Below are 57671 nucleotides of genomic sequence, written 5' to 3'. Positions count from 1 at the left end.
AATGTGGACCAAGATATACCATAACAAAAAAATTTCCATTTGAAAGGGAAAACACAGCAATGCATGATTTTAGAATGTGTCCTGAGTGTGACAATGAATATAAAAATAACCTCTATACGCGATTTCATTCACAGACAAATTCGTGTCCAAATTGTGGTATTACGCTAGAAATGAGTACAAATACGGGAGAAATTCTATCGAAAGAAAATACCGAAATATTTAAAATCATTAGCAAAAAACTAGAACTAGGTAAAATTATTGCTCTAAAAAACACCGCTGGCTATTTGTTAATTTGTGATGCAACCAATGAAAAAGCGGTGCAGGAATTACGAATTAGAAAAAAAAGAGTTTCAAAACCGTTTGCCGTTTTGTTCAAAGACACTGAAACCATAAAAAAATACCTAAACACAAATAAAATAGAAGAAGACGAATTGAAATCAGTGGAAGCTCCAATTGTGATTTTAACATTAAAAAACGGGTTGGATTTGGCTCTAAATGAAATTGCTCCCAATCTAGAAACCATTGGTGCTTTGCTTCCAAATTCAGGTACTTTAAAGTTAGTAACCGAAAATTTCGAGAAACCAATTATAGCAACAAGCGGGAATTTTCATGGCTCGCCTATTTGTTCAACAAAAATAGAAGCAATAGAATCATTGCGAAATATAGCTGATTATTTTCTCCATAATTCACTTGAAATACAACATGCACAAGATGATTCGGTGGTGAAATTTTCTGAAAAATATTCGAAAAAAATAATTTTACGTCGTTCACGTGGTTTTGCGCCAAATGTCATGAATTTTAAAACACCAAATAGCAATCAAAAAATACTGTGTTTGGGAGGAGACTTAAAAAACACAATTACAGTTTTGCCCAATAATAATTGTTACGTCAGTGAATACATTGGTGATTTGGCTAACTATGATACCTTTTTGAAGTTTGAAAAAACAATCGAAAATTATTTCGAAATATTCAATTTTAGGCCAGAGGTAATATTGATAGATAAGCATCCAAAATATGAAAGTTCAAGACATTCTAAAACATTCATAAATTCAAAAAACAACATTCATTTTCAAGATGTTCAGCATCACAAAGCACATTTTTCGGCCCTACTTGGAGAGAAAAATTTATGGGATTCACCCGACAAAATAATGGGTATCATTTGGGATGGAACTGGCTATGGCACAGAAAATGAAATTTGGGGAGGAGAATTTTTCACTTACCAAAACAAAAAAATGGAAAGAATTGGACATTTAGATTACTTCCCTTGGATTTTAGGTGATAAAATGTCCAAAAATCCAAAGATTTCAGCGTTATCTATTTCGGAAGCGAATCCTGTTTTAAAGAAATATTTTGACAACAACGAATGGAATGTCTATTCTAGAAGTATCCAGAATTCTGAAATTAAAACGTCTTCCATGGGGCGATTATTCGATGCAGTGAGTTTTATTTTAGGTTTTAAAAAAGCTGTAAGTTATGAAGGGGAAGCTTCACTGTTTTTGGAGAAAATAGCACAAAAACAATTTTCTAAAAACAAAAATGCTGTAGTGGATTATCTTGAAAATATTGAATTCTTAAATAATTGCATCCCCACCAAACTCCTTTTCGATAGAATAATATCAGAAAATAATAAAAAAACAGAAGCTGCAGAGATTGCATTAAATTTTCATTACACCTTGATAAAGTCAATTGAGAAAATTGCCATTCAAAATAATTGTAATATATTAGCTTTCAGCGGAGGAGTATTTCAAAACGCACTACTTATTGATTTACTTTGGACCTATTTATCCAAAGATTTTTGCCTACACATACATGAAACTATTTCACCCAATGATGAAAATATTTCTTTTGGCCAATTAAATTATTATCTAAATATAAAAAACTAAGCTAACCTTTTTAGACTAAAAAAAATGAACATCAACGAATTATTAGGAGAAATACAAAAAACAGATGAATCGGATAAAATATCCTACTCTGCTGGAGTAATTATGGGTCAAAGCCTTAAGGATATTGGATTTGACGAAATACAATATGAGGATTATGTGGAAGGAATGAAATCGGTATTCAATGATTCTGAACCAAAAATATCTAAGAAACGAGCAATCGAGATTTTTCAAAATTATGTTGTTTTGTTACAGGAAGATTTAAAAGACAAAAATGCAGAACTTGGTCAGGCTTTCTTAGCAAAAAATGCCAAAAAATCAGGAATCATATCGCTTCCAAATGGCATGCAATATGAGATTATAAAAGATGGAGACGGAGAAATTCCAACCAAAAACAGCATTGTGAAGGTAATCTACGAAGGCTCTTTGATAGACAGAACCCTATTTGATTCTACTCAAGATACTGGAGCAGTAGAACTGGAAGTGTCCAAAACCATTCTAGGATGGCAAGATGCTTTGCAGATGATGCCCGTAGGTTCCCGCTGGAAACTTTTTATACCGCATCATTTGGCTTATGGCGAATTTGGAGCGCAACCAATGGTACAACCCAATTCGACAATAATTTACCTGATTGAATTGTTGGAAATTGTGAACTAATTGCATTTAGAAATACGCATTACATGAAATATTTAACCGAATATAGAAATCCGGAACTCGTCAAACATTATTTGTCAGAGATACAACGAATAATCACCAAACCATGGAATATCATGGAGATTTGCGGTGGTCAAACGCATTCGTTGGTAAAAAATGGGTTGATTGATTTGCTTCCAAAAGAAGTTAGAATGATTCATGGTCCCGGATGTCCGGTTTGTGTGACCCCAATTTCATTAATAGACAAAGCTATTGAATTGCTAAAACAAGGCGTTATAGTATGTTCTTTCGGCGACATGATTAGAGTTCCTGGTTCTACAAAAAGTCTGTTGCAAGCCAAAGCTGATGGAGGTGATTTGCGAATATTGTATTCTCCACTAGAAGCTGTAAATATTGCGATCGAAAACCCAGACAAAGAAGTCGTTTTCTTCGCCGTAGGATTTGAAACTACTGCCCCAAGTAATGCGTTATCGGTAATTCATGCTCAAAAACTAAACTTGAACAACTATTCCATTTTGGTTTCCCACGTATTGGTTCCCCCAGCAATGGAGGCCATTTTATCGGATAAATTTTGCAATATCGATGCTTTCTTGACTGCGGGTCATGTATGCACTATCATGGGATTGGAAGAATATTACCCGATTGCCGAGAAGTATAAAATTCCGCTTATAGTAACTGGTTTTGAACCGGTAGATTTGGTTCAAGGCATTTATCACGCCGTTCTTCAATTGGAAAACGGAACCCATTTTGTAGAAAATCAATACAAAAGAATGGTCAAAGAAGAAGGGAATTTGAGAGCAAAAGCAGTAATTGCAGACGTTTTTGAAATTGGAGATCAAGAATGGCGCGGAATTGGCAAAATAGCAAATAGTGGTTTTGTCATGACCGAAAAATACAAACAATATGATGCCAATAGGAAATTTTCTATTGAAGTAATTCACTGTGAAAAATCCAAAAACTGCATTGCAGGAGAGGTATTAAAGGGAATGAAAAAACCACACGAATGTCCTGAATTCAACAAAACCTGCAAGCCATCCAATCCGCTTGGAGCACCAATGGTTTCGTCTGAAGGTGCTTGTGCAGCTTATTATCATTATACAATTTAAAAATTATGTTAGGCATTTATATCACTGTTTACGCTGGATTGGAGCACGCTTTCGAGGCTGATCACTTGTTGGCGGTGAATAGTTTGGTTTCTAACAGAAATAAAATTAATGATGCCGTAAAAGATGGCGTTTATTGGGGGATTGGTCACACGCTCACCATTTTTGTGGTAGGTGTATTGATGATTGGTTTTAAATTTAGTGTCAACGAACAAATTTTTAGTTACTTGGAAGCTTGCGTAGGAATAATGCTAGTCTTTTTAGGAATATTCAGATTAACTAAATCTTTCAAAAAAGGATTACACAATCATACTTATACGCATAGTCATTCTAATTTAAAACCCCATTCCCATACTTATTCTCACTCCCATTTTTATGTAGTTACAAATCACAACCATTCTCATAATCTTAAAGATCACAAAGCGGCTTTTGGAGTTGGATTGGTTCACGGATTGGCCGGAAGTGGCGCTTTGGTAGTATTGGTACTTACACAAATGAAAACTGCAACGGAAGGATTAATGTATATATTAATTTTTGGAATTGGTTCTATATTAGGAATGTTTATCGCTTCAGGGTTATTCAGTATATCCTTCAGCAAATCGATTTTAAAATCTCAAAAACTTCAAATTCTCCTCGTTGTTATATCATCACTACTTTGTATATTTTATGGAAGCCATGTTGTTTATACCAATTTATTTCTTCTTCTATAAGTCAAAGAATGCCGCCCTTTTTCTAGAATAGCAATTTGTAACGAATAAAAAATACTGCTAAAACAAAAACAGCAATGGATACAGTATCACATATCGTTTTGGGTGCCGCCGTAGGTGAAACAATTTTAGGTCGAAAAATAGGTCGAAAAGCGATGCTATATGGAGCCATAATTGGAAACATTCCTGATATTGATGTACTTGGAATATTTTTTCTTAGTGATTCCAAACAATTATTATTCCATCGTGGCATTACCCATTCTTTGTTCTTTGCGGTATTAATTACTGCTTTGTTTGGTTGGTTCTGCAGGAAGCGGATAAAAAACAACTGGATGCTCTGGACTTGGATGTTCTTCGCAGCAATGCTATCCCATCTTTTAATAGATTCATTTACCTGTTACGGCATGGGATTTTTTGAACCCTTCAGCCAACATAGAATATCCTTCAATACTATTTTTGTAGTCGATCCTTTTTATACCTTACCGCTTTTAGTTTGTATGCTATTGGCTTTTAGAGCAAAGAACAAAACTCCTCTACGAAAAAAATGGACTATTACAGGATTATGGATTAGTTCGACCTATTTAGCTTTTACCATCCTAAGTCATGTGTACGTACAACACGTAATGAAACAATCCCTTGAAGAACAAAAATTGGCATTCGATCATTTTACGGTAACTCCAACCCCGCTCAATAGTTTTTTGTGGATGGGATATTCTCATGATAAAAATGGTGCATGGATGGGCTATTACTCCATTTTTGATCACTTTAAAAAAATTACTTACCACAGACAGCAACGCAATGATTCGCTACTTATTCCTTTTCAAAATAAAGAATTAGTTAAAAATCTAAAAGTACTTTCTAAAGGAAACTATTGCATTTCAAAAGAAGATTCCATTGTCTATTTCAACGATATCCGATTTGGTCAAGTGAGCGGATGGAATACCATAGCTGATGAAGCCTATGCTTTTAAATTCAACCTCAACAAAAACGCCGATAATAAAAGAGCTTTGAATAGACTAAAATATAAAGAATCAACAAGCGATTGGTTTGTCTCATTAGTCAACCGAATTAAAGGAAAATAACAATAAAACTAATGCAAGAACAAGAACCATATAGACCCATTTATCATGAAAACAGTAACTTTCAAGAAAAGATAACTCTTGTTCATAGCGGAGACGATTATTTTTTGCGCGCTAAAGACCTCATTTCAAAAGCCTTAATAGAAATTCATCTGCAAATGTATATTTTTGAAATTGATGATACGGGCATAGAAATCATCAATGCTCTAAAAGAAGCGGCATTACGAAATGTGAAAATTTTTATGCTTCTGGACGGATATGGGTCTTATTCTTTTCCAAATTCAATTATCAAAGAACTTTTGCGTTTGGGAATAAACATTCGTTTCTTTTCCCCTTTTTTATCTGGAAACAACATATATATCGGTCGGCGGCTGCATCATAAAATAATTGTTTTTGATGGCACTGTTGCGCTTGTTGGCGGAATCAACATTTCGAACCATTATAAAGGAAAAGCTATGAAAACTCCCTGGCTGGATTATGCCATTCAGATTGAAAGTTATGAAACTGCAAAGCAACTCGAACAATTGTGCCAAAACATTTATTTTAAACAAAAAAGGACTCAACGAATAAAATTTCTTTCGGTTCCCTACTTTGATAATGGAACAACAGTTAGAATACTTCAAAATGATTGGCTAAAAAGAAACAATGAAATTGCGAAGGCTTATGTAAAATCAATTCAAAAAGCGCAAAAAGAGATCCTAATTGTCGGATGTTATTTTCTCCCTGGCCGCCGTCTTACAAAAGTTTTAAAAAAAGCAGCGAGGCGAGGTGTCAAAATAAAACTCATACTGTCCGGAATATCAGATATTCCTATGATGAAACGAGCAACCTGTCATTTGTATTGCTCTTTTCTTCGTAACAATATTGAACTGTATGAATGGAATGTCTCCGTTTTGCATGGCAAAGTAGCATTGGTAGATACAAAATGGGCCACAATAGGTTCTTTCAATTTGAATCATTTGAGCTCCTATGGAAGTATAGAGACCAATGTGGAAATAGAATCGAAATTATTTGCCAAAACTCTGGAATCTGATTTGAAGAATGTAATTTCGAAATGTGAAAAAATCACTCCAGAAACTATTAGACAAAAAAGCAATACCTTTATTCGAATGGCCAACTGGTTTTCGTATCAATTTGTGAGAACAACTTTAAAAATCATGACCTATTTACCTTATAATAGGTTTATGAACAAATTCAGGGAAGAAAATTGAAAACTAAATAAAGCTTTCTATTATGAACTGGCATTTACTTCAACTTTCAGAAATCGAACAATTATTGAATTCTTCCCCAAAAGGAATGGATAGCATTACAGCTTCGGAACTTCTATTGGAAAACGGAAAAAATCAAATAGCGGACCATAAAAAGAAAACACCATTGCGAATGTTTTTACAACAATTCACAGACTTTATGATTCTTGTTCTAATTGCTGCTGCCTTAATTTCGGGTGTTTTAGGAGATTTGGTCGATACTCTTATTATTTTGGCTATCATTTTGATTAATGCTATAGTGGGTTTTATTCAAGAATATCGTGCAGAAAAAGCGATGGAGGCATTAAAAAATATGGTAGCAAGTACTGCTCGAGTTTTACGGGAAGGAAAAACAATAGACCTCGATGCATGCGATTTAGTTCTAGGAGATGTTGTCGTACTCGAAGCCGGAAATATTATCCCTGCAGACATTCGTTTTATAGAAACCCATCAAATTAAAGTAGATGAATCAACATTAACGGGAGAGTCACATAATACCGAAAAAATAGCCAAAACACTTCCTGAAGGCACTTATGGTTTGGGAGATCGCACCAATATGGGATTTAAAGGAACGAATATTACCAACGGACGCGGATTGGCTTATGTTGTGGCAACTGGCATGAATACCGAATTAGGGCATATTGCCAAAATGATTCAACAAGACGAAACAGCAACACCGCTCCAAAAAAGACTGATTGCTTTTGGAAAAAGATTATCAATTGTCATACTCCTTATTTGTGCACTTATTTTTACAATAGGTTGGTTGCGTGGAGAAGCTATTCTTGCCATGTTACTAACATCAATATCACTTTCAGTTGCTGCTATTCCTGAGGCTTTGCCCGCACTAGTGACAATTGCTCTGGCATTTGGAGCCAAACGATTGGTAAAAAACAATGCGCTGATTCGAAAACTCCCTGCTGTAGAAACACTAGGCTCAGTTACCTACATTTGTTCTGATAAAACGGGTACATTAACACGGAACAAAATGACTGTTCAAGAAACGGATGAAATTCAAAACACAAATGATTATTTATCTTTCTTTCAAGAGAATGCTTTACTGAAAGCAATGGCACTGAACAACGATATTTCGATAACTAAAGACAAAAAGTGGCTGGGTGATTCTACCGAAATTGCCTTAGTTCAATATGCATTTGACAATAATATAAATAAATATACAGTTGAAAAAATATTCCCAAGAGTAGCCGAATTACCTTTTGATTCAAACCGAAAATGCATGACCACATTACATCAAACAGAAAAAGGAATACTCGTTATTACCAAAGGGGCTGTTGATGAATTGTTTAAAAAACTGGATAAAAATCAAAAAATAGTAATCCCGGAAATTGAATTCAGAGTAAATAAAATGTCCGAAAAAGGATATCGAGTGTTGGGATATGCAATAAAACTTTTGCCTTCATTACCCGAAAAATTAAGCATTGAATCCGTTGAATCCTCACTAACCTTAATTGGTTTTGCCGGAATGATTGATCCTCCAAGAGAAGAGGCCAAACAAGCAGTTGCAGAATGCAAACAAGCAGGAATTATTCCGGTAATGATTACTGGAGACCATCAGCTCACTGCAAAAGCAATTGCAATACAATTAGGAATCATTGCTTCCGAAGAGGATTTGGTATTAAGCGGAACAGAACTTTCGGCACTAACACAACCTCAATTCGAAGTAATTGTAGAAAAAGTACGCGTATATGCACGTGTAAACCCAGAACAAAAATTAAAAATTGTTAAAGCATTACAGGATAAAAATCAATTTGTAGCCATGACGGGTGATGGCGTGAATGATGCGCCAGCCCTAAAAAATGCCGATATTGGAATAGCAATGGGCATAAACGGAACCGAAGTTTCCAAGGAAGCTGCCCATATGATATTGCTTGATGATAATTTTGCAACTATTGTAAAAGCAGTCAAACATGGACGAAGAATTTTTGACAACATTCTGAAATTTATAAAATACACCATGACCTCAAATTCTGGAGAAATATGGGCCATATTTCTAGCGCCTTTTTTTGGATTACCTATTCCATTGCTTGCCATTCACATTCTATGGATAAATTTAGTAACCGACGGATTACCGGGATTGGCACTTGTATCAGAACCATCAGAATCTAATATTATGTCACGGCCTCCAAGAAGTACAAAAGAAAACATTTTTGCAGGAGGAATGGCATTGCATATTTTATGGGTTGGATTCTTAATGGGAGTCGTTACATTAGCCATGCAAGCATGGTCAATGCACTATAGCCAAAATCATTGGCAAACAATGACATTCACAGTATTATGTCTCAGTCAAATGGGACATGTTTTGGCCATTCGATCTGAACAAGAGTCTATTTTTAAAATTGGTTTACTATCGAATAAGCCAATGTTGGGAGCCTTACTTTTGACTGTTATATTGCAAATGATGATTATTTACACTCCTCTTTTCAATAGCCTTTTCAAGACACAACCGCTAACTATTATGGAGTTAGTCATTACTTTTGCTGCTTCCAGTGTGGTTTTTTGCGCTGTAGAAATTGAAAAATCATTCAAAAGAATGCAAAAATAATAGCACGTTTCATCCGTATTTCGCTGTTTTTAATTCATTAACAAAATACATTTTCATCATCCCTTTATTTTTGACCGCTACTTCTCCCCTATATTCACAATCAAAGGCATTATTGATGTATTTATAGGTGTTTTCGGAAATATTGATTTTTCCGGGAATAGAATTGGTTTCCATTCGAGAGGCAATATTTACGGTATCGCCCCAAATATCATAGGCAAATTTCTTAGTGCCTACAACTCCAGCTACGACGGGACCTGTATTGATTCCGATCCGAATTTTAAAACGTGTTTGATGGTTTGGATTCTCGGTTAATGACTCATTTACAAATTTTAAAATTTCCTTTGCAGCAAGTACAATTTTATAGGCATGATCTTCAGTTTGAAAAGGCAATCCACCAGCACACATATACGAATCACCTGAAGTTTTTATTTTTTCCAAATCATATTTCTCAATAATAGCATCAAATTTGGAGAAATAATAATCAATACTTTCGACTAATTTTTCGGGAGCCAAATTTTCTGCATACAATGTAAATCCTTCAAAATCTGTAAACAATACAGTAACCGACTCGAATCGTTTTGCGGCTACTTTTCCATTAGTTTTCAACTCAAGAGCGGTTTCTTCTGGAAGTATATTCAATAACAAATCATCGGATCGTTTTTTCTCGGCTTCAATTATGATATTGGTTTTTTGTATAAATCGGTACCTTCGGAATAAACCCAAAGCAATAAAAAACACCAGAACTAGTGAAATAATAGAAGCTATAGTTATAATTCTTTGGTTTCTTTTTTGGATTTGCATCAAATCCACTTCGGCTTGTTTTTTTGAAACTTCAAAATTCGTTCTTAAATCGGCCGTTTTTTCAATCGTTTCCAGATTGTTTATGCTATCCCGATACACAATATATTTTTTATAATAAATATACGATTCTGGGATATTTCCCAATTTTTGATAGAGTTCCGAAAGCAACAAACTAGACTTCCGTACTTGATCTTTTAACCCTTGTTTTTGGGCAATTTCTAAACTTCTTTTGGCATACGTTAGAGCTGTATTCCAATCATTCCGACTGAAATAAATATCTGCCATTGAAGAAAGGTAATCCGAAATCCCATAATAATCCTCCAGTTTTTCGAGCATAGTAATGGCTTCGGTAATATTTTTTATAGCCAAATCATCTTTACCTTGTTTGGCATAAACCATACCAGTATTCCCTAAAGTATAAGCAATACCAATTTTATATTTTTCTTTCTTAAATATAGTTCCAGCTTCGTTAAAATAATTTAAAGCCAAATTAAATTTTAAATTCTTCGAATACTCATCACCAGCATTTAATAAGGCTAACGCTAAGGAATTACTATCTGTTGTTTTTCTTAATATTCGAATGGATTTTTCATAATATTGTTCTGCATTTTTAGAATTACCCAAATTTGAATAAACGTCTGCAATACAAGTATAAGACATCCCTTCTCCCGTTACAAAATTTGCTTTTATTGCGGCATCTATACTTTTAAAATAGGAATCCAAAGCTTTATTAAAATCACCTGAAATATTGTTTTTATTTCCTTTTTGACTGTATCCTCTATACAGGTACAAATAATTTTTTTCTTTTTTGGATAACGCAATGAGCTCCTCAGCATATTGCAATGATAATTGGAGATTATTGGTTTCGTTGAAAGCTAAATTCCGCAACAATTCCATTTTATCCAATTTAGAAAGCGTATTTTTTTTATAAATTTCTGCAAGACTATCCGCTACTTTTTGGTCTTGAGCAAAAACATAAAATTGCTGAAAAAAAAACAGCACAAATACTACTCTCTTTATATTAAAAATTTCAACAAGTTGTTTTTTAGTCATAAATTCCCAGTAATTTTTGGATCAATACGAAATTTTTGTCTAAACTCCCTTTTTTCATATACACTGCAAAACATTGTATAAGTATCTTCCTTGTTGATTAATTGCAAATTTTCTTCAATTCTTGCTTTAACATAACTTTTAGGCCCTCTAGTCCCTTTTATTATAGCATTCGGAAAAAATTTAGGCGCATTAGGATCTACAATTAGTGGTTCGCTCACAATTTTGTCAATAGCTATGGAGTAGTTTTCATCTGTAGACTTACCTATCCACTTTACATTTTTATGAAGATAAACCTTTGATATAAAATCATCTATACTTTTTTTCGCTGATTTTCCTTTATTATTGTCATATAAAATACAAAAATCATTTACATGTTGCTGATCGGGTTGTTGTGGTGGAATAATCGTTTTCAAATAGTTATGAAGTCCTTTTGCGTCAGCTACTTCCAATGTAATTTTAATTTTACCTCCATTAGACAATTTGATTTTCAAAAATCCTTTTTCTGTCAAATACATTTTTACTTTTCGTTCCATTTTATAATTATAAAAAGTTAAAATTCAAAATTTGATTATCGATAGGTTTTATAAAAAAATGGTAAAATTTTAGGGGTAAAATATTGTTTCTCAAGTATTCGAAATCAACTTAGGATCAATAAGATACTTTTTGGCACTATTGTTATAATGAATACTAAACTCAATTTTATAAATATTCAAAGTTTTGGCCATATCCAATTGATCTTTAATAGTGGCCACCACTTTGCTATGGCAACCTCCGCTGCCCAAAATAGTTGTATCATCTTCTAAGAAACATTTGTCGTTGGGATCATTCAGATCAAAGTCATACACAATTCTGTCAATAGCGATAGAATAATCAGCATCTGATGACGTGCCAATCCATTCTACATTTCGCCCTAAGTACACATTCGACAAAAAATCTTGTACTTTTCCATTTTCAGAAAAACCATCATTATCATCAGACAAAATAGTTTTGGTATCTATTTCCTCTTGTGATGGATTCGACATTTGATAGAGACTGCTGGCATCAACAGTCAAAACTATCTGCACATTTTTACTCATAAGTTATAGATTTTAAAATTAATTAATTCAAAAAAATATAGGTTAAAATAAAATGTGGGACAACGTAATAAAAAACTGATTTACAGTACTATATAATCATATTTTATCAAATTTACATTTTTTTAAATCAAAAATTAACATTTAGGATAAAAATATCTAGTTTACAAGGCTTTAAAAAAAAATAAACAAAAAAGAGCAATTTAAAAGAAGTAATTTCCTTAAATTTACAACAATAACTAACTGTATCATAACAACATAAGCACTGACAGTTAGCTTTTTCGTTCTTTATAAAATGATAAAATTGGTTTTGCACTTGCAATAAATCAACATCAGAACCATTATTCAGGCCTTAGTATAAGTCAAGATTGCTATTAAAGAAGATCACCTTTTATGATAATTACCAATTAATTTTTACGCCTATGAAATTCAACCAAGAACCAATCGATTGGAAAGAAATATTCGAATTAAAGAACATTATTCTCAATTTTGTAGGAGTAGCAATGATTACGTTGGCTTTGAAAGGATTTATGATACCCAACAAATTTTTGGATGGTGGTGTTATTGGCGCATCGATCCTTATTCATGAAATATCGCATATTCCATTTAGTCTTTTAGTTTTGGTATTTAATATTCCTTTTTTATTTATAGGAAAAATGGTTTTGGGAAAAACTTTTGCGTTACAAAGCTTATTGACATTCCTCTTGATTGCAGTAAGCATGACATTTATAGAAATCCAACCGGTAACGTCAGATAAACTTCTGATTGCATTATTTGGAGGATGTTTGATCGGAATGGGAATGGGATTTGTCATTCGGAGTGGTGCAGCCGCTGATGGTATTGAGATTTTGGCGCTATTGACTACCAAAAAAATTGGTCTTAGTGTCTCCGAAGTAATCTTTGGAATAAACACTACATTATTTCTATGTGCCGCATGGTTCTTTGGCATTAGTACCGCTTTATATTCAATAGTTACCTATTTTTCGGCCATAAAATCCTTGGATTACATAGCTCACGGAATAGAACAATACACCTCTCTACATATTATTTCGTCTAAAAGTGACGCTATAAAATCTCTGATTGTGCAGCATTTTGGAAAAGGAATTACGGTTATAAAAGGAGAAAGAGGATATTTACCACACGCATTTCATGAAAAAACCGATTGTGATATCATAATAACCGTAGTAACGCGATTAGAATTACTCCGAATAAAAGAAGAAGTAAGCCAACTCGATCCGCACGCCTTTATGTACATTCAATATATCAAAGAAGCGAGAGGCGGAATTTTGAGAAACAGAGCCAAACACTAGAATATGAAAAACTGGGAATCATTATGTCATACCGTTATGGATTCATTAAAGGAGAACTTGGCACCTCATTTGACCTATCACGATTGGAAACATACCGAACACGTCATACGCATGTCCGAATATATAGCGCGCAAAGAAAACGTATCCGAAAATGATATTTTACTTATTAAAACAGCCGCATTATTTCATGATGCTGGTTTTATCACTACAATATCTGAGGGACACGAGGAAGAAAGCATTCGATTGGCTCAAGAAAAACTCCCACAGTATGGATATACAAACCTTGAAATTGAATGCATTGCTGGAATGATAAGAGCAACATCCATTCCTCAAAAACCCAATACAAAACTAGAATGCATCATAGCCGACGCCGATTTAGAATATTTAGGCACCGATAGTTTTGAACGAATAGGGAATAATCTCTATCAGGAATTGAAATACAGCAATCCGAATCTTACCTTAGCAGAGTGGAATGAAATACAAATTAAGTTTCTACAATCCCATTTCTACCACACCCCTTTTTGTTTGGAACATCGAACTCCAATTAAAGAGAAAAATATTGAAAAACTTATCCAACAAAAAGAACGTTACTTATAACTCTTGTGAATCGATTATAGAACATCACAAAAAAAAAGTACACCAATAGTTCTCAAAATTCAAACAAAAAACACTTCATTATATGATTTCATTGACCAAATTACTCCACCTTTTAAAAGAAATAGAAAACAACATCCCCAATCAAAACAGCACCAATTTACTGGTTTCAAAATCAACGGTGGGTTGGCATATCGAACATACTTTATTGACCTTAAATTTAGTTGTAAGCGCCATAGAAAAATCGGATCCTGGTTTGTACAAACATAAATTTAGTATTATTCGAATGCTCATTATGACTACAAAAAAAATCCCCAGAGGAAAAGCCAAAGCCCCAAAAATGGTTCAACCAACATCCGATTTTGATATCGTTACTCTAAAAAATCACCTAGAAAAAGCAAAAATCAACATCCGCAAATTAGACACTTTCGACACCAATAAATATTTTGAACATCCCTATTTTGGACCTTTAAAATTAAAACCAACCATTCGTTTTTTAGAAATTCATACCCATCATCATCTCAAAATTATAAACGATATAGTCACAAAACCAAAAAAGTAGATTAAAAAATATTAGGCACAAAAACAGCATTTGGGCGAGCCACCATACAGTCAAAGGGCCAACTTAGCAAACCGCTCATTCGGCCCTTTGCCAGTCTGCTGTCAGGCTGTATGCGCTACTTCGGTAGCTTGCGCCCATCCTTCTCGCGCAAGCTCATCACCTTAAGAGGAAAACTACAAATAAAACAGTAAATTCAACAGATTTAACCTATTTTTCAATCACTTTTCTGCAAAAAATTTAAAAAATCTTCCTGAACATAAAAAATAGATTCTCAATGTAATAATATTGTCTCTTTCGTTAAATTACAAGAACTAATGTCACCATTTTTAAAAAACAGAAAAAACACAACCCTTAAAACGCATTACTATTCATAAAAAAAAACCAAAACTTAATAAAAATTTACCTACCTTTATAATTCAACTATACGCCATACTGAATTATACGCCTTATGAACTGGAAAGCACAACTCATCAAACATCGTGGTGTGAGCAGAATCGCCATATATTTCGAAAAAAATCAAGAATGGATTTATCGAATAAAACTGCTAGAAGATTCCCGATGGAGCCAAACACTGGGCGTCTGGCATTTGCCTGACACCTTCGAAAACCGAATGTTATTTCAAATTGTAACATCTCCCGTACAATTACCATCAAAAGAAGGAATAGAACAAATCGAAAAATTCAAACATTGGTTATTGTCCCGTCGCTATAGCGAAAGCACGATAAAAACCTACAGTGAATCCTTGAAATCCTTCCTAACATTTTACAACGACAAACCGGTTGCGGAAATATCAAACGATGATTTAATACGGTATAATAATGAATACATATTAAACAACAAATTATCCGAATCCTTTCAAAACCAAATTATTAATGCCTTAAAATTGTTTTTTTCGTCAATAAGAGAAACAAAAATGGAAATTGATAAAATGCATCGACCAAAACGAGCCAAATTATTACCCAATGTTTTGAGCAAGGAAGAAGTAAAAATGATATTAAATGCCCATAGTAACCTAAAACATAAAACGATGTTGAGTTTAATCTATGCATGCGGATTGCGCAGAAGCGAGCTTTTGCATTTAAAACCTTCGGATATCGATTCAAAAAGAGGCATTGTAATTATTCGCCAAAGCAAAGGAAAAAAAGATAGAATAGCCCCTTTATCCGACAAGATTTTAGTCATGCTTCGAAATTATTATTTGGCATTTAGACCAAAAACGTGGTTATTTGAAGGTCATATAGTTGGAGAAATATATTCGGAAAAAAGTCTACAAAGTGTTTTAAAAAAAGCGTTAAAAAAAGTAGGCATAACCAAGCCCGTCAGTTTGCATTGGTTGCGACACAGTTTTGCGACCCATTTACTCGAAAGCGGAACCGATTTGCGATATATCCAAGAGCTTTTGGGTCATAACAGCAGTAAAACAACAGAAATTTACACGCACGTAAGTACCAAAAATATTCAACAAATAAAGAGTCCATTTGATGATTTATAAGAAATATTTTCTATTTTAGCAAAATCAAAGGGATGCCATTTACCAGACCTATCCACCCATTTTTGGGTAGATTGGCCTGACGATGTAAGACCTATATACTAGTTAGCAGCCATAGCTCCTTGGAATAGAGGAATTTACGTTATAAAAAACAATAAAACAGAAACTAATCTTGCGTTTAAACTGCTGACAAACTAAACGCAATTGAAACGGATTTTTGAAATCGAGTTTCTGAATGGATTTTGAAAATCGAGTTTCTTGTGGCTTAACTTTGTAGATTTTTTTCGTCGATTTTATATCGTATTTCAACAACTTATGCTGTAGCCGAAGATTTAGCCCTTTTCTTGTGTTTAGAGAACGGATTTTGAAAATGTCAATTCATTCGCAATTGGAATGGATTATTATAATCGATAATTGGGAGTTCTCATATTGCGTGTCACTACGCCTGCTAACACACGCTACAAGCAATTTGGGTATTTGGCTCAATTTGAAGTTGGTTTTGTATCAGAAAGATTTGGCTAATCCGAAAATAGGGCTTAATTTAGTCCCAAACTGCTTTTAGCGCGGGAACGTTACCAGTAACCCTATGACAACATTATATTACAAAAGACATTTTAACGAAAGTCGGATTGAAAAATTCGAAACTTGGGGAACTTGTGACTATTATCTTGAATCAAATCAGAAAGGAGAAATACTTCGACAAATTGAAGTTTATGAAAATGGAAAAATATTAAAATATAGTGAAGAATTAATAGAAGATGAGTTTGGATTTCTTGCAGACCAAAAAATCGACCTTTTAGAATTTGAAAAATTCATTATAAACAAAAAAGACTTTGAATATCAATGGGAAAAGTGATCAATTATATTGTAGGTGATGCTACAAATCCGAAAATAATCGGTAATAAAATCATTGTCCATATTTGTAATGACATTGGAGGTTGGGGAAAAGGATTTGTAATGGCAATTTCTAAACGTTGGGCAGAACCTGAGAAAAAATATAGGGAGTGGTTTAAATCACAAGACAACTTCTTACTTGGACAAATACAGTTTGTAAGAGTTGAAGAGGATATTTGGATTGCAAATTTAATTGGACAGCATAGAATAAATATAGATGAAAATGGTAATGCTCCAATTCGTTACGATGCGATAAAAATTGGACTTGAAAAAGTTGCCCAATTTGCAAAAGAAAATAATACATCTGTCCACATGCCAAGAATTGGTTGCGGACTTGCAGGTGGAACTTGGGATAAAATAGAACCGCTAATACAGGAATCTTTACTGAACAATGAAATCGAAACTTATGTTTATGACATTAAGTGAGTAAAAGGGCTACTGGTAACAGCCACTACAACGGATTTGGGCATTGGGCTTAATGGAAATATGGTTTTGTATTTGGATGATTTGGCAAATCCGAAAAATGATCTTAATTTAATCCCAAACCCGCTGTAGTGCCAGAACGTTAGGCAACATTATAACAAAATCAGGAAACATAAGAAATGAAGAAAACAATAAAATTATTATTAATTACTTTACTTGTTATATTTTGCTCTTGTGAATCCTATACAGCTTCGTCCATAATTAATTCTTCTGAAAGGAATCTTTATCTAAAAATACAATACGATAAAGATACTATTGAAAAATATTTGGGAATAAAAATACAAAACGATGAAGACACAATTAAAAAATTCTTAGGAGGAACAGACCCTTTTAATGCATTATTCGTCGAAGAAAATTCACAGAAAGATATGTTCATAAAAGTAGACTCTTTGAATTGCTTAATAGATGTTAAAATTACACCGAAAGATACTTTTGAAATCTGTGTAAATCGTGGTTCAGAACCAATATTTGAATACATTAAAAATATTAAGATTTTTGGCAAAGACACCATTTTACTGCAAAACAGAGAAGAAATGCAAAAAGTTTTTCAAAAAGAAAGAACAGGAAAATTTGAACTTATAATTAAATAACGTTGCCTAACAGCTACTACAACGGATTTGGGTAATTGGCTTAATGGAGAGTTGGTTTTGTATTTGGGATGATTTGGCAAATCCGAAGAATGGGCTTAATTTAGTCCCAAACCCGCTGTAGTACCAGAACGTTAGCAGATATAATCCCAAAACACAACGAAAATGATACCTGAAACATATATTCTATTTTGTGAAAACCCATTTGAACTAAATAAAGTCGATGAAGATTATGCGGATGAATTTGAAAGTGCTAAAAAAAATGGATTTAATACTTTGCTTTTCAACTTTGACGAATTAACAAGCGAAACAAATTTTAAAAATGCGACAAAAAAAATAAAACCAAACGAAAATGAATGCAAAGTAATTTATCGTGGTTGGATGTTAACACCAAGACAGTATTCAAATTTGCATAAAGATTTGCTTTCCAAAAATTATAAGTTAATAAATACAGAAACTGAATATCAAAATTGTCATTATTTACCTGATAGTTTAGAATTTATTGAAAATAAAACACCGAAAACCGTTTTTGAGAAGTTAGAAAATTCAGAAAGTATTGAAAAACTTATCATTAAAACCAAAATATTTGGAACGAAAGCATTAATATTAAAAGATTATGTAAAATCTGAAAAACACGATTGGGAAACCGCTTGTTTCGTTCCTGACGCATCAAATATTGAAAAACTAAAAAAGTCAATTGAGAATTTAATACAACTTCGTGGAAAATATTTAAACGAAGGAATTGTTGCTAGAGAGTTTATTGAACTAAAAGATTTAATTATTCATTCGAAAAGCGGAATGCCACTAACAGAAGAATATAGATTGTTTTTTTGCAACAATCAACTTATTGGAATTTATGATTATTGGGAAGAAGGCGAATATGATTTATCGAAACCTGAAACTAAAGAATTTGAAGAAATAGCTAAAAACATAAAAAGTAACTTTTTTAGTATGGATATTGCAAGAGAAAGAAATGGAAACTTAGTAATTATAGAACTTGGAGATGGACAAGTTGCAGGATTACCCGATAAAACAGATAGAAATGAATTTTACAAACAACTAAAAATTACATCTGCTAACACACGCTACAAGCAATTTGGGGATTAGGCTTAATGGGAAGTTGGTTTTGTACTTGGGATGATTTGGCAAATCCGAAAATAGGGCTTAATTTAGTCCCAAACTGCTTGTAGCGCGGGAACGTTGTAGGGCATAACTTTGAAAATCAGAACTTAAGAAACAAACTTCCAATACTAAATACAAATATTCACAATTACAAAAATGGATTTAGAAAAATTTTTCTCATCTGAATTGATTCTTGAAAACGAATCAATTTTATTGCGCCCACTATCTTTTGATGATATCGACAAAATAGAATCTATAAGCTATAATAAAGAATTAGGCGAATTTGGAGCTAAAGTAAAAAACAGAGATGATTTAATGAATTATTTTAAATTCTGCCTAAATTCAAAAAAGGAAAAAGAACTTTACCCTCTAATAATTATTAGGAAAGAAGATAATACTCCAATAGGATTGACAATGTTTGGAAATTTTAGTTTTCAAAATAAGAGATTAGAAATTGGATGGACTTGGATTGGTGAAAAGTTTCAGGGAACAGGTATAAATGCAATTTGCAAAGCACTTCTCTTAGATTATTGCTTTAACACTCTAAATTTAAGAAGAGTAGAATTTAAGATTGATGTAAAAAACCTAAAATCACAAAAGGCAATAGAAAAAATTGGAGCCATTAAAGAGGGATTTTTAAGAAATTACAACATTCAATCTTACGGAGATAGTGAAGGAACGTATGTTTATAGTGTTTTAAAAGAAGAATGGAAAAATTGATTGTTGCAAAACGTAAATAAGAAAGAACTCGTGAAGCAGAAAATACTCAAGCCAATCATTGTCTAAAAAGAAGCAATAGAAACGGAAATGGTTTGCGCATATTGTTACGCCCTACAACACACGCTACAAGCAATTTGGGTATTTGGCTTAATTTAAATATGGTTTTGTATTTGGATGATTTGGCAAATCCGAAGAATAGGCTTAATTTAGTCCCAAACTGCTTTTAGCGCGGGAACGTTAGCAAACAGCTCAACCAAAAATCCGCAGAAAACTAAAAAACGGAAAACTAGCAGTTGAAAGTGTTACTAAAAGATAAAATAATAGAAATGGAATACATACCAACAGAAGAGCAACTCCAAAAATGGGGAAAGCCTATAATTGACAGTTTAAACGGATTTACTAGAGAGGACTTAGAACCGCTATTTGAAAAATATGTTTTACCTTTTTATTATGTTGCCTGCACTTTTCCAAAAGATATGAATGTGCACTCTAAATGGAAAATAGTAAATAGAGAAACAGGTGAAGAATATGATAGAAAAGAGGCTTTTAAGAGATTGAAAATGGAAGGACTTATGTAAAGTAGTTTATTTTATTCCCATCAAAATCTTCTCCATAAATTTCACTTTCTCTCACAATAAGTTGGTCTTCATCATAATCAGTAGTCCCATAATATTCAGCATACCAAGAAACTGTGTTAGTCCTATTATTATCGTACCTAGATAAAAGTTTAATTTGCTTATTATTTGATTTAAGCCACACTATAGATGCGTTTTCAAAAAGTGAAACCTTATTAGATTTTTTAGCCATATTAGAAATATTTTTGCCAAACATACGAAAAATATTCTTAAATTGTAACCGACAAAAAAGCCGATTTGCTAACAGCGGTTTTGAGATAGTGGGGAATTAGTAATAAATTTAATGTCGGTTTTGTGTTTGGAAGAATAGTCTTAAACTGAATGTTTTTGGCTTTCTTCTCCCCACCATCACAAAGCCGCAAAACGTTGGTGGCAAGTTGCGCCGAAATTACGCAGGCAAATCCAATTTGAAAATAAACAGTTGTTTCCGCCGAATGTTTTCAAAGCAGAAGCGTGAAAATTAAAACGTGTCAACACAAGCGTGAAAAATTGAAACTTGGAAAGCGGAAGCGTGAAAATCGGAATCTGACAGTGGAAGCGTAAAAACAGAAACTTAAAAGTAGTTCGCCTAAAATTGAAAACTGAAAAGTAGCATTATGAAAGTTGGAACTTGACGTGGAAATGTGAAAAGCAAAGCTTGAAAAACATTGCGCCTAAAATTGAAAGCTGAAAAGTAAAAGTGTGAAAATTGGAATCTGAAAAGCAAAAGCGTTATAACTTTGCGGTTATTCGTAATTTCGACAGAACAACCAGCCACCAACACACGCTACAAGCAAGCTGGGCAATTGGCTTAATTTGAAAATAGTTTGTGTTTGATGCATTTGTTTTTAACCGAAAGAATACGCATCTTTAATCCCAGCCTGCGTGTAGCGCGGGAACGTTGGCGGTTATATTACCGCAGAACTTTAAAAAACAACATTTTATGAAATATATTTCAATACTTTTTACATTTTTTTCAATTGGTTTAAATGCTCAAAATATTTTAAAGTTTGACAAAACAAACGTTCAATGTGAAGATAAGTGGATTGCATACCAAATGGAAAAAGATAGTACTTATACATTAGGATTTATTTATATCGATTCACAAGCAGGATTAACATTAAACTATGAGGGAAAATTTAAAATTAAAAAAGATGGTAAATTTATTAGAATCGATAATAAAACTAAAAATGAAGTAGGTTTTATAAAAGCAAGGCTTCAACCAAACAGAACTGCAATAGCTGAAATTCCTGAAGCAAAATTTAAAGAACTAAATATTGAAAAAACACCTAGTTGGTTAAAACCATATAAAACTGATGAAAATTCTGTCGAAAGATTATATCGTTGGGGTTATATGTATAATGGCTGGAACGAATGCGAGAAGGCTTTAACTTTTTTAGAAAAAGCAGATAAAATTAATCCGAAATTTAAAGGATTACAAACTGAATTAGCATTTTCTTATAATGCTTTACAGAAATTTGATATGGCAGAAATATCATTAAAAAAAGCAATTATAGAAAATCCAGAAGACTGTTATACTTATAAAGAATTGGCTTATACTTATACAAAACTTTTGAATTTTGAAAAAGTAGCAGAAACTTATTTAACAATGTCCAAAATTTGTAAGGAACAAAATTTCATTCAAGAAACTGCATATAATTTAGCATATGAATATTTTAAAACAAAAGATGTAATTAAGTTTAATAAGTGGAAAAGTGAGGCTGAAAAATGGTCCAAATCTGAAAATCAGTACACACAAAACTTAAATAAAATGGAATCTGAATTAAATAAATAAAAAATACAACCGCCAACACACGCTACAAGCAATTTGGGGATTTGGCTTAATTTGAAATTGGTTTTGTATTTGGAAGATTTGGCAAATCCGAATAATGGGCTTAATTTAGTCCCAAACTGCTTGTAGCGCGAGAACGTTAGCAGTCATTATAAAGAAAACCGAATGAAATCAACACTAACCATAATATTAATACTTGTATTTATTGGATGTAAACAGAAAGAAAGTAAACACAAAACTTTAGATAAAACTTCTCAAAATAATGTCGTAACAACTGAAATTAAAGAGTGCAAATGTTTTAATGGTTTTGATGAAAAGCCGAACAAAATTTATACTTTTTCAGACAATAATTCAATCTCAATTTGCGGTTTTGAAGAGAACGAAGAGAACAATGAATATTCTGAATTTGGAGTATTTGATTGCAAATCCAAAAAATTAATTACGGGTTATGATGCAATTCAAACTTGCAAATTAAAATTTGAAAATGACAAATTGTATATAATCGAACTAAATAAATTGCCAACAAATGACAAATGGGAATGGAATGATATAAAAGTTGCGGAAGAAATTATAGCAGTTAAAAATAAATCTGTAATTTCTCTTGGAACAAAACCTTTAAAAGTTAAAACAACTATTTCTGAAAAAACTCAAAAAGAATTTTTAGATTTATTAGAAACCGATGGTTATAAAAAAGTTGAAGTTGAAGAAATTTTAGCTAGACTTGAAATTCTATCTATATGCGGAAACGAAAGAGCAAAAAAGAAATTATATTCAATAAAAAACGACAAAAACTACGAATTGGATGGCGCATATGAGGAACAATATAAAAATGCAATCGCAACAATTGAATGGCGGAATAAAAAACAATAACGACTGCTAACACACGCTACAAGCAAGCTGGGCAATTGGCTTAATTTGAAGATAGTTTGTGTTTGATACATTTGTTTTTAACCGAAAGATTACGCATCTTTAATCCCAGCCTGCGTGTAGCGCGGGAACGTTACAGGAGACTTGTGCCGAAATTACGCAGACAATTTCTATTTGAAATTAAGCATTTGTTTCCGCAAGAAATTGACAAAGCAGAAGCGTGAAAATTGGAATTTGCCAACGGAAACGTGAAAAATTGAAACTTGGACAGCTGAAGCGTGAAAATTGGAAGTGTGAAAGTTGGAAGTGTGAAAATTGGAAGCCTGAAAATTGGAACTCTCCTACTCTAACGAGAAAAAGTGTGAAAGTTGGAATACGCCAACAGAAAACCAAAAAAGTAGCCAAAATTGGAACGATAAATTAAAAAATAACAAGTTGAAAACTGCGAACCGAAAAGCAGAATCGTGAAAATTGGATTTTGTCAGCAGAAGCGTGAAAAATTTGCGGTTTAATGGTAATTTCGACAAAACAAGCCTCCTGTAACACACGCTACAAGCAAGCTGGGCAATAGGCTTAATTTAAAAATGGTTTGTGTTAGATACATTTGTTTTTAACCGAAAGATTACGCATCTTTAATCCCAGCCTGCGTGTAGCGCGGGAACGTTAGCGGTTATGCACACGCAGAACGAGAAAATTCAGAATCAAAAACATAATATATTTAATGACTAAGAAAACGCTTTTATTATTGATCTCATTTGCATTTTTGTCGTGCAGTAAGACAAGTAAAGTTGAAAAACAAATTGCTGACAAACAAACTGATTCTTTATCTGTAAATAAAGAAGTTCTAAAATCAGAAACGAACGTTAAAACTGAATCAAAAACTCAAAATTGGTACGATGATTTAATTGCTGATTATATTAGAAAATCAGATAATGAACTTATTAAATCGTCTTTAAAAAACAAGGAACGAATAGAATGGCTTTTAGACAGAACTGAAAAAACTGATTCTACAAACTATTATATTTTTAATATTGGTCAAAATGTATCAGAAGAAGACGGTTCTGAATCAAGATTTACCTCTAATGGATGGATATATATTGATAGTATATCTAAAAAAATATACGAATACGACCTACCAAATGATAGTTTAATCGTGTGGAAGAATAAGCACAACCGCTAACACACGCTACAAGCAAGCTGGGCAATTGGCTTAATTTGAAGATAGTTTGTATTTGATACATTTGTTTTTAACCGAAAGAATACGCATCTTTAGTCCCAGCCTGCGTATAGCGCGGGAACGTTATGCCTCAGTTTAAATAACCGAAACAACGAAAATATGACAGAAACAGAATTTGAAAAATCATTCCAAAAATCTAAACAAATTTTGTTTTTTAAATCGGAAGATTATAGCATTGAACCACCAGTAATCTCTATTGTATTTGATAAATATACCGACGGAATAGAAGCTTACGAATATTTACTTAAAAACTTAACTAAAGACGAAATAAGCCTTGTGTTTAGAGCCATTAGTAATACCAAAATAAACCTAACTTTAATCGACAAAAAAGAATCAAAAGTCTATAATATAGACAATTTGAACTTTAACAAAACCGAATATGATGATTTTAGAAATAATGGTGATTTTGGAAAATATTGTGTATTCTGTATTTCTGAAATAGTTAAAAATCAAGTTGTGTTTATGTTGACCGAAGGAACTTCGCCATTAATGGTTTCTGAACTTAATTTTTCGCAATAAGATTGATATTCTTCTTCCGAAACTATTTTAACCTCTGTCTTTTCTTTGTTCGCCCAAATAATTCTATGTCTTAAATCTGAAATATTCATAATGATTTTTTTTTAAAATGTTTCCGACTTAAACGGTGCGGAAGCTAAACCGAAAAATAAAACCGAAGGCATAACACACGCTACAAGCAAGCTGGGCAATTGGCTTAATTTGAAAATAGTTTGTATTTGATACATTTGTTTTTAACCGAAAGATTACGCATCTTTAATCCCAGCCTGCGTGTAGCGCGGGAACGTTATAGGGCAGTTGAGCCGAAATTACGCAGACAAATCCAATTTAAAAATTAACAGTTGTTTCCGCCGAATGTTTTCAAAGCAGAAGCGTGAAAATTGGAAGCGATAACAAACGTTGGAAAATCGGAATCTAACGACAAGCAAACGAAAAACTGATGTGTGAAAATCGAACTTTGCCAATAGAAGCGTAAAAGCAGAAGCGTGAAAAGTGGAACTTGCCAAGAGAAACTTGAAAAGCAGACTTTAAAGAAAGTGAACAGGAGAAGCAAACCTAAAATTGGGGCTCTCCTACTCTAACGGAAAAAAGTGTGAAAGCTGGAATTGGCCAACAGAAGCGTGAAAAATTACGGTTTAATAGTAATTTCGACTAAACAACCGCCCTATAACACACGCTACAAGCAAGCTGGGCAATGGGTTTAATTTGAAAATAGTTTGTGTTTGATACATTTGTTTTTAACCGAAAGAATTCGCATCTTTAATCCCAGCCTGCGTGTAGCGCGGGAACGTCAGGCTGTGAAAAAACCTCTTTTTCACACAAAAATCTTCAAAATTCACGATGCTACCAGTCAAATAAAGCCTTTTTAGAAGGCTCTTTTTTTTAGGCAACTAAGTTGAAATCTCTAAAAATGAAAGCGGATTTAAGCGCTATATATTCCTTTTTTAGCCAAAACAAGACTTTTGCCTTGTAGGGTGAGTTCCATTTTTGGAGTTTGGTAATGAGTTCTGGAACGCCAAGAATATTGATGCTGCGCTTGATGTTGTACACAAGCATAATTAGGCTGTGTTCGCCATTTACTTTTTCGAGTCCCGTTAAATTGGTGTGATTGTAACCCCATTGCCGCTTAATGGTGCCAAAAATGTGTTCGTTGATCTCTTGGCGTTTGCGGTACAACTGAGCATTTGCATGATAGCGTTGGTTATTTTCTTCTACCGCTTCGGCGTATTGGCTGCGGTCTATATTACGTCCCTCCTTTCGGCTTGTGCATAAGTGCTGTACTGGACAAGTTCTGCATTTAGAAGTTCTGTATCTTTTAAAGGTATAACTCTCTTTGTCGGTTTTCTTATGCCAGTGTCCTGTGGTGGTAAGGGTTTGGCCTTGTGGACAAGTGTAGGTATCGTTGATTGCGTTGTATTGAAACTTAGAAATCAAATAGTCTTCTGCTATTTTTTCTTGGTTTTTACCTTGTTCGGGTTGGGCTACGATGGTAGTAATATTGGCTTGTTTGCAGATGTCTATTTGCTTACCGTTATGATAGCCTTTATCTACAAGGGCGGTATAAGTTTCTAGTTCTAGATTCTCCTTGGCTTCGATAGCAATGGCGGATAAGGCACTGCGGTCATTCTTGTTGATAGTGTGCGTGGCAACCACTAGATTGTGTTTGGCATCTACAGCCGCCTGTATATTGAATGAAATTTCAACCACTTGTCCTTGAACCAATAAGGCTCTGGCATCACTATCGGTAGTGCTTATTTGAGGCTCGCCGCTTACTTTTAGCTTTTCTTCCAGCAATTCATAACGGACTGTATTCTGTTGCAAACGCTCTATCTTTTGTTGAATGTTTTTGATTTCTGTAGAATTCTCTTTGGTATCATTTTCCTCCAAAGCATTTAAATATTCTTGAGTTTTGGTGTCAATATATTCCAGATGTTTGTCTATTTTCTTTTGATTAAAATTGGCTTTCTTGCTATTATGTGCCCGGCTTTTGGTACCGTCAATAGCAATGGTTTCTCCCCCTATCAAATCAGCGTCTTTCAAAAAGACAACATAGAGTTTGAATAAGTTCTTTAATGCTACTGGATTGTTCTTTCTAAAATCGGATATACTGTGATAATTAGGAACAATAGATTCTAAGAGCCACTGCATTTCAATGTTTCTAAAGCATTCTTTTTCAAGTTTACGACTACTTCTTAATCCATTAAGGTAGCCGTATAAATAGATTTTTAGAAACATTTTACTGTCATAACTCGGACGGCCTTCACCTTTTATGGTTTGTATGGCAAAACCAAGTTTGGCAAGGTCTACAAAGGTCACAAATGCATCTATAAAACGTACTTGATTATCGGGTGCGATAGCGTCTTCTAAACTTGAAATACGCATCTGATGACGGGAAATTCCTGAGATATGTTGCATTCTTAAAAATACGAAAATTCCTGTTTTGACACAACTTTTTTGCTATATTTGTTCGTAAGCAAACGGAGGTTTTTTCACAGACTGACGTTGGTGGCAAGTTGCGCCGAAATTACGCAGGCAAATTCAATTTGAAAATAAACAGTTGTTTCCGCCGAATGTTTTCAAAGCAGAAGCGTAAAAATTGAAACCTGCCAACAGAAACGTGAAAAGTTGAAACGTGAAAAGTTGAAACTTGGAAAACGGAAGCGTGAAAATCGGAATCTGACAGTGGAAGCGTAAAAACAGAAACTGAAAAGTAGTTCGCCTAAAATTGAAAACTGAAAAGCAGCATTATGAAAGTTGGAACTTGACGTGGAAACGTGAAAAGCAAAACTTGAAAAACATTGCGCCTAAAATTGAAAGCTGAAAAGTAAAAGTGTGAAAATTGGAATCTGAAAAGCAGAAGCGTTATAACTTTGCGGTTATTCGTAATTTCGACAGAACAACCAGCCACCAACACACGCTACAAGCAAGCTGGGCAATTGGCTTAATTTGAAAATAGTTTGTGTTTAATACATTTGTTTTTAACCGAAAGAATACGCATCTTTAATCCCAGCCTGCGTGTAGCGCGGGAACGTTATGGGTAAGTTGTGAAGAAAATCAGATTTTTCAAGACCTTTAGTTGAAAAAAACTTGAATTTTATGCTTTGAAAATGAAAAGCAAAAACTTGAAATACAGAACTTTAATATTGGGGTTTCTGACTGAATCTGAAATGTAGAACTTGAAATTGAAAACTTGAGTCTCAGATTTTCTAAACTGAATTTAAAATTCAGAACTTGAAAAGCGAAATCGAATTTCGCAGTTTCTAAACTGAATCTGAAAAGCAGAACTTGAATATTGGAGTTTTAATGGAAATAAACAATCGTTTTGATTCTCAAATTGAAATGAAAAAGCAAAAATAAATTTGGCTGAAATTTAGATTCTGATTTGGCTTTAAATTTGCCAATAATTGGATGAAAATCGATTGAAAAAGGGAATAAAATTAGCTGGAATTTGGGCAAGAATTGGGTTTTGTGTCAGCCAAAAATAGGTTTAAAATCGATTAATAATTAGGAATATCGGCTAGAAACAACCTACCCATAACAGCCACTACAACGGATTTGGGCATTGGGCTTAATGGAAAGATGGTTTTGTATTTGGGATGATTTGGCAAATCCGAAGAATAGGCTTAATTTAGTCCCAAACCCGCTGTAGTGCCGGAACGTTATGGGTAAGTTGCGAAGAAAATCAGACTTTTAAAGGCATTTAATTGAGAAAAACTCGAAATTCATAAACTGTGAAACTTGAATTTTATGCTTTGAAAATGAAAAGCAAAAACTTGAAATACAGAACTTGAAAATTGGAGTTTTTAACTGAATCTGAAATATAGAACTTGAAATTGAAAACTTGAGTTTCGGAGTTTCTAAACTGAATTTGAAATGCAGAATTTGAAAAGCAAACTTGAATATTGGAGTTTGATGGAAATAAACAATCGTTTTGATTCTCAAATTGAGAATAAAAAATAAGAATAAAAATTGGCTGAAATTTAGATTCGAACTTGGCTATTAATTTGCCAATAATTGGATAAAAATCGATTATAAAAGGGAATGAAATTAGCTAGAATTTGGGCAAGAATTGGGTTTTGAGTCTGCCAAAAATTGGATTAAAATCGATTAATTATTAGGAATATCAGCCAGAAACAACCTACCCATAACACACGCTACAAGCAATTTGGGTATTTGGCTTAATTTAAATATGGTTTTGTATTTGGAAGATTTGGCAAATCCGAATAATGGGCTTAATTTAGTCCCAAACTGCTTTTAGCGCGGGGACGTTACAGGTAATGCACCCGAAAAATCAATAAAACAACAAAATATTTCACCAAAAAAAATATGGATGATAATCTCAACGATTGGGAAAAAAAACGAAAAGATTATTTAGTAGTTGGTATAATTTGTTTCTTTATTGGAACATATTTCTTTATGAAAGTTAAAAGTGATAGTTATATAATAAAACCATCTGACCTAATAGTTTATGAAAATCTAGTAACTACCGACAAGCCTATATTCAAAGAAACTAAAGGAAAACACAGCAGAAAATGGATTGAATTCAAATGTGCAGATAATAAAACTACTTTTGAGATTGCAAGTTTTGATTATAGGTGTGTTAATGACGATGAAGTAATAAATGGAATAAATAAAGGAGATACGATTTCAGTTAAAATTTTAAAAAATGACATAGAAAATTTTGACACAGAAACTTCTTGTGAAATTCATTCTTTAGTAAAAAACAATAAAGAATATCTAGATATTCAATGCAGAAACGAAGTGGATACTAAAGATGGTGAAAAGGGATATTTGATATTATATGCAATAACAATTATGACAAGCGTTGTATATTCTTTCACTAAAAAACCGAAAATTTTTGATAACGTTAATCCACAAGTTCCAATTTTGATTGTGATATTAATGCTTTTTTATTTTCTACGTTAAATTAAACGAAATAAGCACTACCTGTAACAGCTACTACAACGGATTTGGGCAATTGGCTTAATGGAAAGATGGTTTTGTACTTTGGATGATTTGGCAAATCCGAAGAATGGGCTTAATTTAGTCCCAAACCCGCTGTAGTACCAGAACGTCAGTCTGTGAAAAAACCTCCGTTTGCTTACGAACAAATATAGCAAAAAAGTTGTGTCAAAACAGGAATTTTCGTATTTTTAAGAATGCAACATATCTCAGGAATTTCCCGTCATCAGATGCGTATTTCAAGTTTAGAAGACGCTATCGCACCCGATAATCAAGTACGTTTTATAGATGCATTTGTGACCTTTGTAGACCTTGCCAAACTTGGTTTTGCCATACAAACCATAAAAGGTGAAGGCCGTCCGAGTTATGACAGTAAAATGTTTCTAAAAATCTATTTATACGGCTACCTTAATGGATTAAGAAGTAGTCGTAAACTTGAAAAAGAATGCTTTAGAAACATTGAAATGCAGTGGCTCTTAGAATCTATTGTTCCTAATTATCACAGTATATCCGATTTTAGAAAGAACAATCCAGTAGCATTAAAGAACTTATTCAAACTCTATGTTGTCTTTTTGAAAGACGCTGATTTGATAGGGGGAGAAACCATTGCTATTGACGGTACCAAAAGCCGGGCACATAATAGCAAGAAAGCCAATTTTAATCAAAAGAAAATAGACAAACATCTGGAATATATTGACACCAAAACTCAAGAATATTTAAATGCTTTGGAGGAAAATGATACCAAAGAGAATTCTACAGAAATCAAAAACATTCAACAAAAGATAGAGCGTTTGCAACAGAATACAGTCCGTTATGAATTGCTGGAAGAAAAGCTAAAAGTAAGCGGCGAGCCTCAAATAAGCACTACCGATAGTGATGCCAGAGCCTTATTGGTTCAAGGACAAGTGGTTGAAATTTCATTCAATATACAGGCGGCTGTAGATGCCAAACACAATCTAGTGGTTGCCACGCACACTATCAACAAGAATGACCGCAGTGCCTTATCCGCCATTGCTATCGAAGCCAAGGAGAATCTAGAACTAGAAACTTATACCGCCCTTGTAGATAAAGGCTATCATAACGGTAAGCAAATAGACATCTGCAAACAAGCCAATATTACTACCATCGTAGCCCAACCCGAACAAGGTAAAAACCAAGAAAAAATAGCAGAAGACTATTTGATTTCTAAGTTTCAATACAACGCAATCAACGATACCTACACTTGTCCACAAGGCCAAACCCTTACCACCACAGGACACTGGCATAAGAAAACCGACAAAGAGAGTTATACCTTTAAAAGATACAGAACTTCTAAATGCAGAACTTGTCCAGTACAGCACTTATGCACAAGCCGAAAGGAGGGACGTAATATAGACCGCAGCCAATACGCCGAAGCGGTAGAAGAAAATAACCAACGCTATCATGCAAATGCTCAGTTGTACCGCAAACGCCAAGAGATCAACGAACACATTTTTGGCACCATTAAGCGGCAATGGGGTTACAATCACACCAATTTAACGGGACTCGAAAAAGTAAATGGCGAACACAGCCTAATTATGCTTGTGTACAACATCAAGCGCAGCATCAATATTCTTGGCGTTCCAGAACTCATTACCAAACTCCAAAAATGGAACTCACCCTACAAGGCAAAAGTCTTGTTTTGGCTAAAAAAGGAATATATAGCGCTTAAATCCGCTTTCATTTTTAGAGATTTCAACTTAGTTGCCTAAAAAAAAGAGCCTTCTAAAAAGGCTTTATTTGACTGGTAGCATCGTGAATTTTGAAGATTTTTGTGTGAAAAAGAGGTTTTTTCACAGCCTGACGTTAGCGATTATTGCTCCGGTAACGAAAAACCGCTGAATTTAATCAGGTATTTTAATTTGGAAAAAGTTCAACAAAAGCTGAAACCGAGCTGACCGAAATCAGATCCGAAAATTGAAACTTAATTGTTGCGGACGTAAAAAATGTGAACCGCTTTTCGGACAATCGAAGGCGGAATTTTTTTGCCGATTTTTTTGAGGTTTAATTAAAGTTTGCCGAAGCTGAACTTGCCGAAGCTGAACTTGCCGAAACTGAACTTGCGAAACGGAACTTGCTAAAGCGGAACTTTGGAAGTGGAAAATAAAAAATGGAAATTCATACGCAATTGGAATGGATTATTGTAATCGATAATCAGAGGTGCTTAACGAGCGTGTCACAACAATCGCTAACACACGCTACAAGCAATTTGGGGATTTGGCTTAATGGGAAAATTGGTTTGTTTCAGAAATATTTGGCAAATCCGAAAAATGGGCTTAATTTAGTCCCAAACTGCTTTTAGCGCGGGGACGTTAGTAGCCATTTTACAACAAACGAATGAAAAAGATAATTACTTTTTTAACTATATTAATTTTTAACTTTTGTTTCTGCCAAAATGAGCAAGAAATCAAAAGTTCTTTAGAAAAAATATCTGAAGAATATTTAAGCGAAATGTATATCAATAAAAAGTATGATTCAGCCTCTAAAATTTGGGATAATGGAATGCTAGTAGAAATGCAAAGCTATTATATTAAAAGCGGTCAAGGCAATTTTTCGAATGTCGCTTTAGCCGAAAAAATAAAAACTGATATCGAAAAGTATTTTAATAAACTGAGTGATTTTAAAGTCGATAAAATATTAGACACTCAAATAGAAAATGCAAATGATAAAGTTATCGGATATGTTTTTTTTGAATATTCAGAAACTCTAACAAATAAATCAGAAAAAACAAAAACAATGTTGACTTGTATTTCCTCAGACAATGGAAAGACTTGGAGAATTCAGGATTGGAAAATTAAAGATATTGCGGACAAAGTTAACCGAAGATTGTACTGAAAAAAAACGGCTACTAACACACGCTACAAGCAATTTGGGTATTTGGCTTAATTTGAAATTGGTCTTGTATTTGGAAGATTTGGCAAATCCGAAAAATGGGCTTAATTTAGTCCCAAACTGCGTGTAGCGCGGGAACGTCAGGCTGTGAAAAAACCTCTTTTTCACACAAAAATCTTCAAAATTCACGATGCTACCAGTCAAATAAAGCCTTTTTAGAAGGCTCTTTTTTTTAGGCAACTAAGTTGAAATCTCTAAAAATGAAAGCGGATTTAAGCGCTATATATTCCTTTTTTAGCCAAAACAAGACTTTTGCCTTGTAGGGTGAGTTCCATTTTTGGAGTTTGGTAATGAGTTCTGGAACGCCAAGAATATTGATGCTGCGCTTGATGTTGTACACAAGCATAATTAGGCTGTGTTCGCCATTTACTTTTTCGAGTCCCGTTAAATTGGTGTGATTGTAACCCCATTGCCGCTTAATGGTGCCAAAAATGTGTTCGTTGATCTCTTGGCGTTTGCGGTACAACTGAGCATTTGCATGATAGCGTTGGTTATTTTCTTCTACCGCTTCGGCATATTGGCTGCGGTCTATATTACGTCCCTCCTTTCGGCTTGTGCATAAGTGCTGTACTGGACAAGTTCTGCATTTAGAAGTTCTGTATCTTTTAAAGGTATAACTCTCTTTGTCGGTTTTCTTATGCCAGTGTCCTGTGGTGGTAAGGGTTTGGCCTTGTGGACAAGTGTAGGTATCGTTGATTGCGTTGTATTGAAACTTAGAAATTAAATAGTCTTCTGCTATTTTTTCTTGGTTTTTACCTTGTTCGGGTTGGGCTACGATGGTAGTAATATTGGCTTGTTTGCAGATGTCTATTTGCTTACCGTTATGATAGCCTTTATCTACAAGGGCGGTATAAGTTTCTAGTTCTAGATTCTCCTTGGCTTCGATAGCAATGGCGGATAAGGCACTGCGGTCATTCTTGTTGATAGTGTGCGTGGCAACCACTAGATTGTGTTTGGCATCTACAGCCGCCTGTATATTGAATGAAATTTCAACCACTTGTCCTTGAACCAATAAGGCTCTGGCATCACTATCGGTAGTGCTTATTTGAGGCTCGCCGCTTACTTTTAGCTTTTCTTCCAGCAATTCATAACGGACTGTATTCTGTTGCAAACGCTCTATCTTTTGTTGAATGTTTTTGATTTCTGTAGAATTCTCTTTGGTATCATTTTCCTCCAAAGCATTTAAATATTCTTGAGTTTTGGTGTCAATATATTCCAGATGTTTGTCTATTTTCTTTTGATTAAAATTGGCTTTCTTGCTATTATGTGCCCGGCTTTTGGTACCGTCAATAGCAATGGTTTCTCCCCCTATCAAATCAGCGTCTTTCAAAAAGACAACATAGAGTTTGAATAAGTTCTTTAATGCTACTGGATTGTTCTTTCTAAAATCGGATATACTGTGATAATTAGGAACAATAGATTCTAAGAGCCACTGCATTTCAATGTTTCTAAAGCATTCTTTTTCAAGTTTACGACTACTTCTTAATCCATTAAGGTAGCCGTATAAATAGATTTTTAGAAACATTTTACTGTCATAACTCGGACGGCCTTCACCTTTTATGGTTTGTATGGCAAAACCAAGTTTGGCAAGGTCTACAAAGGTCACAAATGCATCTATAAAACGTACTTGATTATCGGGTGCGATAGCGTCTTCTAAACTTGAAATACGCATCTGATGACGGGAAATTCCTGAGATATGTTGCATTCTTAAAAATACGAAAATTCCTGTTTTGACACAACTTTTTTGCTATATTTGTTCGTAAGCAAACGGAGGTTTTTTCACAGACTGACGTTAGGGTGTATAGCTCCGTTGAAAAGACACAGTCGACATCAACCAGACGTTTTGCAACTGAAAAGCTAATAATAAACTAGCTAGCGTGCCGACGCAAATCAGACGCAAAATTTATGATTGAAATGCGATAGAAAAGCAAATGTGAATCACTTTGCGGAAAAAAGAAGGCGGAAATTTTTTCGTTTTTTTTGAGTTTTAATGGAAAAACATAATTCTGACGACAAACAGAAAACAGAAAAGCTACCGAAATTGAAACGTGAAAAAGTTGCCGACATTGGGCTGGAAAATTGGAACGGATGAACTTTGGTGCATAGCAAACGTGTCGCTACACACCCTAACACACGTTACACGCGATTTGGGCATTTGGTTTAATTTGAAGTTGGTTTTGTATTTGGAAGTTTTGGCTAAACAGAAAAATAACGCTAATTTAGTCCCAAACCGCGTGTAGCGCGGGAACGTCAGGCTGTGAAAAAACCTCTTTTTCACACAAAAATCTTCAAAATTCACGATGCTACCAGTCAAATAAAGCCTTTTTAGAAGGCTCTTTTTTTTAGGCAACTAAGTTGAAATCTCTAAAAATGAAAGCGGATTTAAGCGCTATATATTCCTTTTTTAGCCAAAACAAGACTTTTGCCTTGTAGGGTGAGTTCCATTTTTGGAGTTTGGTAATGAGTTCTGGAACGCCAAGAATATTGATGCTGCGCTTGATGTTGTACACAAGCATAATTAGGCTGTGTTCGCCATTTACTTTTTCGAGTCCCGTTAAATTGGTGTGATTGTAACCCCATTGCCGCTTAATGGTGCCAAAAATGTGTTCGTTGATCTCTTGGCGTTTGCGGTACAACTGAGCATTTGCATGATAGCGTTGGTTATTTTCTTCTACCGCTTCGGCGTATTGGCTGCGGTCTATATTACGTCCCTCCTTTCGGCTTGTGCATAAGTGCTGTACTGGACAAGTTCTGCATTTAGAAGTTCTGTATCTTTTAAAGGTATAACTCTCTTTGTCGGTTTTCTTATGCCAGTGTCCTGTGGTGGTAAGGGTTTGGCCTTGTGGACAAGTGTAGGTATCGTTGATTGCGTTGTATTGAAACTTAGAAATCAAATAGTCTTCTGCTATTTTTTCTTGGTTTTTACCTTGTTCGGGTTGGGCTACGATGGTAGTAATATTGGCTTGTTTGCAGATGTCTATTTGCTTACCGTTATGATAGCCTTTATCTACAAGGGCGGTATAAGTTTCTAGTTCTAGATTCTCCTTGGCTTCGATAGCAATGGCGGATAAGGCACTGCGGTCATTCTTGTTGATAGTGTGCGTGGCAACCACTAGATTGTGTTTGGCATCTACAGCCGCCTGTATATTGAATGAAATTTCAACCACTTGTCCTTGAACCAATAAGGCTCTGGCATCACTATCGGTAGTGCTTATTTGAGGCTCGCCGCTTACTTTTAGCTTTTCTTCCAGCAATTCATAACGGACTGTATTCTGTTGCAAACGCTCTATCTTTTGTTGAATGTTTTTGATTTCTGTAGAATTCTCTTTGGTATCATTTTCCTCCAAAGCATTTAAATATTCTTGAGTTTTGGTGTCAATATATTCCAGATGTTTGTCTATTTTCTTTTGATTAAAATTGGCTTTCTTGCTATTATGTGCCCGGCTTTTGGTACCGTCAATAGCAATGGTTTCTCCCCCTATCAAATCAGCGTCTTTCAAAAAGACAACATAGAGTTTGAATAAGTTCTTTAATGCTACTGGATTGTTCTTTCTAAAATCGGATATACTGTGATAATTAGGAACAATAGATTCTAAGAGCCACTGCATTTCAATGTTTCTAAAGCATTCTTTTTCAAGTTTACGACTACTTCTTAATCCATTAAGGTAGCCGTATAAATAGATTTTTAGAAACATTTTACTGTCATAACTCGGACGGCCTTCACCTTTTATGGTTTGTATGGCAAAACCAAGTTTGGCAAGGTCTACAAAGGTCACAAATGCATCTATAAAACGTACTTGATTATCGGGTGCGATAGCGTCTTCTAAACTTGAAATACGCATCTGATGACGGGAAATTCCTGAGATATGTTGCATTCTTAAAAATACGAAAATTCCTGTTTTGACACAACTTTTTTGCTATATTTGTTCGTAAGCAAACGGAGGTTTTTTCACAGACTGACGTTATGCGGGAGTTATGCCGAAATTACGCAGATGAAAACAATTAGAAAATAAATTGGTTTCCGCAAGAAGTTTACAAAGCAGAAGCGTGAAAATTGGAATCGCCAACAGAAGTTGGAAAGTTGGAATCTGACAAAATTATTGATTACAAATTAAGTAACTAAAGTAAATATGATTGCACCAAATATTTTACCACTTTTGATTTTAACAATTTTTGTGTTATTGACCTGCCCTATTCTAACAACTATGTTCATCTATTATCGATTTGAATTAAGAACTAAATCGAAAAACCAAAAAATACTTGTTTCTTTTCTTTGTCCAATTTTGACACTTATATTTATGTTTATTCTTCAAAAACAATTTCCTTTTACGATTGGAATTTATTTTATCTCATATTTTATAATAATCAGCATACTAACAATAATTGAATATAGAAAACAAAAGAAAAAAACTCAATTGTTAGAAATAAACATTTAAAAATCAAAAGCGTGAAAGTTGGATTTTGCCAACAGAAGCGTGAAAAATTTGCGGTTAAATCGTAATTTCGACAAAATAACCCCCGCATAACAGCCACTACAACGGATTTGGGCATTTGTCTTAATGGAAAGATGGTTTTGTACTTGGGATGATTTGGCAAATCCGAAAATAGGGCTTAATTTAGTCCCAAACCCGCTGTAGTGCCAGAACGTTATGCGTCAGCTTCGTTGGAATCTGCTAAAGAAAAGCATTTGATATATTGAGGATTCACGCTTCTGTTTTTGGATGTGTGAAACTGCTCATTAAATCTGTAGCAAACTATTTCTTCTGCTTTTCCATTATGAAAGCAAGAAACTAAATATTGATTTTTAGGGTTGAACCTTGCAAAAAAATGTCTGCATTGTTCGTTTTCTAAAGTAAAATTTGGTTGTTTTTGTACATACTCAAAGAATTGTTTTCTTTGTGATTTAGTCATTTTGTGATAATGAACCTCTGAAAAGTCATCAAAACATTGTGACCTTGCAATTGGTCTTTCAGGAATTACAGATTCCGACAAAAACATAAGCTCAAAAAAATCTATTGTGAAATTTGACATAATTAAAATATTAAAATTGTGAATAAAAAGCCGAACGCATAACAGCCACTACAACGGATTTGGGCATTGGGCTTAACGGGGAAATGGTTTTGTATTTGGATGTTTAGTGATAACCGAAAAATAAATCTTAATTTAGAACCCAAACCCGCTGTAGTGCCAGAACGTTATAAGGCAGTTTGGAAGAACCGAAGTGCGAAAAAAGATGTAATGTTTTCATAAATAATAAAACTTTTAAAGATGAGTAACGAAGAAATAATACACGAATTATTGTTGAAGTTTAAAGGACTAAACAAAGGTGCTAAAACACATTTAACCAATACAATAAGACGTGATATTGTAAAAGATTTACGTTTTAATACAGACGAAGTAACTATTTCTATTATTAAAAGTGGATATTTCAACTTACACGCCCACGATGCAATTAGCCTTACGGACGATGGTTTTGAATATGCTAATCGGAATTAGAATTATAAATCTGTTCGCCTTTAATGACAAAGAAAGAAGCAACGTCTTCTCTTTTTTTTAAAACCTCTAATGAGTGGATGTAAACATCATAATCAGGAGCGATTAAAAAGGTTGTTGTGAAATCAAAAAGATTAATTATAAAATGATATTCTTGGTTTTCTATTTCTTGTGACATAATAAATAAATTTAAAAATGTGTTTCACTTAATATCGGTGGAAACACGAAACCGATAATAAAACCGCCTTATAACAGCCACTACAACGGATTTGGGCATTTGGCTTAATGGAAAAATGGTCTTGTACTTGTGATGATTTGGCTAATCCGAAAATAGGGCTTAATTTAGTCCCAAACCCGCTGTAGTGCCAAGACGTTATGCCGTATTGCTCCGTTGAAAAGAAACAGCTGACATCAACCAGAAGATTTAGCAGAAAAGATAATAATGAACTAGCGAGCGAGCCGACGCAAATGAAGCTCGAAATTTGACACTGAAATGCGAAAGAAAAGCAAATGTGAATCACTTTGCGGAAAACAGAAGGCGGAAAACAGAAGGCGGAAAACTTTTCGTTTTTATTTTGAGTTTTTAATGGAAAAACATAATTCTGACGACAAACAGAAAACGGAAAAGCTACCGAAATTGAAACTTGGAAAAGTTGCCGACATTGGGCTGGAAAATTGGAGCGGATGAACTTTGGTGCATAGCAGTCGTGTCGCAACCCAGCATAACAGCTACTACAACGGATTTGGGTAATAGGCTTAATGGGAAAATGGTTTTGTACTTGGATGTTTAGTGATAACCGAAAAATAAATCTTAATTTAGTCCCAAACCCGCTGTAGTACCAGAACGTCAGGCTGTGAAAAAACCTCTTTTTCACACAAAAATCTTCAAAATTCACGATGCTACCAGTCAAATAAAGCCTTTTTAGAAGGCTCTTTTTTTTAGGCAACTAAGTTGAAATCTCTAAAAATGAAAGCGGATTTAAGCGCTATATATTCCTTTTTTAGCCAAAACAAGACTTTTGCCTTGTAGGGTGAGTTCCATTTTTGGAGTTTGGTAATGAGTTCTGGAACGCCAAGAATATTGATGCTGCGCTTGATGTTGTACACAAGCATAATTAGGCTGTGTTCGCCATTTACTTTTTCGAGTCCCGTTAAATTGGTGTGATTGTAACCCCATTGCCGCTTAATGGTGCCAAAAATGTGTTCGTTGATCTCTTGGCGTTTGCGGTACAACTGAGCATTTGCATGATAGCGTTGGTTATTTTCTTCTACCGCTTCGGCGTATTGGCTGCGGTCTATATTACGTCCCTCCTTTCGGCTTGTGCATAAGTGCTGTACTGGACAAGTTCTGCATTTAGAAGTTCTGTATCTTTTAAAGGTATAACTCTCTTTGTCGGTTTTCTTATGCCAGTGTCCTGTGGTGGTAAGGGTTTGGCCTTGTGGACAAGTGTAGGTATCGTTGATTGCGTTGTATTGAAACTTAGAAATCAAATAGTCTTCTGCTATTTTTTCTTGGTTTTTACCTTGTTCGGGTTGGGCTACGATGGTAGTAATATTGGCTTGTTTGCAGATGTCTATTTGCTTACCGTTATGATAGCCTTTATCTACAAGGGCGGTATAAGTTTCTAGTTCTAGATTCTCCTTGGCTTCGATAGCAATGGCGGATAAGGCACTGCGGTCATTCTTGTTGATAGTGTGCGTGGCAACCACTAGATTGTGTTTGGCATCTACAGCCGCCTGTATATTGAATGAAATTTCAACCACTTGTCCTTGAACCAATAAGGCTCTGGCATCACTATCGGTAGTGCTTATTTGAGGCTCGCCGCTTACTTTTAGCTTTTCTTCCAGCAATTCATAACGGACTGTATTCTGTTGCAAACGCTCTATCTTTTGTTGAATGTTTTTGATTTCTGTAGAATTCTCTTTGGTATCATTTTCCTCCAAAGCATTTAAATATTCTTGAGTTTTGGTGTCAATATATTCCAGATGTTTGTCTATTTTCTTTTGATTAAAATTGGCTTTCTTGCTATTATGTGCCCGGCTTTTGGTACCGTCAATAGCAATGGTTTCTCCCCCTATCAAATCAGCGTCTTTCAAAAAGACAACATAGAGTTTGAATAAGTTCTTTAATGCTACTGGATTGTTCTTTCTAAAATCGGATATACTGTGATAATTAGGAACAATAGATTCTAAGAGCCACTGCATTTCAATGTTTCTAAAGCATTCTTTTTCAAGTTTACGACTACTTCTTAATCCATTAAGGTAGCCGTATAAATAGATTTTTAGAAACATTTTACTGTCATAACTCGGACGGCCTTCACCTTTTATGGTTTGTATGGCAAAACCAAGTTTGGCAAGGTCTACAAAGGTCACAAATGCATCTATAAAACGTACTTGATTATCGGGTGCGATAGCGTCTTCTAAACTTGAAATACGCATCTGATGACGGGAAATTCCTGAGATATGTTGCATTCTTAAAAATACGAAAATTCCTGTTTTGACACAACTTTTTTGCTATATTTGTTCGTAAGCAAACGGAGGTTTTTTCACAGACTGACGTTACAGGAGACTTGTGCCGAAATTACGCAGACAATTCCAATTTGAAAATAAGCATTTGTTTCCGCAAGAAATTGACAAAGCAGAAGCGTGAAAATTGGAATGTGCCAACGGAAACGTAAAAAATTGAAACTTGGAAAGCTGAAGTGTGAAAATTGGAAGCGTGAAAATTGGAAGTGTGAAAATTGGAACTCACCTACTCTAACGAGAAAAAGTGTGAAAGTTGGAATCCGCCAACAGAAAACCAAAAAAGTAGCCAAAATTGGAACGATAAATTAAAAAATAACAAGTTGAAAACTGCGAACCGAAAAGCAGAATCGTGAAAATTGGATTTTGTCAGCAGAAACGTGAAAAATTTGCGGTTTAATGGTAATTTCGACAAAACAAGCCTCCTGTAACACACGCTACAAGCAATTTGGGGATTTGGCTTAATTTGAAGTTGGTTTTGTATTTGGAAGTTTTGGCTTATCCGAAAAATAACGCTAATTTAGTCCCAAACTGCTTGTAGCGCGGGAACGTCAGGCTGTGAAAAAACCTCTTTTTCACACAAAAATCTTCAAAATTCACGATGCTACCAGTCAAATAAAGCCTTTTTAGAAGGCTCTTTTTTTTAGGCAACTAAGTTGAAATCTCTAAAAATGAAAGCGGATTTAAGCGCTATATATTCCTTTTTTAGCCAAAACAAGACTTTTGCCTTGTAGGGTGAGTTCCATTTTTGGAGTTTGGTAATGAGTTCTGGAACGCCAAGAATATTGATGCTGCGCTTGATGTTGTACACAAGCATAATTAGGCTGTGTTCGCCATTTACTTTTTCGAGTCCCGTTAAATTGGTGTGATTGTAACCCCATTGCCGCTTAATGGTGCCAAAAATGTGTTCGTTGATCTCTTGGCGTTTGCGGTACAACTGAGCATTTGCATGATAGCGTTGGTTATTTTCTTCTACCGCTTCGGCATATTGGCTGCGGTCTATATTACGTCCCTCCTTTCGGCTTGTGCATAAGTGCTGTACTGGACAAGTTCTGCATTTAGAAGTTCTGTATCTTTTAAAGGTATAACTCTCTTTGTCGGTTTTCTTATGCCAGTGTCCTGTGGTGGTAAGGGTTTGGCCTTGTGGACAAGTGTAGGTATCGTTGATTGCGTTGTATTGAAACTTAGAAATTAAATAGTCTTCTGCTATTTTTTCTTGGTTTTTACCTTGTTCGGGTTGGGCTACGATGGTAGTAATATTGGCTTGTTTGCAGATGTCTATTTGCTTACCGTTATGATAGCCTTTATCTACAAGGGCGGTATAAGTTTCTAGTTCTAGATTCTCCTTGGCTTCGATAGCAATGGCGGATAAGGCACTGCGGTCATTCTTGTTGATAGTGTGCGTGGCAACCACTAGATTGTGTTTGGCATCTACAGCCGCCTGTATATTGAATGAAATTTCAACCACTTGTCCTTGAACCAATAAGGCTCTGGCATCACTATCGGTAGTGCTTATTTGAGGCTCGCCGCTTACTTTTAGCTTTTCTTCCAGCAATTCATAACGGACTGTATTCTGTTGCAAACGCTCTATCTTTTGTTGAATGTTTTTGATTTCTGTAGAATTCTCTTTGGTATCATTTTCCTCCAAAGCATTTAAATATTCTTGAGTTTTGGTGTCAATATATTCCAGATGTTTGTCTATTTTCTTTTGATTAAAATTGGCTTTCTTGCTATTATGTGCCCGGCTTTTGGTACCGTCAATAGCAATGGTTTCTCCCCCTATCAAATCAGCGTCTTTCAAAAAGACAACATAGAGTTTGAATAAGTTCTTTAATGCTACTGGATTGTTCTTTCTAAAATCGGATATACTGTGATAATTAGGAACAATAGATTCTAAGAGCCACTGCATTTCAATGTTTCTAAAGCATTCTTTTTCAAGTTTACGACTACTTCTTAATCCATTAAGGTAGCCGTATAAATAGATTTTTAGAAACATTTTACTGTCATAACTCGGACGGCCTTCACCTTTTATGGTTTGTATGGCAAAACCAAGTTTGGCAAGGTCTACAAAGGTCACAAATGCATCTATAAAACGTACTTGATTATCGGGTGCGATAGCGTCTTCTAAACTTGAAATACGCATCTGATGACGGGAAATTCCTGAGATATGTTGCATTCTTAAAAATACGAAAATTCCTGTTTTGACACAACTTTTTTGCTATATTTGTTCGTAAGCAAACGGAGGTTTTTTCACAGACTGACGTTATAGCTCATTTTAAAAACCGAAAGCAACTATGAAAAAAATCATTGGAATAATTTTAGGCTTATTAATAATTTTAATTACTTACAATTTTGTTTCACATTTTATAAGTCAACCTAGAATTAAACATAGAACGTTCGGAGAAACATCTGAAAATATTAAAACTTCAAAACAATCAGGATTTTACATAGGTAACTACATAACTTCATTTGATACAATCCGATTAAAAAACTACAACGAGAAAATTATCATAACAAATGTTTGGGTTGAAAAATCTTGGTTCACAAACACTTACGATTACCCTTCTCCTAAACTCGAAAAAACTGATGGTTATAATATTGTTCTTGAATTCAACACTACTAACAAAGATTTTATTTTTGATTTAATGCCTGTAACAAATGATAGGTTTGGAAAAGATTCATATGGGATTTTTGAAAATAAAAAAGAAATGCGTTTTGAAAAATTACCCAGCAAACTCAAAATAATTGTGGAAGAACGAAATCCAGACAAAAGCATTGGGTGGGAAAAAAAAGTTACAACAGACACAATTGTTTTGAACCTAAAGAAAAACGAGCTATAACAGCCACTACAACGGATTTGGGCATTGGGCTTAATGGAAAAATGGTCTTATATTTGGAATATTTGGCAAATCCGAAGAATGAGCTTAATTTAATCCCAAACCCGCTGTAGTGCCAGAACGTCAGGCTGTGAAAAAACCTCTTTTTCACACAAAAATCTTCAAAATTCACGATGCTACCAGTCAAATAAAGCCTTTTTAGAAGGCTCTTTTTTTTAGGCAACTAAGTTGAAATCTCTAAAAATGAAAGCGGATTTAAGCGCTATATATTCCTTTTTTAGCCAAAACAAGACTTTTGCCTTGTAGGGTGAGTTCCATTTTTGGAGTTTGGTAATGAGTTCTGGAACGCCAAGAATATTGATGCTGCGCTTGATGTTGTACACAAGCATAATTAGGCTGTGTTCGCCATTTACTTTTTCGAGTCCCGTTAAATTGGTGTGATTGTAACCCCATTGCCGCTTAATGGTGCCAAAAATGTGTTCGTTGATCTCTTGGCGTTTGCGGTACAACTGAGCATTTGCATGATAGCGTTGGTTATTTTCTTCTACCGCTTCGGCGTATTGGCTGCGGTCTATATTACGTCCCTCCTTTCGGCTTGTGCATAAGTGCTGTACTGGACAAGTTCTGCATTTAGAAGTTCTGTATCTTTTAAAGGTATAACTCTCTTTGTCGGTTTTCTTATGCCAGTGTCCTGTGGTGGTAAGGGTTTGGCCTTGTGGACAAGTGTAGGTATCGTTGATTGCGTTGTATTGAAACTTAGAAATCAAATAGTCTTCTGCTATTTTTTCTTGGTTTTTACCTTGTTCGGGTTGGGCTACGATGGTAGTAATATTGGCTTGTTTGCAGATGTCTATTTGCTTACCGTTATGATAGCCTTTATCTACAAGGGCGGTATAAGTTTCTAGTTCTAGATTCTCCTTGGCTTCGATAGCAATGGCGGATAAGGCACTGCGGTCATTCTTGTTGATAGTGTGCGTGGCAACCACTAGATTGTGTTTGGCATCTACAGCCGCCTGTATATTGAATGAAATTTCAACCACTTGTCCTTGAACCAATAAGGCTCTGGCATCACTATCGGTAGTGCTTATTTGAGGCTCGCCGCTTACTTTTAGCTTTTCTTCCAGCAATTCATAACGGACTGTATTCTGTTGCAAACGCTCTATCTTTTGTTGAATGTTTTTGATTTCTGTAGAATTCTCTTTGGTATCATTTTCCTCCAAAGCATTTAAATATTCTTGAGTTTTGGTGTCAATATATTCCAGATGTTTGTCTATTTTCTTTTGATTAAAATTGGCTTTCTTGCTATTATGTGCCCGGCTTTTGGTACCGTCAATAGCAATGGTTTCTCCCCCTATCAAATCAGCGTCTTTCAAAAAGACAACATAGAGTTTGAATAAGTTCTTTAATGCTACTGGATTGTTCTTTCTAAAATCGGATATACTGTGATAATTAGGAACAATAGATTCTAAGAGCCACTGCATTTCAATGTTTCTAAAGCATTCTTTTTCAAGTTTACGACTACTTCTTAATCCATTAAGGTAGCCGTATAAATAGATTTTTAGAAACATTTTACTGTCATAACTCGGACGGCCTTCACCTTTTATGGTTTGTATGGCAAAACCAAGTTTGGCAAGGTCTACAAAGGTCACAAATGCATCTATAAAACGTACTTGATTATCGGGTGCGATAGCGTCTTCTAAACTTGAAATACGCATCTGATGACGGGAAATTCCTGAGATATGTTGCATTCTTAAAAATACGAAAATTCCTGTTTTGACACAACTTTTTTGCTATATTTGTTCGTAAGCAAACGGAGGTTTTTTCACAGACTGACGTTATGGGCTAGTTGCACCGAAATCACGCAAGTAATATTCCAATTCAAGATAACGATTTAAAAACAAAAACGTGAAGTTTAATTTTTTTAGCAGACCAAAGCGTTGGATAATAACTAACCTAAAACAAACATATTGAAATCAATAATATTTTTTTTGTTTTTTTGTATAACTATAAGTGCACAAAACAAGCCAATTGGTAAATTTGAGCATAGATGGTTTTCAGATTATTGTGATCCTGGTTTTGGTTGTATCGGACAAATTCACACTCTTCAATTAAATCAGGATAATACTTATGTTTTGGTCGAAGAGATTGAAAGCGATGTACTTGAAGAACCCAACATAATTGTTGGATTATATACTTATAATAAAAATATATTGACTTTACAAACACCAACTATTCGGGTATTTAAAGTAAATAGAAAAATGACAAAATTAAAAGCTATCGAAAAAACTAAAGCATACGGAAAAAAAATCAGGGAAATCTATAAAAAAAATTGATTGAAACTTGAAAACGGAAAGTTCAAAGTTTGCTTTTAAAATTATAATATCGACAAAAACAACCAGCCCATAACACACGCTACAAGCAATTTGGGTATTAGGCTTAATTTGAAATTGGTTTTGTATTTGGAAGATTTGGCAAATCCGAAAATAGGGCTTAATTTAGTCCCAAACTGCTTGTAGCGCGGGGACGTTAGCGGTCAGTTTACAGCAGAAAAACAACTAATTACATAAATGAAAAAATATCTTTGGTTAATAATCATACTCTTTACTTTCGACTTATATTCTCAAGAAATATTAACTAAAGAGGATATTTACATCGAAAATAATTTAGCTTATAAAGTAGAAAACAAACAACTTTTCACAGGGAAAATCCAAAGCTTTAAACACAAAAATCATTTAGTTTTAGAAATTGAATTTGTAGACGGAATTTTGCTAAAAGGGATTGTCTATTTTAACGGAAAAGAAAAAATAGTTTCAGATGAAACTTATTACTTCAAAATGAGCCGGCAAATCGAAAAGAAAATTAAATATTCAATTGACCATAAAACAATTTGGACCGTACATTTTGACGAAGATGGAAATAAAAAACTCGAAGAAGATTTTAAAGATGGAATAATAATTTATAGTTGCCCCTATAGCAAAAACAAAAAACACGGAAAATCATTTTCTATAAATGAAAAAGGAGAAAGGAATGAATGCGTTTTTGAAAATGGAAAATTAATAAAGTCCCAATAAGAAAAACCGAACCGCTAACAGCTACTACAACGGATTTGGGTAATAGGCTTAATGGAAAGATGGTTTTGTATTTGGAAAGATTTGGCAAATCCGAGGAATGGGCTTAATTTAGTCCCAAACCCGCTGTAGTACCAGAACGTTACTGGCTAGTTATGCCGAAATTACGCAGATAATTTCGATTTGGATTAAAGTTTGCAACTCGCAGAAACTTAAAAAGCAGAAGCGTGAAAGTTGGGATCGCCAACGGAAACTTGAAAAGTTGAAACCTGAAAAGCGAAAGCGTGAAAATAGAAACTTGCCAACAGAAACTTGAAAATTGGAATCTGAAAAACAGAAACGTGAAAGTTGAAACTTCCCAGCAGAAACTTGAAAAGCAGAAACTTAAAAAGTTTTGTTCATAAATAAAAAGTGACTAATTGAAAATAATACGCCGAAAATTACAAGCTAAAAAACAGAAACTTGAAAGTTGGATTTAGCCAACAGAAGCGTGAAAAATTTGCGCTTAAATTGTAATTTCGACAAAATAACCAGCCAGTAACACACGCTACAAGCAATTTGGGTATTTGGCTTAATTTAAATATGGTTTTGTATTTGGAAGATTTGGCAAATCCGAATAATGGGCTTAATTTAGTCCCAAACTGCTTTTAGCGCGGGGACGTTAGGCGTCATTTTGGCGGAACGAAAGAAAAACTACTAAAAAAACTTAAATTTCTTTGATGGAAAATTGGATTGAATATATTGATTTGAAATTTTCAGAGTTTGAACAATTTAATTCTCACGAAAATAAAAATGGCTTTTATCCAACCAGAACTTATAAAATAGATGGAACTTATATTGAATTTGAGTTTGATGGAATAACTAAACTAAAAAAAATAGAATGTGGAAAATATTGGATAATAAATAGTGCGGAATATATTAGTAATGTAAAAGCAGTTTTTGAAGATTCAGAAAATAATTTTGTTGAATACTTACAAACTTCTTTTGACGGAGAAAATGGAACTAAATACGAGCTAAATTTCACTTCCGAAAACATAAAAAAATTAGACCATTTTTTAAAATTACCAGTAGAAAGTGGATGGATTGAAAAACTATATAAATACAAAAATGGCGCATACAAAATAGAAATAGAAAACTTATCGCAAGATTTTAAAAGTAATAATTGCGAAATTATTTTATTAGATATTGCAGAACAAGATTTGCCTTTTTTTGGTGATAAATTATCTAGAAAAATTAATGCTTTTCTTATCGACAAGTTTGTAAAAAAAGAAAATATTGAATTAGAAATTACAGAAGTAAAACCAATACAGAGTAAAAAAACGAACGCCTAACACACGCTACAAGCAAGCTGGGCAATTGGCTTAATTTGAAAATAGTTTGTGTTTGATGCATTTGTTTTTAACCGAAAGATTACGCATCTTTAATCCCAGCCTGCGTGTAGCGCGGGAACGTCAGGCTGTGAAAAAACCTCTTTTTCACACAAAAATCTTCAAAATTCACGATGCTACCAGTCAAATAAAGCCTTTTTAGAAGGCTCTTTTTTTTAGGCAACTAAGTTGAAATCTCTAAAAATGAAAGCGGATTTAAGCGCTATATATTCCTTTTTTAGCCAAAACAAGACTTTTGCCTTGTAGGGTGAGTTCCATTTTTGGAGTTTGGTAATGAGTTCTGGAACGCCAAGAATATTGATGCTGCGCTTGATGTTGTACACAAGCATAATTAGGCTGTGTTCGCCATTTACTTTTTCGAGTCCCGTTAAATTGGTGTGATTGTAACCCCATTGCCGCTTAATGGTGCCAAAAATGTGTTCGTTGATCTCTTGGCGTTTGCGGTACAACTGAGCATTTGCATGATAGCGTTGGTTATTTTCTTCTACCGCTTCGGCGTATTGGCTGCGGTCTATATTACGTCCCTCCTTTCGGCTTGTGCATAAGTGCTGTACTGGACAAGTTCTGCATTTAGAAGTTCTGTATCTTTTAAAGGTATAACTCTCTTTGTCGGTTTTCTTATGCCAGTGTCCTGTGGTGGTAAGGGTTTGGCCTTGTGGACAAGTGTAGGTATCGTTGATTGCGTTGTATTGAAACTTAGAAATCAAATAGTCTTCTGCTATTTTTTCTTGGTTTTTACCTTGTTCGGGTTGGGCTACGATGGTAGTAATATTGGCTTGTTTGCAGATGTCTATTTGCTTACCGTTATGATAGCCTTTATCTACAAGGGCGGTATAAGTTTCTAGTTCTAGATTCTCCTTGGCTTCGATAGCAATGGCGGATAAGGCACTGCGGTCATTCTTGTTGATAGTGTGCGTGGCAACCACTAGATTGTGTTTGGCATCTACAGCCGCCTGTATATTGAATGAAATTTCAACCACTTGTCCTTGAACCAATAAGGCTCTGGCATCACTATCGGTAGTGCTTATTTGAGGCTCGCCGCTTACTTTTAGCTTTTCTTCCAGCAATTCATAACGGACTGTATTCTGTTGCAAACGCTCTATCTTTTGTTGAATGTTTTTGATTTCTGTAGAATTCTCTTTGGTATCATTTTCCTCCAAAGCATTTAAATATTCTTGAGTTTTGGTGTCAATATATTCCAGATGTTTGTCTATTTTCTTTTGATTAAAATTGGCTTTCTTGCTATTATGTGCCCGGCTTTTGGTACCGTCAATAGCAATGGTTTCTCCCCCTATCAAATCAGCGTCTTTCAAAAAGACAACATAGAGTTTGAATAAGTTCTTTAATGCTACTGGATTGTTCTTTCTAAAATCGGATATACTGTGATAATTAGGAACAATAGATTCTAAGAGCCACTGCATTTCAATGTTTCTAAAGCATTCTTTTTCAAGTTTACGACTACTTCTTAATCCATTAAGGTAGCCGTATAAATAGATTTTTAGAAACATTTTACTGTCATAACTCGGACGGCCTTCACCTTTTATGGTTTGTATGGCAAAACCAAGTTTGGCAAGGTCTACAAAGGTCACAAATGCATCTATAAAACGTACTTGATTATCGGGTGCGATAGCGTCTTCTAAACTTGAAATACGCATCTGATGACGGGAAATTCCTGAGATATGTTGCATTCTTAAAAATACGAAAATTCCTGTTTTGACACAACTTTTTTGCTATATTTGTTCGTAAGCAAACGGAGGTTTTTTCACAGACTGACGTTGGCAGTAATACTATGATGAAGAATTACAAATACATATTTATATTATTATTGACATTGATTTCTTGTGAAAAGAAACCAACATATAACTATGGAAATAAATTAATAGGCGAATGGATTTTTGAAAAAGAAAATCCTGCAAGAAAAAATTACTTCTATACTGACTTTAGCTATTCTTTTGACAAAAATGGAAATTGTGAAAGCAAACCCGGGTATTTCAAAACAAAAGAAAAAACCGAAAAGGAAGAACGAAAAACAATATTTTACGGAACAAAAACAAAATATAAAATTGAAGATGATAGTTTATATATCTTTAATTTGATAACTAATAAATGGGATGCGTCTAAAATAGTTGGAGTAAATACAAAAAAGTTAAAACTCAACTTTAAAAAAAATACCATTTTAGAATTTTCAAAAATAAAATACAAAGAGAATCAAAATGAAAACTTTGACAAAATAATAATTTCGAAATCTCCTTGTTTTGGTAGTTGTCCAATAAATGATATAGAAATAAATAAAAATGGAAATGTCAATTATTCTGGTTCATATTATAATTCAAAAAACGGTTTTTTTAAATCAAAAATAAGTTCTAATCAGTTCAATGAAATTGAACTGAGTTTTAAAAAAACTAATTACTTAAATCTAAAAGACAAATACTCCGCAAATTGGACTGATGACCAAGAAGTTTCTGTAACATTTGTAAAAGATAATAAAATCATAAAGTCAATAACTGATTACGGAAGACAATCACCAAAACTATTCCTAATAAATTTAGAACCATTAACTTTCTTATATCAAAAACTAAAATTATCTGAAAGTAAAACAATAAAAGACTTCCAAAATATACGTTATTATAGATTTCAAAAAGGAAATCAAATTATAAGTTTAACTACTTCCGAAGTTTTTTATTTATTTAATTTGTTAGATAATTCTAAAACAACAAACAAAAAGTTTAAAACACTATATATAACAAATTACGATGTTGACTTTGACGTTAATAAAATTGAAACTGACGGAAGATTTTATAAAATATTCTCAAAAGACAAAAGTTCAAGAACTTTAGATTTAGGTTTTAATTTTATTGAGAAAAATGAATTAACAAAAAGACTGAAATTAAAAACAAAATACGACTAAAAGTACTACTGCCAACACACGCTACAAGCAAGCTGGGCAATTGGCTTAATTTGAAAATAGTTTGTATTTGATACATTTGTTTTTAACCGAAAGATTATGCATCTTTAATCCCAGCCTGCGTGTAGCGCGGGAACGTCAGTCTGTGAAAAAACCTCCGTTTGCTTACGAACAAATATAGCAAAAAAGTTGTGTCAAAACAGGAATTTTCGTATTTTTAAGAATGCAACATATCTCAGGAATTTCCCGTCATCAGATGCGTATTTCAAGTTTAGAAGACGCTATCGCACCCGATAATCAAGTACGTTTTATAGATGCATTTGTGACCTTTGTAGACCTTGCCAAACTTGGTTTTGCCATACAAACCATAAAAGGTGAAGGCCGTCCGAGTTATGACAGTAAAATGTTTCTAAAAATCTATTTATACGGCTACCTTAATGGATTAAGAAGTAGTCGTAAACTTGAAAAAGAATGCTTTAGAAACATTGAAATGCAGTGGCTCTTAGAATCTATTGTTCCTAATTATCACAGTATATCCGATTTTAGAAAGAACAATCCAGTAGCATTAAAGAACTTATTCAAACTCTATGTTGTCTTTTTGAAAGACGCTGATTTGATAGGGGGAGAAACCATTGCTATTGACGGTACCAAAAGCCGGGCACATAATAGCAAGAAAGCCAATTTTAATCAAAAGAAAATAGACAAACATCTGGAATATATTGACACCAAAACTCAAGAATATTTAAATGCTTTGGAGGAAAATGATACCAAAGAGAATTCTACAGAAATCAAAAACATTCAACAAAAGATAGAGCGTTTGCAACAGAATACAGTCCGTTATGAATTGCTGGAAGAAAAGCTAAAAGTAAGCGGCGAGCCTCAAATAAGCACTACCGATAGTGATGCCAGAGCCTTATTGGTTCAAGGACAAGTGGTTGAAATTTCATTCAATATACAGGCGGCTGTAGATGCCAAACACAATCTAGTGGTTGCCACGCACACTATCAACAAGAATGACCGCAGTGCCTTATCCGCCATTGCTATCGAAGCCAAGGAGAATCTAGAACTAGAAACTTATACCGCCCTTGTAGATAAAGGCTATCATAACGGTAAGCAAATAGACATCTGCAAACAAGCCAATATTACTACCATCGTAGCCCAACCCGAACAAGGTAAAAACCAAGAAAAAATAGCAGAAGACTATTTAATTTCTAAGTTTCAATACAACGCAATCAACGATACCTACACTTGTCCACAAGGCCAAACCCTTACCACCACAGGACACTGGCATAAGAAAACCGACAAAGAGAGTTATACCTTTAAAAGATACAGAACTTCTAAATGCAGAACTTGTCCAGTACAGCACTTATGCACAAGCCGAAAGGAGGGACGTAATATAGACCGCAGCCAATATGCCGAAGCGGTAGAAGAAAATAACCAACGCTATCATGCAAATGCTCAGTTGTACCGCAAACGCCAAGAGATCAACGAACACATTTTTGGCACCATTAAGCGGCAATGGGGTTACAATCACACCAATTTAACGGGACTCGAAAAAGTAAATGGCGAACACAGCCTAATTATGCTTGTGTACAACATCAAGCGCAGCATCAATATTCTTGGCGTTCCAGAACTCATTACCAAACTCCAAAAATGGAACTCACCCTACAAGGCAAAAGTCTTGTTTTGGCTAAAAAAGGAATATATAGCGCTTAAATCCGCTTTCATTTTTAGAGATTTCAACTTAGTTGCCTAAAAAAAAGAGCCTTCTAAAAAGGCTTTATTTGACTGGTAGCATCGTGAATTTTGAAGATTTTTGTGTGAAAAAGAGGTTTTTTCACAGCCTGACGTTGGCAGTAATGTTGCCGCAGAAAACCTAAAGCAATCAACTTAATTATTATATTTGTAAAAATATATATATTTATATGAAAATTTTAAATTTAACATACGAAGATAAAGCTCTAAAATGGAGTTTGGAAAAAGCTAATTTTGACAAGCTCACACTTTTAGTAGGAGCATCAGGAGTTGGTAAAACTCAAATTCTAAATTCAATAATGAAACTGAAAGCAATTGCTGACGGTAAATCAATCAGCGGTATTAAATGGAATATCGAATTTATAACTTTAGAAAATGAGCTATATAATTGGAGTGGTGAATTTGAAAATAAAGGCGATGAGGATTTTTCTGATGATGATGATGATGATGTGAAAAGAAATAAACCATCTGTTTTATCAGAAACATTATCGCTTGATGGTAAATTAATTATTGAAAGGAATTCAGAAGCTATCCTTTTTAATAATGTTAAAACTGTTAAACTCCCTAATCAGCAAAGTATAATATATTTACTAAAAGAAGAGGAATTAATAAAACCATCATTTGAGAGTTTTGGTAAAATTCTATTTAGTGACCAAACTGACTCTACAAGAGAAGCTTACAGAATAAAATTCTCTGACACAAAAAAACTTTTAAGCTCAAATAATACATTAGATAAAATACAAGAAAGCAAAGAAGATATTAGAATCAAACTTTATTTAACATATAAGAATGTTCCTAAAATATTTGAAACTATTAAACAACGATACATTGATATCTTCCCACAAGTTGAAGATATCAAAGTTGAACCTATAGATTATGAGGATGACGATTTACCATTCTTTTTTAAGGAATATCCATTTATACAGATAAAAGAAATTGGTGTAGATAAATGGATTAAACAATCGAACATATCATCAGGGATGTTTAGAAGCCTAATACATATTAGCGAAATATATTTATGTAGTGAAGGAAGTGTTTTTTTAATTGATGAGTTTGAAAATAGTCTTGGTATAAACTGCATAAATGAATTAACAAATGATATTTTATCTTCGAAAAGACAAATACAATTTATTATTACCAGTCATCATCCTTATATAATTAATAATGTTGATTATACGAAGTGGAAATTAGTAACCAGAACTAAAGGCATTGTTAAAACACATAGTCCCGAAGAATATAATATTGGTAAATCGAAACACGATGCGTTTATGCAACTTATCCAATTAGAACAATATCAAACTGGACTCGAAATATGAATTTATACATAATTGTAGAAGGTCGAAGAACAGAAAAAAAAGTTTACCCAATATGGCTTAACCACTTACTTCCAGAACTAAAAAGAGTAGATTTTGCTTTTAAAGCAACAAAAAATAATTATTATCTTTTTAATGGTAATGGCTTTCCAGCATTACTCCACAACCACTTGAGAAATTCAATTGAAGAAGTTAATGAATTGAAACAGTTTAATTATATAGTCCTTATTTTAGATGTTGATGAAGCAACAGTAGAAAGTAGAAAAAATGAAGTTGACAAATTTATAAACGACAATAATTTATCTTTGAGTAGTTCAGAATTAATTGTTATTGCACAAAATAGATGTATCGAAACTTGGTTTCTTGGCAACAAAAAAATATTCAAAAGTAATCCTCAAAGTGATGAACTTGCAAGTTATGTTAAGTTTTATAATGTGAAGGAAAATGATCCAGAACTTATGGGTGTATATCCTAACTTTAATACACATTCTCAATTTCACGCTGAATATTGTACCGAGTTTTTAAGAGAAAGAAATATCAAATATTCTAAAAATTTTCCAAATGGAGTAACGGAAGTTGACTACTTGAATAGTTTAGTTCAAAGAGAAAATGAAACTTCACATTTAGAAACATTCAAAACTTTTATAGATTTTTGCGATAAAATTAAATCCGAAATATAAAACACTACTGCCAACACACGCTACAAGCAATTTGGGTATTAGGCTTAATTTGAAATGGTTTTGTATTTGAAAGATTTGGCAAATCCGAAAATAGAGCTTAATTTAGTCCCAAACTGCTTGTAGCGCGGGAACGTCAGGCTGTGAAAAAACCTCTTTTTCACACAAAAATCTTCAAAATTCACGATGCTACCAGTCAAATAAAGCCTTTTTAGAAGGCTCTTTTTTTTAGGCAACTAAGTTGAAATCTCTAAAAATGAAAGCGGATTTAAGCGCTATATATTCCTTTTTTAGCCAAAACAAGACTTTTGCCTTGTAGGGTGAGTTCCATTTTTGGAGTTTGGTAATGAGTTCTGGAACGCCAAGAATATTGATGCTGCGCTTGATGTTGTACACAAGCATAATTAGGCTGTGTTCGCCATTTACTTTTTCGAGTCCCGTTAAATTGGTGTGATTGTAACCCCATTGCCGCTTAATGGTGCCAAAAATGTGTTCGTTGATCTCTTGGCGTTTGCGGTACAACTGAGCATTTGCATGATAGCGTTGGTTATTTTCTTCTACCGCTTCGGCATATTGGCTGCGGTCTATATTACGTCCCTCCTTTCGGCTTGTGCATAAGTGCTGTACTGGACAAGTTCTGCATTTAGAAGTTCTGTATCTTTTAAAGGTATAACTCTCTTTGTCGGTTTTCTTATGCCAGTGTCCTGTGGTGGTAAGGGTTTGGCCTTGTGGACAAGTGTAGGTATCGTTGATTGCGTTGTATTGAAACTTAGAAATTAAATAGTCTTCTGCTATTTTTTCTTGGTTTTTACCTTGTTCGGGTTGGGCTACGATGGTAGTAATATTGGCTTGTTTGCAGATGTCTATTTGCTTACCGTTATGATAGCCTTTATCTACAAGGGCGGTATAAGTTTCTAGTTCTAGATTCTCCTTGGCTTCGATAGCAATGGCGGATAAGGCACTGCGGTCATTCTTGTTGATAGTGTGCGTGGCAACCACTAGATTGTGTTTGGCATCTACAGCCGCCTGTATATTGAATGAAATTTCAACCACTTGTCCTTGAACCAATAAGGCTCTGGCATCACTATCGGTAGTGCTTATTTGAGGCTCGCCGCTTACTTTTAGCTTTTCTTCCAGCAATTCATAACGGACTGTATTCTGTTGCAAACGCTCTATCTTTTGTTGAATGTTTTTGATTTCTGTAGAATTCTCTTTGGTATCATTTTCCTCCAAAGCATTTAAATATTCTTGAGTTTTGGTGTCAATATATTCCAGATGTTTGTCTATTTTCTTTTGATTAAAATTGGCTTTCTTGCTATTATGTGCCCGGCTTTTGGTACCGTCAATAGCAATGGTTTCTCCCCCTATCAAATCAGCGTCTTTCAAAAAGACAACATAGAGTTTGAATAAGTTCTTTAATGCTACTGGATTGTTCTTTCTAAAATCGGATATACTGTGATAATTAGGAACAATAGATTCTAAGAGCCACTGCATTTCAATGTTTCTAAAGCATTCTTTTTCAAGTTTACGACTACTTCTTAATCCATTAAGGTAGCCGTATAAATAGATTTTTAGAAACATTTTACTGTCATAACTCGGACGGCCTTCACCTTTTATGGTTTGTATGGCAAAACCAAGTTTGGCAAGGTCTACAAAGGTCACAAATGCATCTATAAAACGTACTTGATTATCGGGTGCGATAGCGTCTTCTAAACTTGAAATACGCATCTGATGACGGGAAATTCCTGAGATATGTTGCATTCTTAAAAATACGAAAATTCCTGTTTTGACACAACTTTTTTGCTATATTTGTTCGTAAGCAAACGGAGGTTTTTTCACAGACTGACGTTAGCGGATAGTGTACCGCATGCGACGTCCTAAAATAGGTTGACTAAAAATTAAACACCTTTAGCAACCAATGGAAACACCCGAAAATCAGCCTGTCCGAAGAAGAAACGGCAAACAAGTAAGTTTTGAATACAAACTTTCTGTAATTCAACAAATCAACAATGGGCAAATTTCTTTAAATTACGCTTCTAAAAAATACGATATTTCTAAAAGCACAATCGAATACTGGATGAAGAAACTAACCAATTACGAGCAAACCAATAAATCTATTAGTAAAGACGATGAAATTCGTATGCTAAAAAGTAAAATAGAAGATTTAGAAGGAATTAAAGCATTTCAACAAGAGGTAATCATTGAATTTGAGTCCGTTACTGGGGAGGAACTTTCAAAAAAGTACTTGCCCGATTGGTTAGCAAACGAAATTCAGAAAAAGAAGAAAAAGCTTTTAAAATAAAATGGATTTACGAATCAATCGGGATAAGTAAACAAGCTTATTATCAAAGAATTGAATCCTATAAAATCAAAGAAATACGCAATAACACTGTAATCGATTTTGTATTGGAAATACGCGAAAGAATGCCAGGAACAGGAACAAGAAAACTCTTAGATCACTTAAAAGAAAAGCTTTTTCAAAACAACATAAAAATGGGAAGGGATGCGCTTTTTGACTTGCTCAGAGTTAGAGGATTATTCATCAAGAGAACCAAACATTTTCATATCACAACCGACTCTAAACACTTCTATTACAAGTCTCCTAACAACAATTGTTCCTAAAAAATAGCTTGCGAGTTACTAATGTATTTTAATTAAAGTTATGATTTCAATCAAAATATTTATGTTTATATAAAATAGAAAAGACCATGTTATATAAAAAGAAAATTATACTATTCCTTTCAATTTTAAGTATCGGAATAACAACTTCATACGCACAGCCATTTATTCATTCTGGAATTTGGGTTCACCCTGGCGCTGCTGAAAGTAAAAAGGAGCTTGATTTTGTAAAAAAACAGATTAAAGCTGGCAAAGAACCTTGGAAAAGTGAATTTCA

General features: G+C 34.2%; 50 protein-coding genes (2 of these 50 running past the window's edge). 36 read left to right on the top strand and 14 right to left on the bottom strand.

All coding sequences use genetic code 11. The annotated features are described in order from the left end of the window. The 7 genes from hypF to OZP06_RS15185 form a co-directional block, all read left to right on the top strand. Nucleotides 1-1883: the 3' portion of a carbamoyltransferase HypF gene (gene hypF / locus OZP06_RS15215; RefSeq protein ID WP_281323932.1), read on the top strand. The gene continues 400 nt to the left of window position 1, outside the view; 1883 of the gene's 2283 nt are visible here — the last part of the coding sequence; the start codon falls outside the window, past its left edge; it ends in the stop codon at nucleotides 1881-1883. 24 nt (nucleotides 1884-1907) lie between these two features. Further along, complete coding sequence (locus OZP06_RS15210) at nucleotides 1908-2537, top strand: FKBP-type peptidyl-prolyl cis-trans isomerase (protein ID WP_269222613.1); 630 nt, start codon at nucleotides 1908-1910, stop codon at nucleotides 2535-2537. Nucleotides 2538-2560: 23 nt separating this feature from the next. Then, complete coding sequence (gene hypD / locus OZP06_RS15205; protein WP_269222612.1) at nucleotides 2561-3640, top strand: hydrogenase formation protein HypD; 1080 nt, start codon at nucleotides 2561-2563, stop codon at nucleotides 3638-3640. Nucleotides 3641-3645: 5 nt separating this feature from the next. Further along, the gene (locus OZP06_RS15200; protein WP_269222611.1) at nucleotides 3646-4347 is read left to right on the top strand and encodes a sulfite exporter TauE/SafE family protein; all 702 of its coding nucleotides are present in this window, start codon (nucleotides 3646-3648) and stop codon (nucleotides 4345-4347) included. A gap of 74 nt (nucleotides 4348-4421) precedes the next feature. Further along, on the top strand, nucleotides 4422-5426 hold the full coding sequence (locus tag OZP06_RS15195; protein ID WP_269222610.1) for a metal-dependent hydrolase: 1005 nt from the start codon (nucleotides 4422-4424) through the stop codon (nucleotides 5424-5426). A gap of 11 nt (nucleotides 5427-5437) precedes the next feature. Beyond that, nucleotides 5438-6634, top strand: coding sequence for a phospholipase D-like domain-containing protein (locus tag OZP06_RS15190; RefSeq protein WP_281323931.1), 1197 nt, complete (start codon nucleotides 5438-5440; stop codon nucleotides 6632-6634). A gap of 22 nt (nucleotides 6635-6656) precedes the next feature. Continuing rightward, nucleotides 6657-9230, top strand: coding sequence for a cation-translocating P-type ATPase (locus OZP06_RS15185; protein WP_269222607.1), 2574 nt, complete (start codon nucleotides 6657-6659; stop codon nucleotides 9228-9230). Between the two features lie 9 nt (nucleotides 9231-9239). On the opposite strand, the gene OZP06_RS15180 is transcribed toward OZP06_RS15185, so the two are convergent. The 3 genes from OZP06_RS15180 to OZP06_RS15170 all read right to left on the bottom strand — a co-directional run bounded on the left by OZP06_RS15180 (nucleotide 9240) and on the right by OZP06_RS15170 (nucleotide 12160). Next, on the bottom strand, nucleotides 9240-11084 hold the full coding sequence (locus OZP06_RS15180; protein ID WP_281323930.1) for an adenylate/guanylate cyclase domain-containing protein: 1845 nt from the start codon (nucleotides 11082-11084) through the stop codon (nucleotides 9240-9242). Then, complete coding sequence (locus OZP06_RS15175; RefSeq protein WP_269222605.1) at nucleotides 11081-11617, bottom strand: hypothetical protein; 537 nt, start codon at nucleotides 11615-11617, stop codon at nucleotides 11081-11083. The genes OZP06_RS15180 and OZP06_RS15175 overlap by 4 nt, the downstream gene beginning before the upstream one ends. Before the next feature lie 90 nt (nucleotides 11618-11707). Further along, the gene (locus tag OZP06_RS15170; protein ID WP_269222604.1) at nucleotides 11708-12160 is read right to left on the bottom strand and encodes a hypothetical protein; all 453 of its coding nucleotides are present in this window, start codon (nucleotides 12158-12160) and stop codon (nucleotides 11708-11710) included. Between the two features lie 419 nt (nucleotides 12161-12579). Here OZP06_RS15170 and OZP06_RS15165 point away from each other — a divergent pair, with 419 nt between their 5' ends. From OZP06_RS15165 to OZP06_RS15120, 10 genes are all read left to right on the top strand, one after another. Continuing rightward, on the top strand, nucleotides 12580-13467 hold the full coding sequence (locus OZP06_RS15165) for a YitT family protein (protein ID WP_269222603.1): 888 nt from the start codon (nucleotides 12580-12582) through the stop codon (nucleotides 13465-13467). A gap of 3 nt (nucleotides 13468-13470) precedes the next feature. Next, the gene (locus tag OZP06_RS15160) at nucleotides 13471-14064 is read left to right on the top strand and encodes an HD domain-containing protein (RefSeq protein WP_269222602.1); all 594 of its coding nucleotides are present in this window, start codon (nucleotides 13471-13473) and stop codon (nucleotides 14062-14064) included. A gap of 82 nt (nucleotides 14065-14146) precedes the next feature. Further along, nucleotides 14147-14623 (top strand): DUF1569 domain-containing protein, encoded by a 477-nt coding sequence (locus OZP06_RS15155; RefSeq protein ID WP_269222601.1) that lies wholly within the window; start codon nucleotides 14147-14149, stop codon nucleotides 14621-14623. 448 nt (nucleotides 14624-15071) lie between these two features. After that, the gene (locus OZP06_RS15150) at nucleotides 15072-16115 is read left to right on the top strand and encodes a site-specific integrase (protein ID WP_269222600.1); all 1044 of its coding nucleotides are present in this window, start codon (nucleotides 15072-15074) and stop codon (nucleotides 16113-16115) included. A 583-nt stretch (nucleotides 16116-16698) separates the two neighbouring features. Beyond that, nucleotides 16699-16968, top strand: coding sequence for a hypothetical protein (locus tag OZP06_RS15145; protein ID WP_269222599.1), 270 nt, complete (start codon nucleotides 16699-16701; stop codon nucleotides 16966-16968). Next, nucleotides 16965-17432: a macro domain-containing protein gene (locus OZP06_RS15140; protein ID WP_269224624.1), complete on the top strand. Its 468-nt coding sequence runs from the start codon at nucleotides 16965-16967 to the stop codon at nucleotides 17430-17432. Before OZP06_RS15145 ends, OZP06_RS15140 begins: the two co-directional genes overlap by 4 nt. Before the next feature lie 176 nt (nucleotides 17433-17608). After that, complete coding sequence (locus OZP06_RS15135) at nucleotides 17609-18079, top strand: hypothetical protein (protein ID WP_269222598.1); 471 nt, start codon at nucleotides 17609-17611, stop codon at nucleotides 18077-18079. Between the two features lie 162 nt (nucleotides 18080-18241). Further along, nucleotides 18242-19183 (top strand): ATP-grasp domain-containing protein, encoded by a 942-nt coding sequence (locus OZP06_RS15130; RefSeq protein WP_281323929.1) that lies wholly within the window; start codon nucleotides 18242-18244, stop codon nucleotides 19181-19183. A gap of 171 nt (nucleotides 19184-19354) precedes the next feature. Further along, a complete protein-coding gene (locus OZP06_RS15125; protein ID WP_269222595.1) occupies nucleotides 19355-19918 on the top strand; it encodes a GNAT family protein in 564 nt (187 codons plus the stop codon). Between the two features lie 326 nt (nucleotides 19919-20244). Continuing rightward, on the top strand, nucleotides 20245-20496 hold the full coding sequence (locus tag OZP06_RS15120) for a hypothetical protein (protein WP_269222594.1): 252 nt from the start codon (nucleotides 20245-20247) through the stop codon (nucleotides 20494-20496). Here the strand turns inward: OZP06_RS15120 and OZP06_RS15115 are convergent. Further along, the gene (locus tag OZP06_RS15115; protein WP_269222593.1) at nucleotides 20489-20725 is read right to left on the bottom strand and encodes a hypothetical protein; all 237 of its coding nucleotides are present in this window, start codon (nucleotides 20723-20725) and stop codon (nucleotides 20489-20491) included. The two genes, OZP06_RS15120 and OZP06_RS15115, sit on opposite strands and share 8 nt — an antisense overlap. A 750-nt stretch (nucleotides 20726-21475) precedes the next feature. Here OZP06_RS15115 and OZP06_RS15110 point away from each other — a divergent pair. The 4 genes from OZP06_RS15110 (at nucleotide 21476) to OZP06_RS15095 (ending at nucleotide 24947) form a co-directional block, all read left to right on the top strand. Further along, nucleotides 21476-22327 carry a hypothetical protein gene (locus OZP06_RS15110; protein WP_269222592.1) on the top strand — a complete coding sequence of 284 codons (852 nt, stop codon included), beginning with the start codon at nucleotides 21476-21478 and terminating at the stop codon, nucleotides 22325-22327. Nucleotides 22328-22489: 162 nt separating this feature from the next. After that, nucleotides 22490-23194: a hypothetical protein gene (locus OZP06_RS15105; RefSeq protein ID WP_269222591.1), complete on the top strand. Its 705-nt coding sequence runs from the start codon at nucleotides 22490-22492 to the stop codon at nucleotides 23192-23194. 718 nt (nucleotides 23195-23912) lie between these two features. After that, nucleotides 23913-24371, top strand: a complete 459-nt coding sequence (locus OZP06_RS15100; RefSeq protein WP_269222590.1) for a hypothetical protein — start codon at nucleotides 23913-23915, stop codon at nucleotides 24369-24371. 156 nt (nucleotides 24372-24527) lie between these two features. Beyond that, nucleotides 24528-24947 (top strand): hypothetical protein, encoded by a 420-nt coding sequence (locus OZP06_RS15095; protein ID WP_269222589.1) that lies wholly within the window; start codon nucleotides 24528-24530, stop codon nucleotides 24945-24947. A gap of 879 nt (nucleotides 24948-25826) precedes the next feature. On the opposite strand, the gene OZP06_RS15090 is transcribed toward OZP06_RS15095, so the two are convergent. Then, entirely contained in the window at nucleotides 25827-27359 is a 1533-nt protein-coding gene (locus tag OZP06_RS15090) for an IS1182 family transposase (RefSeq protein WP_269222054.1), read from the bottom strand. Between the two features lie 1911 nt (nucleotides 27360-29270). Between OZP06_RS15090 and OZP06_RS15085 the strand changes: the two genes are divergently transcribed. The 3 genes from OZP06_RS15085 to OZP06_RS15075 all read left to right on the top strand — a co-directional run bounded on the left by OZP06_RS15085 (nucleotide 29271) and on the right by OZP06_RS15075 (nucleotide 32759). Next, on the top strand, nucleotides 29271-29870 hold the full coding sequence (locus OZP06_RS15085) for a hypothetical protein (RefSeq protein ID WP_269222588.1): 600 nt from the start codon (nucleotides 29271-29273) through the stop codon (nucleotides 29868-29870). Between the two features lie 233 nt (nucleotides 29871-30103). After that, entirely contained in the window at nucleotides 30104-31636 is a 1533-nt protein-coding gene (locus OZP06_RS15080) for an IS1182 family transposase (RefSeq protein WP_269222054.1), read from the top strand. 625 nt (nucleotides 31637-32261) lie between these two features. Further along, a complete protein-coding gene (locus OZP06_RS15075) occupies nucleotides 32262-32759 on the top strand; it encodes a hypothetical protein (protein WP_269222587.1) in 498 nt (165 codons plus the stop codon). Nucleotides 32760-32988: 229 nt separating this feature from the next. Here OZP06_RS15075 and OZP06_RS15070 read toward each other — a convergent pair whose 3' ends face one another. From OZP06_RS15070 to OZP06_RS15060, 3 genes are all read right to left on the bottom strand, one after another. Beyond that, nucleotides 32989-34521 carry an IS1182 family transposase gene (locus OZP06_RS15070; RefSeq protein WP_269222054.1) on the bottom strand — a complete coding sequence of 511 codons (1533 nt, stop codon included), beginning with the start codon at nucleotides 34519-34521 and terminating at the stop codon, nucleotides 32989-32991. 637 nt (nucleotides 34522-35158) lie between these two features. Beyond that, nucleotides 35159-36691: an IS1182 family transposase gene (locus tag OZP06_RS15065; RefSeq protein ID WP_269222054.1), complete on the bottom strand. Its 1533-nt coding sequence runs from the start codon at nucleotides 36689-36691 to the stop codon at nucleotides 35159-35161. Nucleotides 36692-37463: 772 nt separating this feature from the next. Beyond that, a complete protein-coding gene (locus tag OZP06_RS15060; RefSeq protein ID WP_269222584.1) occupies nucleotides 37464-37847 on the bottom strand; it encodes a hypothetical protein in 384 nt (127 codons plus the stop codon). A gap of 237 nt (nucleotides 37848-38084) precedes the next feature. Here OZP06_RS15060 and OZP06_RS15055 point away from each other — a divergent pair, with 237 nt between their 5' ends. Next, complete coding sequence (locus tag OZP06_RS15055) at nucleotides 38085-38312, top strand: hypothetical protein (RefSeq protein ID WP_269222583.1); 228 nt, start codon at nucleotides 38085-38087, stop codon at nucleotides 38310-38312. Here OZP06_RS15055 and OZP06_RS15050 read toward each other — a convergent pair. The 3 genes from OZP06_RS15050 to OZP06_RS15040 all read right to left on the bottom strand — a co-directional run bounded on the left by OZP06_RS15050 (nucleotide 38299) and on the right by OZP06_RS15040 (nucleotide 43008). Continuing rightward, nucleotides 38299-38487 carry a hypothetical protein gene (locus tag OZP06_RS15050; RefSeq protein ID WP_281323928.1) on the bottom strand — a complete coding sequence of 63 codons (189 nt, stop codon included), beginning with the start codon at nucleotides 38485-38487 and terminating at the stop codon, nucleotides 38299-38301. The genes OZP06_RS15055 and OZP06_RS15050 overlap by 14 nt on opposite strands. 761 nt (nucleotides 38488-39248) lie before the next feature. After that, entirely contained in the window at nucleotides 39249-40781 is a 1533-nt protein-coding gene (locus OZP06_RS15045; protein WP_269222054.1) for an IS1182 family transposase, read from the bottom strand. 694 nt (nucleotides 40782-41475) lie between these two features. Next, on the bottom strand, nucleotides 41476-43008 hold the full coding sequence (locus OZP06_RS15040) for an IS1182 family transposase (protein ID WP_269222054.1): 1533 nt from the start codon (nucleotides 43006-43008) through the stop codon (nucleotides 41476-41478). Nucleotides 43009-43126: 118 nt separating this feature from the next. Between OZP06_RS15040 and OZP06_RS15035 the strand changes: the two genes are divergently transcribed. Next, on the top strand, nucleotides 43127-43672 hold the full coding sequence (locus OZP06_RS15035; RefSeq protein WP_281323927.1) for a hypothetical protein: 546 nt from the start codon (nucleotides 43127-43129) through the stop codon (nucleotides 43670-43672). Between the two features lie 212 nt (nucleotides 43673-43884). On the opposite strand, the gene OZP06_RS15030 is transcribed toward OZP06_RS15035, so the two are convergent. Next, complete coding sequence (locus tag OZP06_RS15030) at nucleotides 43885-45417, bottom strand: IS1182 family transposase (protein ID WP_269222054.1); 1533 nt, start codon at nucleotides 45415-45417, stop codon at nucleotides 43885-43887. A 219-nt stretch (nucleotides 45418-45636) separates the two neighbouring features. On the opposite strand from OZP06_RS15030, the gene OZP06_RS15025 reads away from it, so the two are divergent. The 3 genes from OZP06_RS15025 (at nucleotide 45637) to OZP06_RS15015 (ending at nucleotide 48068) form a co-directional block, all read left to right on the top strand. Beyond that, nucleotides 45637-46002 (top strand): hypothetical protein, encoded by a 366-nt coding sequence (locus tag OZP06_RS15025; RefSeq protein WP_269222580.1) that lies wholly within the window; start codon nucleotides 45637-45639, stop codon nucleotides 46000-46002. Between the two features lie 234 nt (nucleotides 46003-46236). After that, the gene (locus OZP06_RS15020) at nucleotides 46237-46740 is read left to right on the top strand and encodes a hypothetical protein (RefSeq protein WP_269222579.1); all 504 of its coding nucleotides are present in this window, start codon (nucleotides 46237-46239) and stop codon (nucleotides 46738-46740) included. 716 nt (nucleotides 46741-47456) lie between these two features. Beyond that, the gene (locus OZP06_RS15015; RefSeq protein ID WP_281323926.1) at nucleotides 47457-48068 is read left to right on the top strand and encodes a hypothetical protein; all 612 of its coding nucleotides are present in this window, start codon (nucleotides 47457-47459) and stop codon (nucleotides 48066-48068) included. Nucleotides 48069-48280: 212 nt separating this feature from the next. Here the strand turns inward: OZP06_RS15015 and OZP06_RS15010 are convergent, their stop codons facing one another. After that, nucleotides 48281-49813: an IS1182 family transposase gene (locus tag OZP06_RS15010; RefSeq protein WP_269222054.1), complete on the bottom strand. Its 1533-nt coding sequence runs from the start codon at nucleotides 49811-49813 to the stop codon at nucleotides 48281-48283. A gap of 101 nt (nucleotides 49814-49914) precedes the next feature. On the opposite strand from OZP06_RS15010, the gene OZP06_RS15005 reads away from it, so the two are divergent. The 4 genes from OZP06_RS15005 to OZP06_RS14990 all read left to right on the top strand — a co-directional run bounded on the left by OZP06_RS15005 (nucleotide 49915) and on the right by OZP06_RS14990 (nucleotide 54778). Continuing rightward, nucleotides 49915-51033 (top strand): DUF6438 domain-containing protein, encoded by a 1119-nt coding sequence (locus OZP06_RS15005; RefSeq protein WP_269222577.1) that lies wholly within the window; start codon nucleotides 49915-49917, stop codon nucleotides 51031-51033. 220 nt (nucleotides 51034-51253) lie between these two features. After that, the gene (locus OZP06_RS15000; protein WP_269222054.1) at nucleotides 51254-52786 is read left to right on the top strand and encodes an IS1182 family transposase; all 1533 of its coding nucleotides are present in this window, start codon (nucleotides 51254-51256) and stop codon (nucleotides 52784-52786) included. 169 nt (nucleotides 52787-52955) lie between these two features. Next, nucleotides 52956-54101 (top strand): AAA family ATPase, encoded by a 1146-nt coding sequence (locus OZP06_RS14995; protein WP_269222576.1) that lies wholly within the window; start codon nucleotides 52956-52958, stop codon nucleotides 54099-54101. Next, nucleotides 54098-54778, top strand: coding sequence for a hypothetical protein (locus OZP06_RS14990; RefSeq protein ID WP_281323925.1), 681 nt, complete (start codon nucleotides 54098-54100; stop codon nucleotides 54776-54778). Before OZP06_RS14995 ends, OZP06_RS14990 begins: the two co-directional genes overlap by 4 nt. A 225-nt stretch (nucleotides 54779-55003) precedes the next feature. On the opposite strand, the gene OZP06_RS14985 is transcribed toward OZP06_RS14990, so the two are convergent. Continuing rightward, entirely contained in the window at nucleotides 55004-56536 is a 1533-nt protein-coding gene (locus OZP06_RS14985; protein ID WP_269222054.1) for an IS1182 family transposase, read from the bottom strand. A gap of 157 nt (nucleotides 56537-56693) precedes the next feature. Between OZP06_RS14985 and OZP06_RS14980 the strand changes: the two genes are divergently transcribed. The 3 genes from OZP06_RS14980 to OZP06_RS14970 all read left to right on the top strand — a co-directional run. After that, on the top strand, nucleotides 56694-57077 hold the full coding sequence (locus tag OZP06_RS14980) for a helix-turn-helix domain-containing protein (protein WP_269222574.1): 384 nt from the start codon (nucleotides 56694-56696) through the stop codon (nucleotides 57075-57077). Next, entirely contained in the window at nucleotides 57029-57397 is a 369-nt protein-coding gene (locus OZP06_RS14975) for a hypothetical protein (protein WP_269222573.1), read from the top strand. Before OZP06_RS14980 ends, OZP06_RS14975 begins: the two co-directional genes overlap by 49 nt. A gap of 86 nt (nucleotides 57398-57483) precedes the next feature. Further along, on the top strand, nucleotides 57484-57671 hold the start of the coding sequence (locus OZP06_RS14970) for an alginate lyase family protein (RefSeq protein WP_269222572.1). The gene runs 982 nt beyond the window's last position; only the first 188 of its 1170 coding nucleotides appear in the window; it begins with the start codon at nucleotides 57484-57486; the stop codon falls past the right edge of the window.

It is taken from the genome of Flavobacterium sp. IMCC34518, from assembly GCF_027111095.2.
GTDB classification, from domain to species: Bacteria; Bacteroidota; Bacteroidia; order Flavobacteriales; family Flavobacteriaceae; genus Flavobacterium; species Flavobacterium praedii.
This window is presented reverse-complemented; position numbering and strand designations above follow the sequence as displayed.

Coding starts and splice junctions, on each gene's coding strand:
- OZP06_RS15035 (WP_281323927.1), top strand. CDS start 43,127: ATGAAAAAAATCATTGGAATAATTTTAGGCTTATTAATAATTTTAATT.
- OZP06_RS15040 (WP_269222054.1), bottom strand. CDS start 43,008: ATGCAACATATCTCAGGAATTTCCCGTCATCAGATGCGTATTTCAAGT.
- OZP06_RS15130 (WP_281323929.1), top strand. CDS start 18,242: ATGATACCTGAAACATATATTCTATTTTGTGAAAACCCATTTGAACTA.
- OZP06_RS15000 (WP_269222054.1), top strand. CDS start 51,254: ATGCAACATATCTCAGGAATTTCCCGTCATCAGATGCGTATTTCAAGT.
- OZP06_RS15090 (WP_269222054.1), bottom strand. CDS start 27,359: ATGCAACATATCTCAGGAATTTCCCGTCATCAGATGCGTATTTCAAGT.
- OZP06_RS15200 (WP_269222611.1), top strand. CDS start 3,646: ATGTTAGGCATTTATATCACTGTTTACGCTGGATTGGAGCACGCTTTC.
- OZP06_RS15020 (WP_269222579.1), top strand. CDS start 46,237: ATGAAAAAATATCTTTGGTTAATAATCATACTCTTTACTTTCGACTTA.
- OZP06_RS15080 (WP_269222054.1), top strand. CDS start 30,104: ATGCAACATATCTCAGGAATTTCCCGTCATCAGATGCGTATTTCAAGT.
- OZP06_RS15180 (WP_281323930.1), bottom strand. CDS start 11,084: ATGACTAAAAAACAACTTGTTGAAATTTTTAATATAAAGAGAGTAGTA.
- OZP06_RS15145 (WP_269222599.1), top strand. CDS start 16,699: ATGACAACATTATATTACAAAAGACATTTTAACGAAAGTCGGATTGAA.
- OZP06_RS15155 (WP_269222601.1), top strand. CDS start 14,147: ATGATTTCATTGACCAAATTACTCCACCTTTTAAAAGAAATAGAAAAC.
- OZP06_RS15190 (WP_281323931.1), top strand. CDS start 5,438: ATGCAAGAACAAGAACCATATAGACCCATTTATCATGAAAACAGTAAC.
- hypD (WP_269222612.1), top strand. CDS start 2,561: ATGAAATATTTAACCGAATATAGAAATCCGGAACTCGTCAAACATTAT.
- OZP06_RS15135 (WP_269222598.1), top strand. CDS start 17,609: ATGAAGAAAACAATAAAATTATTATTAATTACTTTACTTGTTATATTT.
- OZP06_RS15015 (WP_281323926.1), top strand. CDS start 47,457: ATGGAAAATTGGATTGAATATATTGATTTGAAATTTTCAGAGTTTGAA.
- OZP06_RS14985 (WP_269222054.1), bottom strand. CDS start 56,536: ATGCAACATATCTCAGGAATTTCCCGTCATCAGATGCGTATTTCAAGT.
- OZP06_RS15030 (WP_269222054.1), bottom strand. CDS start 45,417: ATGCAACATATCTCAGGAATTTCCCGTCATCAGATGCGTATTTCAAGT.
- OZP06_RS15185 (WP_269222607.1), top strand. CDS start 6,657: ATGAACTGGCATTTACTTCAACTTTCAGAAATCGAACAATTATTGAAT.
- OZP06_RS14980 (WP_269222574.1), top strand. CDS start 56,694: ATGGAAACACCCGAAAATCAGCCTGTCCGAAGAAGAAACGGCAAACAA.
- OZP06_RS15165 (WP_269222603.1), top strand. CDS start 12,580: ATGAAATTCAACCAAGAACCAATCGATTGGAAAGAAATATTCGAATTA.
- OZP06_RS15050 (WP_281323928.1), bottom strand. CDS start 38,487: ATGTCACAAGAAATAGAAAACCAAGAATATCATTTTATAATTAATCTT.
- OZP06_RS15005 (WP_269222577.1), top strand. CDS start 49,915: ATGATGAAGAATTACAAATACATATTTATATTATTATTGACATTGATT.
- OZP06_RS15070 (WP_269222054.1), bottom strand. CDS start 34,521: ATGCAACATATCTCAGGAATTTCCCGTCATCAGATGCGTATTTCAAGT.
- OZP06_RS15160 (WP_269222602.1), top strand. CDS start 13,471: ATGAAAAACTGGGAATCATTATGTCATACCGTTATGGATTCATTAAAG.
- OZP06_RS15175 (WP_269222605.1), bottom strand. CDS start 11,617: ATGGAACGAAAAGTAAAAATGTATTTGACAGAAAAAGGATTTTTGAAA.
- OZP06_RS15010 (WP_269222054.1), bottom strand. CDS start 49,813: ATGCAACATATCTCAGGAATTTCCCGTCATCAGATGCGTATTTCAAGT.
- OZP06_RS15115 (WP_269222593.1), bottom strand. CDS start 20,725: ATGGCTAAAAAATCTAATAAGGTTTCACTTTTTGAAAACGCATCTATA.
- OZP06_RS15085 (WP_269222588.1), top strand. CDS start 29,271: ATGGATGATAATCTCAACGATTGGGAAAAAAAACGAAAAGATTATTTA.
- OZP06_RS15100 (WP_269222590.1), top strand. CDS start 23,913: ATGACTAAGAAAACGCTTTTATTATTGATCTCATTTGCATTTTTGTCG.
- OZP06_RS15170 (WP_269222604.1), bottom strand. CDS start 12,160: ATGAGTAAAAATGTGCAGATAGTTTTGACTGTTGATGCCAGCAGTCTC.
- OZP06_RS15150 (WP_269222600.1), top strand. CDS start 15,072: ATGAACTGGAAAGCACAACTCATCAAACATCGTGGTGTGAGCAGAATC.
- OZP06_RS15105 (WP_269222591.1), top strand. CDS start 22,490: ATGAAATCAACACTAACCATAATATTAATACTTGTATTTATTGGATGT.
- OZP06_RS15095 (WP_269222589.1), top strand. CDS start 24,528: ATGACAGAAACAGAATTTGAAAAATCATTCCAAAAATCTAAACAAATT.
- OZP06_RS15065 (WP_269222054.1), bottom strand. CDS start 36,691: ATGCAACATATCTCAGGAATTTCCCGTCATCAGATGCGTATTTCAAGT.
- OZP06_RS15055 (WP_269222583.1), top strand. CDS start 38,085: ATGAGTAACGAAGAAATAATACACGAATTATTGTTGAAGTTTAAAGGA.
- OZP06_RS14995 (WP_269222576.1), top strand. CDS start 52,956: ATGAAAATTTTAAATTTAACATACGAAGATAAAGCTCTAAAATGGAGT.
- OZP06_RS14990 (WP_281323925.1), top strand. CDS start 54,098: ATGAATTTATACATAATTGTAGAAGGTCGAAGAACAGAAAAAAAAGTT.
- OZP06_RS15120 (WP_269222594.1), top strand. CDS start 20,245: ATGGAATACATACCAACAGAAGAGCAACTCCAAAAATGGGGAAAGCCT.
- OZP06_RS15210 (WP_269222613.1), top strand. CDS start 1,908: ATGAACATCAACGAATTATTAGGAGAAATACAAAAAACAGATGAATCG.
- OZP06_RS15075 (WP_269222587.1), top strand. CDS start 32,262: ATGAAAAAGATAATTACTTTTTTAACTATATTAATTTTTAACTTTTGT.
- OZP06_RS15045 (WP_269222054.1), bottom strand. CDS start 40,781: ATGCAACATATCTCAGGAATTTCCCGTCATCAGATGCGTATTTCAAGT.
- OZP06_RS15125 (WP_269222595.1), top strand. CDS start 19,355: ATGGATTTAGAAAAATTTTTCTCATCTGAATTGATTCTTGAAAACGAA.
- OZP06_RS15195 (WP_269222610.1), top strand. CDS start 4,422: ATGGATACAGTATCACATATCGTTTTGGGTGCCGCCGTAGGTGAAACA.
- OZP06_RS15060 (WP_269222584.1), bottom strand. CDS start 37,847: ATGTCAAATTTCACAATAGATTTTTTTGAGCTTATGTTTTTGTCGGAA.
- OZP06_RS15110 (WP_269222592.1), top strand. CDS start 21,476: ATGAAATATATTTCAATACTTTTTACATTTTTTTCAATTGGTTTAAAT.